Origin of the sequence: Phnomibacter sp. (assembly GCF_036803085.1) — a bacterium.
Classification (GTDB): Bacteria; Bacteroidota; Bacteroidia; order Chitinophagales; family Chitinophagaceae; genus Phnomibacter.
Genome location: NZ_DAIRUZ010000002.1, coordinates 634,386 through 692,056 on the forward strand (window position 1 = coordinate 634,386; position 57,671 = coordinate 692,056).

Consider the following 57,671-nt stretch of genomic DNA (forward strand, 5'->3'; position numbering starts at 1 on the left):
CGACTCACTGAATTTTATACTTGACACGGGTAGCGGCGGCATATCACTGGATAGCATTACCTGCCAGCGGTTGGGTATACGCACCGAGCCCAGCAACCGTACCATCCGTGGAATAGCGGGTGTAAAACAGGTGGATTTTGCTTACAATCATACCCTGCACCTGCCGGGGCTGAATGTATCCGGAATGAACTTTCACATCAATGATTATGAACTGCTGACCAGCGTGTACGGGGTGAAAATTGACGGCATCATTGGTTACAGTTTGTTTTCGAGATACATCGTTTTGCTCAACTACGATAGCCACGAAATAGCCCTGTACACCCAGGGCAAAATACCGTACCCCGAAAGAGGCTTTTTTTTGACACCCACTATTGCCGGCCTGCCTATACAAGATGCCAGCGTAGCCGACCAGAGCAAAAGAACGGGACGTTTTTACCTGGACACAGGCGCTGGATTAAACCTGCTTTTTTCATCGGCCTATGTGCGGGATAGTGGACTTTTTGCCCAACATAAACAACGTTATGCTACCGTAGCCGAAGGCCTTGGCGGTAAAACATCGATGGAAATGACCGTGCTGAAAAAGTTTAAACTGGGGCCGTATGGGTTTAGAAATGTACCGGTGTACATGTTCGACGATGAATTTAATGTGACCGCTTACCCACAGCTGGGCGGCCTTATTGGCAATGATATTTTACGCCGGTTCAACGCCATTATTGATTATAGCACCAGTCGTTTTCACCTTACCCCCAACACCCATTTTTACGATGCCTTCGACTATTCTTATACAGGCTTGGGTATGTATCAGCAAGACGATCTGATAGTAATAAGCGATGTAATACCGGGCTCACCAGCCGATAAAGCAGGCATGCAGGTAGATGATGTGGTGGTGGCCATAGAAAATAATTTGAGCAACAACATTCAAACCTATAAGCAGCTCCTCATGCAGTCGGGCAAAAAAGTACGATTGGTGTTATCCAGAGACAATGAACTATTTGAGTGCACTTTATATATTGAATCCATCAGAAAAAAACTGACCGCAAAAGCCAGCCCCAAAAGCAAATAACCGGGGCAAAACAAATGCTATCGTTTATCAATTGACCGTTGTTTGCTGCTCGTTTACCTAAACTTAAGGCTGCTGCATTGGCGTTACTTGTACTTTTGCGCCAAATTTTTTGGATACATGAAAAGACTTTTACCCTTATTGCTCCTCTTGGTATCAGCCAGTGCATGGGCACAGGTAAGCATTACCAGCCTTGGTACCGCTTACACGCAAGATTTCAACACACTGGACAACAACGCTACTACCGCTTCGGCACTGGCACTGCCTACGGGCTGGTTGCTGCAAGAAACACAAGGCACCAGTGCCAGTGCACTCATGGACGGCAAGTATGGTGTAGACAATGGCGCTGCCAACAATGGTAACGTATGGAGCTATGGTACCACCGGCGCTACAGACCGTGCCCTTGGCAGCCTCCGCAGCAATAGCCTTCTGCCTTCGTTTGGTGTGTGGTTTACCAACAATACCGGCGGCGTTATTACCGCACTGGACATTACTTACCGTGGCGAAATGTGGCGGGTAGGTCTTTCGGCCCGTACTGCTGCCGACCGGCTCGATTTTCAATACAGTACAGATGCTACAAGCCTTACTACCGGTACATGGATTGATGTGAACAGTCTCGACTTTCAGTCACCCGTACTCAATGCAACACAAGGAGCCATTGATGGCAACGCTGCTGGTAATTTTACTACTGTAACTGCAACCATAACTGGCCTCAACATACCCAATGGCACATCTGTTTATTTACGTTGGACCGATGCCGATATTGCATCCAGCGATGATGCACTGGCCATTGACGATGTAAGTTTAACGCCTACTGGTACCGCCGGAGTATTTTGCAGCAACCCATCAGCTGCCCCAACCAACCTGGTGCTTACACCTGCCAATACCGCCATTGCCGGTTCATTTACAGGTAGTGCCAGTGCCGATGGTTATGTGGTATTTCGCAGCACCAGCAGCAGCCTTGGCTTTACACCTTTTGATGGCATACCATACACAGCAGGCCAAACCGTTGGTACAGGCGTGGTAGTGTACACCGGCACCAACACTTCATTTTCTGCTACCGGCCTTACTGCTGGTACGCAGTATTACTTCTTCGTATTTAGCCTCAATGGATTTGCCTGCAGCAATGGCCCCTTGTATTTTGGTACTTCGCTCAATGGTAGCGCCACCACCACCACCGGCAGCACCAACGACTGGCCGGAGGGCTACTACGATGGTGCCATCGGCCTGAGCTGTGCACCTTTAAAAACGGCGCTGAAAACCGCCATTACCACGGGTAATACACCAAAAACCTACGGCGATTTGTGGACGCAATACCTCATCAGCGATATTAAACCACGGGAAGTGGGAACAGGCTCAGCCAATGTAATTTGGGATATCTACAGCGATAACCCCACCGGAACTGACCCCTACAACTTTACACCCGGAACCGTAGCCAGCGGTGGTCAGCAAGACAATGGATCTGGCGGTGCCGCAGAAGGTGAACGCTACAACCGTGAACACACAGTTCCGGTCGACTGGTTTGATGGCAATACAAACAACTCTGGCCCTGCTACCGACTACCTGCACATTATGCCTACCGATAAATTGGTCAACAACCAGCGCAGCAGTTACATCTATGGTGAAGTAACCAACCCCACCTGGACCAGCCAGAACGGTAGCAAACTGGGGCCCAATTCATTTGCCGGCCTTACCGGTACGGCGTTTGAACCCATCAATGAATACAAGGGTGATGTAGCACGTGCCTTCCTGTATTTTGTAACCCGATATCAGGATAATATGACCAGCTACAGCGGTGGTGGTTTTGGCACGCAGGCATTTGACAACAGCGCTTTCCCAAGTGTTGATATCGACTACCTGCGCCTGATGATTAAATGGCACAATCAAGACCCCGTAAGCCAAAAAGAACGTGACCGCAACAATGCAGCATACACTTTTCAGCGCAACCGAAATCCGTACATCGACCGGCCGGAATATGTATCTCAGGTATGGAACAGTACTTGTGCCGGTTTGGGCGCATTGCCTGTAACCCTGGAATGGTTTAAAGGAGCTCTCAAAGGCACCAATGTACAATTGGAATGGCAGAACAGCAACGAAGCCAACTTTAGCCGCTACGAAATACAGCGTAGTGTAAATGGCACCGATTATCAAACCATTGCTACTGTAAATGGCCGCAACATTCGCAACTACAGCTACAGCGATGATGTAAGCAAGCTCGGTGGCCGCCGCCTGTACTACCGCCTCAATATGATTGATAAAGATGGCAGCAGCAAACTGAGCAGTGTGTTTAGCATTCACCTGCAGGCCAATGTTCGCTTCCAGGTGTACCCCAACCCTGCCAGCAGCAACATTACGGTAGAACTGGGCAGCAGCCTCTTCAGTGGTAGCCTCATTGTAACCGACATGACCGGCCGTAGCGTTTACAGCCGTCAGCTGAGCAACCAGCGTGGTCAGGTAGCAGTACCGGTACAGCAACTGCCTGCAGGCCGCTACCTGGTGCAGCTCAAAGCCGACAACGGCACCGTAAGCAGCCAGTCGTTCAACGTGGCCCGCTAATACAGCATTGCAAATAGATTTTTAAAAAGCCGGAGCAAATTGCTTCGGCTTTTTTATTGTGCCGCCATCACCGACATTTGCCCACTTATGATTCACTACGAAAAATTCATGTTGCCCAATGGGCTCACTGTTATAGTTCATCCGGATTTTAGCACCCCCATGGCTGTGGTTAATGTGATGTACGATGTAGGTGCCCGTGACGAAAACCCCAACCGTACCGGCTTTGCCCATTTGTTTGAGCACCTCATGTTTGGCGGCAGCATCAACATACCCGAATACGACGAGCCATTGCAAATGGCCGGCGGCGAAAACAATGCGTACACCACCAACGACCTTACCAACTATTATATACAACTACCGGTAGAAAATCTGGAAACCGCTTTCTGGCTCGAAAGCGACCGCATGCTCAGCCTGGCCTTCAGCCCCGATAGCTTAGAGGTGCAACGCAAAGTGGTTTGTGAAGAGTTTAAAGAGCACTACATTAATAAACCGTATGGCGATGTGTGGCACAAACTGCGGGAGTTATGCTATACACAACACCCCTATCGATGGATGACGATTGGCAAAGAATTGCGCCATGTAGAAGAAGCGCAACTCGACGACGTAAAAAACTTTTTCTTTAAACATTACACCCCTTCCAATGCCATACTGGTGGTAGCGGGGCCTGTACAAACAGCCAATGTAAAAGCGCTGGCAGAAAAATGGTTTGGCGATATTCCATCGGGTACAAAGTATGTACGCCAGCTACCCAAAGAACCAGCACAAACCGCTGCCCGCCGCATGGATGTAACGGCCAGTGTGCCGCTGGATGCTTTTTACAAAACCTGGCATGTATGCGGCCGGCAAGATGCTGCCTACCATGCCACCGACCTCATAACCGAAGTGTTGGGCAGTGGTGCCAGCAGCAGGCTGTACCAACATTTGGTAAAAGAGCAACGCCTTTTCAACAATATTGAATGCTACCATTTTGGCAGCATCGACCCGGGCATGCTGGTGATAGAAGGCAAGCTGGTAAAAGGCATTACCCCCGAAGCGGCAGAAGCTGCCGTGCAGGCCGAAATTGCGCAACTCTTACAACAAGGTGTAACCGAACAGGAATTACAAAAAGCAAAAAATAAAACCGAAAGCATCATCTCTTTTGAAGACATGAGCCTGATGAACAGGGCCAACAACCTGGCGTTTTATGAACTGCTGGGCGATGCTGCCGAAATGAATACGGAGCTGAATAAATACCAAAGCGTTACAGCCGCTCAATTCATGGAAACGGCAGCAACTATTTTTACTGAAGACAACAGCAACACCCTGTATTATCGCAGCAATATGAATTAACAACAGATGCTAAATAAAATTTAGTACTGCATTTTAAACGCTATCGTTATGTTTTGATGCCACAGAATATTCCTCGAATATGCTAAACACAACAGTCCGCACGTTTATGCGTTGATGTATGCGCCTTTTCAGCAACAATTAATTCAGAAATAGTTTGCTACCATTAAATTATCACACATGAAAAACATCCTCTTTCTCCCTTTGCTGTTGTTGATGCAATCTTTAAGTTTTGCCCAAGGCTCTGCGTTGAGTCCGCAACACCAAATCACCATATTGCAATATGCCGGCCCAAAAACCAATACACTGGTACCCGTGGCCATGCTCAATCAGGTAAATGATAACGCTACGGTAGCAGCCCGATGGCTGGCCGACCTGCGTGTTGAAAGCTTGATGCGCCTGAGTTTTAACCCGAAAGACAGCAGTTATATTGGTGATACCGTAACCGACCTGGAAAAAGCCTTCGCCAATGCCGCCGATCAAAAAGCCCTGCTGTTTATTGACGACTGCGACGCATTGTGGAGCAAAGCCGGACTCACCAATGAAGAAAAATCCATAATAGAACGCTTTTACCAACTGGCCAAAAAACACAAGCATGCCGTGCTCATACGCTGTGTGTACGAGCCCACCTATTTTGCCATGGCCAAAGCAGGGTTTGGTATTGTGGCGTTGGATTTGTGAAGCAATGAATGCTGGCTGACAGTTACTGACCGCATGCCTGCAGCAAATAGGATGTGCTCACTGATTATTGCTGATAATGGATTGAAAACAAAAAAGCGGATACCTATTACGACATCCGCTTGCTTATAAATTGTTGCTTGTTTATTTATCTGCCAGCATCCTGCCTCTGTAGTAAACTACCCTTACCACGGTACCAATGATAAATGCCAGCAAAATGGTAAGGCGCTGCCACAGGCTAAACTTTTCGGTAAGAGGTGCAAAGTAAAAGGCGCACAAAACTGATACTAAAATATAGAGTGTAGCAAAAATGCACCAACCCTGCTTAGGGCTAAGCTTATAAATGACCTTCTGCAGCAAGAAGAACAGAATGCCACCGGCGATGATGTAAGGAATGAGCATGCGTTGAAGATAACGAATTCATGAGTTATCGTGAAGATGAGGCTGTTTGTTCAATTGATTCATGATGAAGAAAGTCCTCAATTACACCACTCACTATTCAATAGAAATTTGTTTTGTTTCTGAAGAATAAATAGAAGAAGCCTTTCATTGCTCCCATCCATACACCCGCACATAATCTATCAGCAGGCTGGCTGGAAATGCTTGCGGATTGACGCCGTTTTTGCCACCCCAGTTGCCACCCACGGCCACATTCAGCAGCCAGTGAAAGCGCTGGTCAAAAGGCCATTCATCGGGGCTTTTGTGCTCATTGCGAAAACTGAATAACAACTGATTGTCGATGTAGCCCTCAATCAATTCGGGTGTCCAGTCTACCCGATACACATGGTAGCCATCCATGGCGCCGGGCACTTGCCGGAAAGCTGTTTTTTGGGTGCCGGCAATGTGGTTATACGCTTGGGTATGTACGCTGATGTGCACTTTCTCGGGGTCGTAGCCCACATGTTCCATAATATCTATTTCGCCACTGCGTGGCCAGTTGCCATAGCGCCAGTCTGTGGGCAACATCCATATGGCGGGCCATGTACCCAAGCCGGCAGGCAGTTTGGCCCGGGCCTCAAAGCGACCGTACAAAAAATCGCCCCTGCCCTTGCTCACCAATCGGGCACTGGTATAGCTCATGCCTTTGTAGTTGAATTCATCGGCCCAAACGGGCTTGGCCGTGAAGCGGGCCTTTGTTTGCGCAACAGCAGCAGTGGCTACCAACAGCAGCAGGGCAAGTGTACATTTTTTCATACTTCAGCAATTGACATGAATGGAAGATAAGGGTAAGCGAAATAACCATAGCGGCCGCTACGAACGCCTACATTTGCAGTCGTTTTACAAAAGAAGACACCTATGCCGGATCGCCATACTGCCCCCCTCATTAAAAATGCCGTTGATTTTTCGTTTCAACTGAAACCTGTAAACATTTGGACCCTCAACAACGGGGTGCAGGTATATGCCCTGCATGCCGGCGAAGAAGCCGTGGTACAACTGGAGTGGGTGTTCATGGCAGGCAACAGCCACGAGCCTGCTAACATGGTGGCCAGTGCTACCAACTTTTTGCTGAAAAATGGCACCAGCCGCCGCAGTGCTTTCGACATTAACGAGCACTTCGATTTTTATGGCAGCTACCTCAACCGCAACTGCTACAACGAAACCAGCAACATTACCCTCCACAGTCTCAGCAAACACCTGAGCCACCTGCTGCCCGTAGTGCGGGAAATTTTGACCGATGCCATTTTTCCGCAGGAGGAGCTCGATATTTTCGTCACCAACAGCAAGCAGCGCCTGCAGGTAAACCTGCAGAAATGCGATTTTGTAGCCAACCGCGAAATTGATGTGCATTTGTACGGTGCCAATCATCCTTACGGCAAATACAGTTCTGCCGAAGCATTGGATGCACTGCAACGCAACGACTTGCTATCCTTTTACCAACAGCACTACCAGCAGGGGCATTGTGTGTTATTTGTGGCTGGCCAGCTGCCCGAAGATTTATTCGATCAACTCAATGCGCAGTTTGGCGACCTGCCACTGAAGCCTGCAGTGTTTACCAAAGCCTCTCCGCTGGCAGTGCCGCAACAGGTGAATGGAGAGCGGCACATCCGCATCAGCAACGATGCCAACGGCGTACAGGGTGCCATTCGCATGGCCCGCAATTTTCCCAACCGTCACCACCCCGATTTTCAAGGAGTGAGTGTGCTCAATATCTTGTTTGGCGGTTTTTTTGGCAGTCGCCTCATGAGCAATATCCGCGAAGAAAAAGGCTACACGTATGGCATACACAGCTACCTGCAAAACCATGTGGAGCAAAGTGCCTGGATGATTAGCACCGAAGCCGGCCGCGACGTATGCGAAGCCACCATAGCCGAAGTGTACAAGGAAATGGAGCTGCTGCGCAACGAGCCGGTAGATGAGGAAGAACTCCTGCTGGTACGCAACTACATGCTCGGTTCTATACTCGGCGATCTGGATGGCCCCTTTCACATCATTGGCCGCTGGAAAAGCTATGTGCTGCACGGGGTAGACGATCAATATTTCTACAACGCCATTCACAATATCAAAACCATATCGGCCGGCCAATTGCAGGAGCTGGCCAACCGCTACCTGCAACCTGAACTATTTTACGAAATGGTAGTGGTGTAATGTAAAATCCTGAAAAACAGGGATGGCAGCATGCGGCAAGGATTGCTTACTTGCCGGGGTGAAGTTGTTGTGTAGTGTTGAAATAAACAGTACACTTGAGGGAAACTACCCCTTCACCTGATCTACTTTTTCATGCGCCAAACCACGTACCATTTTTTACGGGCAGCCTTGCTGCTACTTGTGCTGCACTTGCTGCTGCCCCTGCCTGCGGCCGTGGCACAAACTGCTGCACTCGACAGCATTTACAAACTGGCACAACAAGCACCCAACGATTCTGCACGGCTCATGTATTTGCGCCGCTATGGGCTGGCACTTGCCCGCAACAATTTTGACAAGGGTATGAAGGTGCTGGAAGATGGCGCCAACGAATCTTTTGCCAAGGGCTACAATCTGTTGGCAGTGGATTATTACCTCAACAAAGGCATTGCTCTTTACGGAAAAGGCGACTATATACAAAGCATAGCCAGCGACGAAAGGACTGAAAAAATGTACCTGCAGCTGCCCGATAATGACCGCCGCACCTGGGGTTTGGCGGCTGTGCTCAATAATTTAGGTACAGCCTACAGTCTGATCAACGAACTGGAAACAGCACAGCAATATTACCTGCGCAGCATTGAGCAATTCGAAAAACTGAAAGACTCTACTTCGCTGTTAATAGCACATTTTAATGTGGCCTTCATCTACATTGATATGCAACAATGGGAGCAGGCCAATTTTTATTTGCAGCGCAGCATCGACCATTTATCCAGTAAACTTTTTTACGACGAAGCAGTGCACAGCATTGCCCGTAAAGCCGCCATTTGCTTCCGCCTCAATAAAATGCAGGAAGGCCTGCAACTGCTGCGCAAAGCCGATAGTTTGTTGCCCAAAGCGAGTTATGAACTGTCAGCTATTTATGTACACAATGCACGGGGCGATTACTATGCGGCCAAGGGCGATTGGCAGCAAGCACTGCAACAGCACCGCATGGCTTACCCGCTGAGTTTGCAGTACAACGATCCGTATTACATAGCCGATGAAGCATGGGAAATGGGCCGTGCATTTTTGCAACTGCAGCAGCACGACTCAGCCGAAGCATACCTCAACAAAGCCCTGCAGGTAGCCCGCCAATACAACTACCTGCCTAAGGTGAAATTTATTTTGAAAGACATGGCGGCTTACTATGCTGGTATTGGCGATTATAAAATGGCCTGGCAGCAAGCCAGTGCCCTCAACAATTTTACCGACAGTCTGGTAGCACGGCAAAACCACAACCGCATTTTGCTGAATGATGCCCGTTATCAAAGCCGGCAAAAAGAAACCCGCATTTCTACGCTTGAAAAAGAAAATGTAGCTAAGAGTATCACGCTTCAAAAACGCAGTCTTATCATGTATGTATTGTTGGCAGCATTGGTTGTGGTGTTGCTCATTGTTGCTTTGTATTACCGCACCTACCGGCAAAAGCAACAGCTGCAGCAGCAACGTATTGATCAGCTGGAAACAGAAAAACAACTGATGGCTGCAGAAGCCATTTTAAAAGGAGAAGAGCAAGAACGCAGCCGCCTGGCCAAAGACCTGCACGATGGACTGGGCGGTATGCTGAGTGGTGTAAAATTTTCATTTCAACATATGCGAGAAAATCTGGTGATGACGCCCGACAATCAGGCGGCTTTCGAACGGGGCATTGATATGCTCGACAGCTCCATTAAAGAGTTGCGCCGCGTAGCACACAACATGATGCCCGAAAGCCTTGTAAAGTTTGGGCTCGATGCTGCACTCAAAGATTTTTGCCACAGCGTAAGCGAAAGTGGTGCCATACAACTGAGCTACCAATCGTTTCAGTTAAACAACTTATCGTTAGATCAACAGATGGCCATTGGCATTTACCGGGTGGTGCAAGAGCTCATCAACAATGTGCTGAAACATGCTGCTGCTAAAAATGCGTTGGTACAAATCAACTATCAGGATGGGCACATGACCATTACCGTAGAAGATGATGGCAAAGGCTTTGACACGGCCACTTTGTACAACAGCGGCGGTATGGGCTGGAGCAATATTCAAAGCCGTATCAACTATCTTCAGGGTAAGATAGATGTACAATCAACGCCCGATAAAGGCACTTCTGTATTCATTGAATTTGATGTGTAATGGCCACCACCGTTTTTATAGTCGACGATCACTACATGGTTGTAGAAGGTATCCGTTCTTTACTGCAAGCCGAGCAGGGCATTGAGTGGATGGGGCATGCTTCCAACGCCAACTCTTGTCTCGCTTTTTTACAAAGCCGTCAGCCCGATGTCATCCTCATGGATATTAACCTGCCTGATATATCGGGCATAGAGTTGTGCAAAGAAGTGAAGCAAAAGTATCCGCATGTATTCATCCTTGGGCTCAGCACTTTCAATCAGCTGAGTTTTATAGAAAAAATGATGGACAACGGTGCCAGTGGCTACCTGCTGAAAAATGCCGGCAGCGATGAAATAGTGGCCGCCATCAACGAAGTAATGCATGGCCGTAAATACCTGAGTGCCGAAGCTGCAGGTGTAGTAAAACATGCCGCAAAAACGGGCAACACCCTGCTTACCCGCCGCGAAAAAGAAGTGCTCCAGCTCATTGCCGAAGGCCTCACCAATCAGGAAATAGCCGACCGTTTGTTTGTAAGCGTATCTACAGTAGATACCCACCGCAAAAACCTGCTGCAAAAACTGGCTGCTAAAAACACCGCTGCATTGGTAAAAATTGCCATGGATCAGCAGCTGTTGTAGTTCAAGGTTACTCCCATTGCTTACCCCTGCACCGGCCACTCAATATGCACCGACGTACCAGCTTCGGGTGTTGATTGCACATCTATCTGGCCTTTTAAAAAATGAACCCGGCTGCGGATATTGTTCCAGCCCATGCCTGCGGCATCTTCGTTTTGTTGCTGCTGCATACCACGACCGTTATCTTCTACTGTAATGGATAGCACATTATCGTGGCGGGTTACTTGTATCAATGCTTCTGTGGCATGTGCATGCTTCAAAATATTGTTCACCAATTCCTGTACGATACGGTACACACTTATGGCTTCACCCTTGGGTAGTTTCTCTACTTCCAGCAAGTGGCAGGAGATGCTGAGCTGGCTGCTTTGCTGCATATCATGACAAAAATCGGTGAGGGCTTTGCTGAGGCCGAATTTCAGCAAACTCTCTGGCATCATGTTATGGGCCACACGGCGCATTTCATTGATAGATTGGTCAAGCATCACAATGCTTTTTTCGAAAGCAGCCTGGCCTTCATCATTCAGCAACACATTGCCCTTGGTATGCTGCAATGAAAACTTGATGCCGCTGAGCATGCCGCCCAATCCATCGTGCAAATCTTTCGCCAGCCGGCTGCGTTCCTGTTCTTCGCCCTGCATAATGGCCTCAGCTGCTACCAGCTGTTTTTCTTGCTGCAACCGGTCTATTTCCTGCGCCTGTAGTTTTTGCTTTTGCTGCCAGGTACGCCATATCAGCAGCAAGCTGGCCAACAGTAATATCGCCAATGCACCCAATGCATAATTCAGATTGCTTTTTTGCCGCAGGCTGGCTTGCTGCTGAGCCAACCGGTCTTCTTTTTGCTGCACCAGATAAATGGTTTCCAGTTCTGCTACATCACGTTGCAACCGTTGGTTGCTGATGCTGTCTGCCAGCATGGATGCCTGCTTGGTGAGAGATGCCGCCGTGGCTACATTGTGTAAGGCAAAATGAATATTGGCCAGTGTGTTCAGACATTTCTGTTTTTCTGATAACACATGCAATGAATCAGCAATTTGCAAGGCCCGTTGTGCATACCTGAGTGCAGTGGCATAATCGTTTTCGTACAAATGCGCAATGGCCATACCCCGCAAGGCAATGCCTGTGTTTTCAATATTCTCCATGGCAGTGCTAATGGCCAGGGCTCTTGCATACATGGGTTTGAGTTGCTGAAATTTTTGTTGATTGAAATACAAATCACCCATATTCAGCATCAGTATGTTTTCTGAATAATCGTTTTTCAGCAAACGGCAAATGGCCAATGATTCGTTGTATACTTTTTCTGCGCTATCCAGTTGGTTGAGCTCGGCATAACTCATACCCAAATTGGCCAGTGCACTCATCAGCAACAGGCTGTCGTTTTGTGCCCTCGACAATGACACGGCTATGCGGCCATGTTCTTTGGCCTTGTCAAACTGGTCGAGGTTTTCATATAAGGATTGTAAAATATCGTGCCCCCTTGCTTCTATTGAAGCATTGCCGTGGCGTTCAAATATGCGTTGCCCCTCTAAATAATACTGTACCGCAAGGCGCAGCTTCTCACACAATCGGGCCGAAGTACCTGCATTGAAAAAAGCCTTGCCCATCATCAAAGAATCGTTGATGGTATCCGACAGGCGGATGGCTTGCTGATTGAGCAGCAACGACGAATCGTACTTGCTCACTAAATTTAAAATGTAGGTGTAGTTATTGATGTATTTGATGACACCACGAGTGTATCCAAGTTGGTGGCTGAGCTCACCGGCCAGGCGGTAATAGTGTGCTGCAGTTTCCAATTGAGTGCCTTCATACTGCTGCCCTATGTTGATGTACAAATCCACCTTGCTGCTGTCGGCTTTTGTAGCAGGCAACAACCGCAACAAACTATCGAGGTTCATGAGGGTTTGGCCATGAACAGCTGACACAAGCAAGCTCATGCAGCCCGCAATCATCCATCGGAAAAAATACTTTGATTTCATGAGCGTCAAATAAAATGATGCCGGCGGGCAACGCACAAATCTACCCGTTCACAGCCCCCGTAATTTCCTGTTTTTAGGGGAAATGACACAGTGATTGCACCGCTATTTTCACCCCAGCGTACGCCATGCACAACCCTTGGCGCTACCAAAGCGTATGCAACATCTTTTTTTACTCCTTTTGGCTGCTGTATGCTACTGCTGCCCTACACAAAGTTTTGCGCAAAAAAACCTGCAACCGGCCAGCAGCAGTACTGTTGCCGGCATTTCATTGCCTGCTAATACTAAGTCGGATAAACGGCTCCTCATTCGGGTAGCCGCCAAAACCACCATGGATTTGGAAGCAGCTGATAGCAACTGGATACTGTCCGATAACTACGAAGTATTTCAGTTGCCGGTGGGTAGCAACAACGATATCTCCGACAGTATCATCACAGCATTGGAACATAACGGATGGCAATTGCTGATAAACGAACGCAACAACAAATGGGGCCTGGCCAGCAAAGGCAGCCGCCGCCTCATGATTTATTTTGAAACAGCTAAAAAAGAAAGCTGGCTCTACATTGCCGAAATAGCAAAGGGGCAAGCCGCTAAACCCGCTGCGCCGACTTCACCCACTAAGCCGCAGCCCGTGCAGCCTGCCCATCCGGTGCAACCCGTGCAGCTTGCTGCACCAGCCAATGCGGGCATGTACCAGTTTCATACCACCAACTTTGATGATGGCTGGACGGCCACCGTCCAAGCTGATTGGGTGGAAGTGAGCAAAGGCAACATCAAAGTGTTGCTGCATTTCAGCAATGCCGCCATCGACATGAGCAGCATGCAAACACCTACCATCAACGCCAACGCCTGGAACACTTTAGTGGCTCCCCGCTATAAAGACAAACAAAACTTTTATGCCTTCAACGGCAACATGAGCTACTTGCGTTCGTCCGGCATTAGTGCCACCTTAACTGATGTTAAAGGCATAAAGTACTTTGTAGTTTTGTTCAGAAGAGGTGGCGGACCATTCCTCGAATTCATCACCCCCGACCCGGCCACATTTGAAAAAGAATTTGGTGTCAGCTTTGTGGCCAGCAACGACCAAATGCTTATCAACAGCTACGATGATTTGTGGTTGAAAATGGACAACATGCAACGCTGCAACAAATTTGCCGTAGCCCCTGCCGACCTTATAGGAAACTGGAGCGAAAGCAGTGGCTCTTATGCGCAGATGTACAATGTAAATACCGGCAACTATGCAGGCATGAACGCTGTAAGCAACAGTGCAGAGTTTTGGATAGCAGCCGATGGCAGCTACCGCAGCCAGCACAGCGGCGCCAGTGGCATGGTGGGCAGCCAAACTTTCTTTACGCAGAAATACAACGGCCGCTACACTATGAATGGCAATTGGGAAGTGAGTTTTACCAACCGATACAATGGCAAAACAGACACGTATTGGTGCCAGTTTGAAATCATACGTGGTGGCCGCATTTTACATTTACAAGACAAGACAGCCAGCGGCCTGCAATACCACCTCACTAGAAAATAAAAGCAACTCATGGTACAATCCATTCCTTTTTGCCAGCATATCCCACGCTGTGTACTCATCACGTTTTTTGTATTGATGATACAATTAGCTCAAGCACAAAATGTAGGCATTGGTACCAGCAACCCTGCAGCCAGATTGCATGTAGCCGATAGCAATGTGCTCTTCACCGGACCAAACAACGTAGTCAACACTACATCTGCCAATCCACCGGTTCAAGGCCCCGGTGCAAGGCTAATGTGGTATCCGCAAAAAGCCGCTTTTCGGGCAGGCCTTGCCTTTGGTTTGCAATGGGATAAAGACAGCATGGGCATTATGTCTATCGGTTTGGGCAATAGCACCAAAGCCATGGGTGAATCCTCTTTTGCAAGCGGCGCAGGCACAACCGCCTACGGCGATCGGGCTACTGCCATGGGCGATTTTTCGACCGCATCGGGCTTCGCATCTTTTGCAGCAGGCTCTGGCAACAGGGCTGCCGGTAGAAATGCCATTGCCATGGGGTTTGGCAATATTGCTTCAACCGATTACAGTGTTGCCCTCGGCACTTCAAACACTGCCAGCGGTTTTGCTGCTGTTGCATTTGGTCAATCGGCCAAAGCCACATCCAATACCTCTATTGCCATGGGCATTAGTGCCAATGCTGCTGGTTTTTCTTGTGTGGCCTTGGGGCAAAATACCGAAGCGCTGGCCCAGGGTGCCATGGCCATGGGCACCGAGGCAAAAGCTACCGGTGTGTACAGCTATGCAATGGGCTACCGTGCACAGGCCTCTAACGACATGGCTGTGGCCATTGGTAACGAAACAAGGGCCCGCTCTTACGGCAGTATTGCATTTGGCAGCCTTAACGATACCAGCGATGTCATTATACCAGGAAATAGCCTACCCACCGACAGGTTGTTTCAGATTGGCAATGGCACAGTAGCCGGTCGCAGCAATGCCATGACGGTGTTGCGCAATGGCAATACGGGCTTGGGTATTCTGCAGCCCCTGGCCAGATTTCATGTCGACAATGGTGCCGTTTTATTTACCGGTCCTAACCCGACTCCCGGCTATCAAGACACGCCCATTCCGCCACCCACAAGCGGCGCAGGCAGTCGACTCATGTGGTATCCAGAAAAAGCAGCTTTCAGGGCAGGATTTGTAAATGGCTCATTATGGGATAAAGACAATATTGGTAAATACTCCATAGGGCTCGGCATCGACACAAAAGCCAGTGGGTATGGTGCAGTAGCCATGGGTAATAGCACTATCGCCAGTGGCGATTTTTCGAGTGTGTTGGGTGATGGCAATGTGGCATCTGCATACGCTTCACTTGCTACGGGCTTATCCAGTTATGCTACAGGAGTTGTTGCTACCAGTATGGGCTATGATGTTCAAGCCAGTGGAATAGCCGCTGCAGCATTAGGCGAAGGCACAAGAGCCAAAAGCTACGCCGGTTTTGTAGCTGGTACATACAACGATATTACAGATGCACCGGTTGGTACCAAGGCCGTGGCAACAGACCGGATTTTCCAGGTGGGCAATGGAGCTTCAGCTGCCGCCCGAAACAATGCCATCACCGTTTTGCGCAACGGCAATACGGGTATCGGCAGCAGCAATCCGCAACAACGGCTCGAAGTAGTGGCAGGCCCCAGTGCCAACCCCACCAAAATAGTGATTGGCAACCGCGGCGGCTTTGGCCCCGCAGCTCTCGAGTTTGTAAGTGATTACGGCCTGGCCAGCCAATGGCGCCCAGGCATCATTCAAAGCGGCGACAACGGCAGCTTTACCGGCAAGCTGGAGTTTTATACCAATGGCACCGGCTCAGGCAATTTGTATGGTGCGGTAAAAGGCATGGAAATACGCAATGGCGCCGTACTCACCGCCACCGGCAGCGTGGGCAGCTTTAGCGATGAACGCTTAAAAGAAAACATTGTGCCCTTTACCGATGGGCTCAATGTCATTAATCAAATCCATCCCGTACAGTTCGATTACAAAGCCAATGCACCCTTTGCCAGTACCCAAACTCAAATCGGCATCATTGCACAAGAGTTGGAAAAAATTGCCCCTTACATGGTACGCCAAACCACTGAAGGCACCGTGCAGGACATGCGTTGGGTAGATCATCAGGCCTACATTTTTCTGCTCATAAATGCCATTAAAGAACAACAACAGCAATTGCAGGAAGCCAATAAAAAAATTGCTGATATACAAATGATGCTTCAATCTCTGACCGCACCAAAACATTAACATGAAAACGCTCCTCTGCTCACTCCTTGCTGTGCTGTTGTGCGTTGGTATGCAGGCACAACCCAAGCCCAAAGCCAATCCAAAAGCCAGCATCAATGCCGAAATGGCGGCAGAAATAAAACAACTGGAAAAAGACATTGCCCAGCTGGAAGCCGACATGAAAACCATGACCGATGCCGATGAGTTGGCCAACGCCAAACAAGAACTCAGCATGCTGCGCCAGCAATTGGATATGCTGAAAAAAATGGGCGGCATGCTTAACAACGCACAAGGATTGATGCAAGCGGCAGGCATGGATATGAATGCGGAAGAACCGATAGTACCTAAAAAGAATCCGGCCAAAATTGCTGCCATACCAGCCACCCCTGCTACTGCAGCCATGCCAGCTTATTTGCAAAAATTACAAATGGCCATCGCTGCAAAAATTTCTGCTGCCGACAAAACCGAAGCCGACAAACTACTGCAAGCTGCTGGCAGCTCCGTACATGCAGCCAATGCAGCCGTGGGTTTGTGGATGGGCAAAATGCCCCTGCAGGCACTATACGTGATGAGTAAGACTGCCGTAGCAGATGCTGCCAACCCTAACACCCTCAACAACTACGCCAGCATGCTGAGCATGGCCGGTGCCGAACAACTGGCACTGCCCATTTTGCAACGGCTCAACCAAGAGTATCCCCGCAACAGCACCATCCTCAACAACATAGGGCAGGCATGGCTGGGTTTGGGCGATTTGCTGAAAGCCGAACAATACCTCGACAGCGCTATCCGTATTTACCCCGGCCACTCGCAGGCCAATTTGGCCAAGGCCAACATATCCGAGAGCAAAGGCAATACCAAAGCCGCTGCCGAAGCCATCCGCAAATCGCTGGATGAATCGTTCAGCAACGATAAGGTAAATCAACTGCGTAAATACGGTGAACGATACAATGGTAGCAACCTGCGCCTCCCCTCCACCATGCCTGCCGATGCACTGGGCCTGCACCGCTTTACCTGGCCAGCCTATCCTGCCACTGTAGAGCAATCGGTAATACTCGAAAAAGAATGGGATAAGTTCAAGGAGCAATGCCGGCTGGAAATGGCAGAACTGAAAATTAAATATGAACGAACCCAACAGCAAGCATTTGAAGAACAGCAGCAACTCAACCATGCATTGCTCAACTACAATCCCTTTAGCGGAGTGCCACCACCGCAGCCATTGCCCCCTTTTGCCGAAGCTGCCAGTATTAAGCTACGCTACTACATCGAAGACAAAGACGGTGGACAACAATTCCGCATTCAAAAGCTGGCCCAGGCTATGGCCGATGCCCACCAAAAAGTAGCACTGCTTGACCAACAACGGCAGGCAGACCTCAAGGCGGTGCAAGAAAAATATGACCCCCTCATTGGCGAAGGCCGCCCCAACCCGCTGGAGGCCTACTGCGCCGAATACAATGCTGTGAACTCAAAATTTTTAGCCGCCGCCAACCCCTTACTGGAGCGCAGCTACAAAAATTGGCTCGATGAAAACCTGCGCCGCCTCAACAACGAAATGTATTACTACCAGTACATTCAATGGCCCACCCAATTTGAAGCCACCAAATTGCAAGCCAAAATAAGTTGGCTCAGCGCCATTGCAGATCAGCCGGTGCAGTTTGCTGCCCTTGGGCCATTTTGCAAAAGCAAACCCCAAACTCCGCCCTCCGGTAAGGGCCTTGCCGAGTTCGACGACATTGCCTGCCAGTACAACAGCAGCATGGACCTCGGTTTGTTCCAGATTACCAGCAACTGTAGCCGCCTCAGCGGCCACCTCAAACTGGGGCCGGTGGAGTACAACCGCAAAATAGACATGGACAAAGACATCCTGCTGGCCGCTTCTTTGGAAGTCACAGCAGGCGTAAGCAAAGGCTGGGAAAAGGGCCCTGTGGCGGCCGAAGCCAAAGCAGAAGTACGGGGCAAGCTGGAATGGAACGACAAACAAATTACCAACTGGACCGTGACCGCCGAAGCAGGGGTAAGTGTAGGCAGCAATCTTGGTTATGGCGATAAAAGCATCGAAATTGCAGGTGCCACTGCCCAAATAGGCATGAACAGCGGCCCCAGCCTCAGCGGCCGCGGATTGCTGCAAGGTGTGCAGATAAAATAGCCTTTACCCATTATGAAAAAGTTCATCCCCAGTCTGCTGCTCATTGGTGCTTTGCACCAAGCGGCATTTGCCCAAAACGTAGGCATTGGTACCAATACGCCTACCGGTCCCCTCAGTTTTGCCAGCCAGCTGGGCAATAAAATTGTGCTCTGGGGCGATGGAAATGCTGCCCATTATGGATTGGGCATTCAGGGCTCTACCCTGCAGCTGTACGCCGATGCCTTCAACAGCAACATCAGTTTTGGCTATGGCCGTAGCGGAGCATTTACCGAAAGGGCCCGCATTTACAACAGTGGCATCGAAGGCATGTACCTCAATGGCCGCCTGCACCTACGCAACGGCGATCCCACTAACCTGGGTGGTGGTGGCGGCGTTTGGCTGTACAACCCCACCAATACCGCTCAAATTGGTTTTATGGGTACCCAAAACAGCCAAAACATCGGCTTTTATGGCGGCAGTGCCGGCTGGGGCTTCACCTACAACACCAGCAACAGCCGGGTGGGTATTGGCAACGAAAACCCCAATGCACCATTGGCTTTTGGCCCCACGCTGGGCAAAAAAATTACCCTTTACCCCGGTGCCACAGGCGATGTGGGTTTCGGTGTGGCCGGCAACCGCTTGCAGATTTACAGTGACAATCCCAATGCCGATGTAGCCATTGGCTACGATGCTTCCGGCCTTTTTAATGAACGTTTTGCGGTGAAACCAAACGGTGCACTGGCAGTGAGCGGCAACACCGGCAATGCAGGACAAACCTTACAATCCAACGGGTCAGGAGCCTCCGCCAGCTGGACTTCGCCCTCCAACTGGTTGTACAACAATGTGCAGGTGATGCGTCAACCCAGCAACGCTTACACCATTGCCGCCAACGCCAACGACATCGTTATTCCCGGTATAGAAACCGGTACATTCTCCATTAACCTGCCTTCCGCCAACAACAAAATCATCCTCAATTTCACCACTTTTCTAGGGTCTACATTTTGCACTTTTTGTGAGCATTCCTACGCCAGCTTCAATGTGCGGGTATTCAGAAATGGCCTGCTGCAAGGCAACTTTATCGACAATGCACAAATCGTCAACGGCACAAACATGACCTACTCTTCCGGCGTAGAACTCATTACAGGTGGTGCCGGCACCTACACTTTTTCGGTTTCGGTTACTAACAGCAACACCCACAACATCATCGTATTTGCCAGCCGTTTGTTTGTCGCTGCTATTCCGCAATAGCAGCTAGACCTTTGGGTAAATGTTTGGCACAATAAACCATTGTGGGCATTTACCCGCTGCCTGTATCTTTGCAGCCCCCCAACAGGGGCTTTTTTTATGATACCAACTGCAGTGCTCATGGCAGCTGCGTTGTGTCACTCACTTGTGGCTGCAGTGCATACTTCAGCTTTAAAAACAGAACATGCTTTATGGCTTTCAACATTCGTACAAAAATTAAGGACGCTCTGGTTAGTGACCCCACTAACCAGCACATTATTATCATGGGTTGGGTGCGCACCTTTCGCAGCAACCGTTTTATAGCCCTCAACGATGGCAGCACCATCAATAATATCCAGATTGTAGTAGACTTTGAAAATACCGACGAAGTCCTGCTCAAACGCATTACCACCGGCGCCTGCATCAAAGTAAGCGGCCAACTGGTACCCAGCGTAGGCAGTGGCCAAAAGGTAGAAATCAAGGCCGAGCAAATAGAAATATTGGGCGACAGCGATGCCGAAAAGTTTCCGCTGCAACCCAAAAAACACAGCCTCGAGTTCCTGCGGGAAATTGCCCACCTGAGGATGCGTACCAACACCTTTGGTGCCGTTTTCAGGGTGCGCAACACCCTCGCCAGCGCCACCCACGAATTCTTTCAGGGTCGCGGCTTTGTGTACTGGAACAGCCCCATCATTACCGCCAGCGATGCCGAAGGTGCCGGCGAAATGTTTCGCGTCACCACCCTGCCCATTGATGGCAGCGCCCCCCGTACCGACGATGGCAGCATCGATTTCAGCCAGGACTTTTTTGGCAAAAGCACCAACCTCACCGTAAGCGGTCAGCTCGAAGGCGAACTGGGTGCCATGGCCTTTAGCGAAATCTACACCTTCGGCCCCACCTTCCGTGCCGAAAACAGTAACACGGCCCGCCACCTCGCCGAGTTTTGGATGATTGAACCCGAAATGGCGTTTTACGACATCGAAGACAACATGAACCTGGCCGAGGCGTACATCAAGTTCCTCATCAAAGCTGCTTTGGAACGCAACGCCGACGACCTCGAATTCCTCGACAACCGCCTGAAAGACGAAGAGAAAAGCCTGCCGCAAGACAAGCGCAGCGAGTTGGGCCTCATTGAAAAACTGGAGTTTGTGCTCAACAACGAGTTTGAACGCATCACCTATACCGAAGCCATCGACATCCTTCGCAACAGTACCCCGTACAAAAAGAAGAAGTTTCAGTACGATGTGCAGTGGGGCATCGACCTGCAAAGCGAACACGAACGCTACCTAGTAGAAAAGCATTTCAAAAAGCCAGTAATCGTAACTGGTTATCCTGCCGCTATCAAGGCCTTTTACATGCGCATGAACGATGGCTGCGAGCCCGGCAAAGAAACCGTTGCTGCCATGGACATCCTCGCCCCCGGCATTGGCGAAATTGTGGGCGGTTCACAAAGAGAAGAACGCTACTACAGGCTGGTGGCCCGCATGGAAGCCATGGGCGTACCCACTCATGAAATGGAGTGGTTCCTCGATACCCGCCGCTTCGGTGGCTGTCCGCACAGCGGCTTTGGCCTTGGCTTCGAACGCATGGTGCAATTTGTAAGCGGCATGACCAATATCCGCGACGTGATACCTTTTGCCAGAACACCAAAGAACTGCGAGTTCTAATAGAGAATGTGTCAATGGTGATTGAGTGAAATTATTGCTTGATATACCAATCCCCGGTTGCTGGTCAGCCGGGGATTTTTTTGCGGCAGAAGAGCGGCAGTCAACGCTCAAATTCCCTGTTTTCGTTGATAAGCCGGTTGGGCTGTAATGCTGATTTTAGCAGCAAATACTCCCCATGAAAGAAAAAGCCCTTGTCAGATTACTGCTGTTGTTGATGATGCAGCAACTATCCCTAATAGCAACTGCACAAAACGTGGGCATTGGCACCAATGCACCTACCGGCCCGCTAAGTTTTGCCAATACATTGGGCAATAAACTGGTGCTGTGGGGCAATGGCAACAACGCCCATTATGGCATAGGTGTACAAAGCACCTATTTGCAACTCTATGCCGATGTTGCCAATTCCAATATTGCCTTTGGTTATGGCCGTAGTGGCAGCTTTACCGAACGGGCCCGCATTTTTAATTCCGGCCTGGAGGGCATGTATCTGAATGGCAGGTTGCACCTACGCAATGGTGATGCTACCAATGCCGGGGGCGGCGGTGGCATATGGCTGTATAAGCCCGATAATACTGCCGCTATTGGATTTATGGGCACTCAAAACGACAGAAACATTGGCTTTTACGGTGGGCCCACACAATGGGGCTTTACCTACGATATTACAAATGGACGTGTGGGCATTGGCAATAACCTGCCCAATGCACCGCTGGCATTTGCCGCTACCCTGGGCAAAAAAATTACCCTGTATCCCGGTACGTTGGGTGATGCGGGCTTTGGCATGGCAGGCAACCGTTTGCAGATATACAGCGACAACCCTAATGCAGATGTGGCCATTGGCTACGATGCAGCAGGTACATTTAATGAGCGTTTTTCTGTGAAACCAACCGGTGCACTGGCACTTACCGGCAATCAGGGTGCCAATGGTGAAGTAGTAACCAGTGGTGGAGCAGGGCCAGCTTATTATAGCCGGCCAGGATATTATTACCAGGCCAAACAGTCTGGTTTTTCTGTATCTGCGAATGAAAACGGGCCGTCGGTAGATGTGCCCGGGCTAACGGCGGCTATCAACCTGGCTACACCAGCCCGTGTTGTATTTCATCTTTCAGGCAATTATTCGGGCAATTATTGTCTTGCCTGCGAAAACCCCAGCGCTACCATGCTGTTGTACCGCAATATTGTAGGAGGAACAGAATTGGTTCGGTCTGCTTATTCCGGCGGTTTGGGTTATGCCTGGCGATCGGGGGTTTTGGCCAGTGGTCCGATAGTGGTGGATTACCCGGCAGGAAGCTATACTTTCAAGGTAATGTTCAACAACTCGGGATACACCGATGTGCTTTCACTATCGAACGCCTTTCTAACCTGGCAGATATTTCCCAATTAATCATTTGTTAGCAACCTTGCTCTGCATGCCTGTAATGGCACAATTGTGTGGCATCGGGTAAGAAGCAAAGGAGAATGCCAACACGCCACTAGCAGATTTCGTTTGCTGTTCAGTCGGAGTTTTTGGTAAAAAAACAGGGCGCCGGTAGCTGGAATACCGGGCCCCGTCACTGCTATTCGGATCCCTTTCTAGGTGGGTAATAGCCGGTTGGAGTAAGATAAGCGGCCAGGTATACAAAAAAAGGCGACCGCTTACAGACGGCATAAAATTAGGTGGCAGCCACCACGATGTGGCATGTTTGGGATTATTTTTTTGGGCGTTTAACCATTGATTAGCAACTATTTACACTAAGGGCAGTGGGGGTAATATTGATGATGGTGCTCGTTTGGCACAGCCACACCTGCGTATAGCTGCAGCCATTGTTCAGACTAACGGGCTCACCCTGATCGGCCATACCTGATTCGTTTTTAAATTTCTTTTTTGCCGATTGCATTGAGCACCTATATTTGCAGCCCCGAAAGGGGAAAGGATGGTGCGGTAGCTCATCCCGATAGCTATCGGGAGGTAGAGCGAAAAACTGAAAATCCTTGTGTCGATAACAGATACTGAATGGTGCGGTAGCTCAGTCGGTAGAGCAAAGGACTGAAAATCCTTGTGTCGCCGGTTCGATCCCGGCCCACACCACAACAACAAAAAGACTCGCTGATTAGCGGGTCTTTTTTGTTTGGGCAAATTATTTATTTCATGCCCTTACACAACAAAGCCCTCCCGAAGGAAGGCCTTGTATTGGCGTGATGAGAAAAAGGAGCGTGTTTCAGTCGTATGAAAACGGTTATTGTTTGGGCTTGCCGGATACTTCCAGCGTGGCACCCGGCTCAATGATGATGTGGCTGCCGGAGGCTTTCAACTTCCTGTGTACTTTATTGCCTTATGAGGTTTCCATTGACCCTAAACAACTTACCTGATACCACACGTAGGGTGGCGCCTGCGCTGATCGTCTGGGGCACATTTAGAATACATTCACCAGTTCCATTGATTAGAATAATATTACCAGCAGGGAGAGGATTCGGCGGCAAAATGGATGGCGACCAATTAGATGGGTTGTTGAAATTACCGCTACCTACAAATGTATAAACGCCTGCACAGTAAGGGGCAATTGTGGACAAAGTGCCATTTTGATTGTCAATTGTTCCAAATTGATTTTTTGCTTTAATAAGATAAGAATAAGTTGCACCAACAGTCAAACCAGTATTATTCAATTGGGTTGATACAATATCAGCTAAATAAAGCTGGCCATTTCTGTACACATCATATGAAGTTGCATTTGCTGATGGTGTCCAACTAACTTTTATTTGGCTTAATGTCACGTTGCATTCAGGAGCAACTGAAAGTGTGAACAAGCCAGGTAAAGTAGGTGCACAATTCAACGCAGTTACTGCCAGTATTCCGTTGCTGTTGTTGGTATTACCCGCTGTATTCTTTGCTTGTACATAATATGTGTACTGCGTACCTGCTGTTAATCCGGTATTAATGTACTGGGTAGTGGTAATATTGGGTGCCAGCAGCGTTCCGTTTCGATAAATATCATACGATGTCGCATTTGCTGATGCGGTCCAGCTAAGAGGCACCTGGCTGCTGGTGCCGCTACATTCTGGTGTGGCAGTTAGTGTAAAAGTACCCGGAACTGCAGGTGCACAATTCAACGCTGTTACAGCCAGTGTTCCATTACTATTGTTGGTATTAACCGCTGTATTCTTTGCTTGTACATAATAGGTGTACTGGGTGCCTGCCGTAAGTCCGGTATTAATGTACTGGGTAGTGGTAATATTGGATGCCAGCAGCGTTCCGTTTCGATAAATATCATACGATGTCGCATTTGCTGATGCGGTCCAGCTAAGCCGCACCTGGCTGCTGGTACCGCTACATTCTGGTGTGGCAGTAAGCGTAAACGAGCCGGGCAAGGCTGCATTTGATGCTGTAGTAAATGATCTTACTTGTGAGTAATTAGTATTAATGTTACAACCAAAAGCTTTAACTGTCCAGTAGTATGTTGTACCTGGCTGCGGTGGGTATGTAGCATTAGTTGGCCATAAATAACTTGATGTAGTTCCGGTAGCTTTATTTACCCGAACCGTTGATGATTCCATGACAGTCGATGCAAAACCATTTGCAGGAGTCCATCCGGCATTTGAAGTAGAAACCTGAATGCGATAAGCTAATCCCGTTACGGTACTTGGCAAATCATTCCAATCAAAATTAACAGGAATTGAAACCCCAGCTGCGCCAGCATTGGGTGCTATTAAAACCGGTATAGTTGGCACACAAGTAGTAGTAAAACTTCGAACAGGAGAATAATCAGAAGATTGGCCACATACAAAAGCTTTTACTGTGTAATAGTAAGTAGTTAATCCAGCTGGAGGAAACAGATCTGTTAATTCCCAAGAAAGATTAGAAATTGAACCAGTGTTACGGTTAACCCTTATTGTAGAATTTTCTGTAGTAGCAGAAGTAAATCCGTCCTTTGCAGTCCAACCACTGTTAGAGGTAGAAACCTGAATCCTATACTCAGGATTTGTACCGGTAACATCATTCCAATCAAAATATACAGGAATGCCTGTATTGGTTTGATTTACTGCAGGAGTAGAAAGCTGAGGAACAATTGCATTACATGATGACCGGACAGTAAAAGAACTTCTGTCAACAGATATCAGTTTTTGGTCAGCATTCAGATAATAAACAGCGAAATGTAAATGCTCAGAAATTGCGTCTGGTGAAACTTTATCAACTTTACCAATAATTTCATTTTTTGATACAAAGGCTCCTGGTGTGCTTTTTTTTGCCGTAATGTTTGACATGTGCAAATACCCAGAATACCAAGTTTTTCCATTAGTTACATGCCGTATCAACAACTGCCCATAAGAACCACCAGACCACCCGCTTAGATTTGCAATATATCCATCGTCAACTGGATAAACATCTTTACCGGCATCAAAGTTACTTGACAAATTACAATCCCATGCGTATGTATCGTTAGCTTGTGAAATGCCACCATTTGAAGTATGTCCTCCTGTTTGATGTTGACAAAAGCCCCATATGGTTGTTCCCATCCAAGGGCAGCTAGTTGGGGGATATTGGTATGTAACTGTTCCTATAATAGGTGACATCAAAGTAAGCGGCACATCCGATGGATTTTGAGCGTAAGAAAACTGAGTTGAAAGAAATACATAAACAAAGGCAATTCTCCGAAAGCCCTTTTTTAGAAAGTTTTTTTGGAACTTTTTTTTCAAAATTGCTTGTGATAGTGTCTTGCCAGCAAATGAAGTGATCAAAAACAGCGTACCAATTTCTTTCATTTTAAATCATGGTTTACCAAAAAAGAATTTAATATTGGTTGAGTATTTCTATCAAGTAGATTTATCGACGTTAAATGCATCTTTGCCCGCATCCTGCCGGAAACCCGCCGCTGTCGGATATTTTTTCCCAGTTTAATTGTTTAGTTTCAAAATCCATAACTAACCTCCCTTTTATCCAGTAGTAATTACCCGAAAGTGAACCGCGCCACGAGGCAGTCATTGTAATGATCAATTTGTTTGTCAGCTTACTGATTCTTGTTTGGCAAATTCCATTTTCGTCTTTCCCCCAATGTATTTCAGCTTTGTTCTCACGGCCACCGTAGCTCGAACAGCATCCCATAAGTTTCACAGATGCGGAATTTGCGATGTCTTGAATTTCTTGACGCAGGTCTGTATCATTCTTTAGCTCAGCACAATCGTCCTGTTGTTTATTGTGCAGCGAATCAATAATCAAAGCAGAATTTTTCTGTTCCGTTTTATGAACATCAAGCGAAATAGTCCCAGTGGTGGGTAAAAGCAAACTAAGAATGATGGCGGTAGTTGATAGCATATTTGTCATAAATTATATTTTAAAAAAGTTTGCTCACGTTGAGGCGCAAATGGCTCCGGCGAAAAAAGCCATATTTGAAGCCGACTATAAAATTGGTATTGTCGATTTTGGCAGCGTTTACACCAGCTTTAATGCCAAAATCGAGCCCTTGCGCAAATGAGGTTTGGAGCAAGCACAACAGTGCTGCAGCAGCAATTAGTTTCTTCATGAAAGTTTGGGGTTTTTGAATGGGGGTTTAGGGTTTCGATGGTTTGAAAATAGCATCGCTTGTAACAAAACATGCTTTGGCAATCACCAAACCGCCAAATAGAAGCATGAAACCGGCTGTTCCATCAATCTTCGGTGCATTTTGAGTAGTACTGCGCTTTACATTTATGCTACATGAAACCCTTGTTCGTTTGTGCTCTCTTTGTTTGCTGTTCCCTGGTTGTACATGCACAGCAGGGCCGCTATCCTGTAATGCTGGATATAGGCAAGCAATACAACCTGCAGGGCTCTAACTGGACGGGCCTGGTGGTGGGAGAAAACGGGGCTGTTTACGCACATTCACAAACCGGCGGAGTATACAGGATACATCAGCAACAAGTACAACCCTTGCTTGCCACTGTAAATACAATACCTGCTTCATTTCAAAACAGCATCCTGTTTTATCAGCACGGCTTTTATATGCATGATATGGCCAATGGTATGCTATTCAAGCTGCTGGCAGATAGTTTGCATCCTTTTAAGGCCATTCGGTCGGGCAGCACATTCATTCTGAGCAAAGGGGTCATTTTTTTTGAAGGAATGCCCCAGCCACGCACAGCTACTTATTTTGATGGCCATGCTTTTACCAGTGTTACCATTCCGGCACTGCTACCCGGTACCGATACTGTAGCCTGGCAGGCGGCGGCATTGCGGCATAGCGTTACAGGCGAACTGCTACTGGCCATGCCCCATCAGCAGGGCAGTAATCTGTACCGATTCGATGATAAACAAAAACGATTTATATACTGGCAATATTTCAATGCTCCACCCGGCTTTAGCTGGACCTATTATTTACCCAATGACCAAATACTGTATTACCCTATCAATACATCAACGGCAAATGTGACATGGCGCATATTAGATGCACAGGGTAATTCACAAAACGCAGGTTATACAGTTTCGTTCGTCAGCAATTTTCCGGCTGAATATGTTTTGCAAAAAAACGGTGAGCAATACCTGATAGATTTTAAAAACAGGGATACATCAGCAATGCCAGTTCCCCGCCTGCTTCAATCTGATAAAGTACAACAAACCTTTTTCCACAAACAAACTCAAGCGTATTACGTGGGCAGTACCAATCGGGTGGCCCGAGTTTTTCAGCATGTGTGGGAGTACCCTCAACTCTACAATCAAAATAACAGCAATGCCAATCATACCATTATCCAAACGGCTAATGGTGATGTGTATATAGGAAGCTACACGGGAGCCTTTACAAAAATTACAACCAAAGGCATTGTGCCCATGCCCAATGAACGGGCTATACTACCAGGTGGCCTCGGGGTGGGCAATACCATCAATTTCTTTTCAGAAAACTGGAGTGGGCTGGTACAAATTACCGGTACCAGACAACGCCGATCTCTCACCCGGTTGAAACCAAAACTCAGCAACACTGGCTTCTATCTTACTTATAACAGAGACAGCAGTCGCATACTGGCAGGCTTTGGCGGTGATAGCAGTTTTGGTATGATGCCCGTCAAAGAGTTTATGGCAGGCAGTGCTGACTGGACGAGTATTGGCCCTGGAAATGGTGTGCAAATAGCCAACATCCTTACCCTTGCCGAAGATCCCAAAGGAAGAATAATTTTTGGCAGAACAAGCCAAGGCTGGGGTGTGTATGATACTATCAGCAAAAAAGCAACCAGCTATCTCAAATCCAACAAGCAAACACACATTGGTGTCATGAGCAGCTACTGCGATAGCTATGGTACCATGTGGCTGGGCACCGATGACGGATTGTGGTACTACAATGGTAATAAACCAGGTATTATTACCCCTGCTAGTCTTTCACAAATACAACATCCTTTACTTAGCGAAAAAACCAATATCAGTGCCATCAAACAATGGGGCAATTACTTACTTATTGGCAAAGGACAACGGCTGCTATTGCTACCACTTGGCGCATCAGCCAGCTATGCAACTCAACCCATCCAACTTCGCTATCTACATCCTTTTGAATTGCCCATGACGAGTGGTGTAGAACAAAACGCCATGTTGGTTGATCATCGTGACAGCAGTGTGTGGGTGGCTACAACAGATAATGTGTTTCAAGTAATGCTGAAACCATGGCTACAGCAAACTTTTTATAAAGCTGAGCCATCTATTTCCATTATTACCGGTACCGATACATTATTGGCCAAACCTGGCCAATCCATTCAGCTGCCACCTACAAGCAACAGTTTAGCAGTAGATATATTGTATCAATGTGCAGATAACCTGCCCAGATTGCTGCAGGTAGCACTGGTAGCAGAAGGCGACAGCATCCGGTGGAGCAACGTTACATTAGACCATCATTGGGAAGCGTTTAATAAACAAACAGGAAAATATACATTTTACGTTCGGGTGTTTGAGCAAAGCGGTGGCACCTATGAATATGCATTTCCCATAACCATCCGTAAATTTTTGTGGCAGCACTGGTGGTTCTGGACCCTGCTATCCATCATCATTATTGCTGCCTTTGCATTTTACTTAAACCTGCGCAAACGCAAGCAAATTGCTGAAGCAGAAACCAAACGCATGCAAGCAGAAACCAATGCCCTGCGTAGCGAACAAAACAGGCAACTCACCAACATGCAAGTGAAAAGCCTGAGTAATCAATTTCGGCCACACTTTATTCTGAATGCACTCAACACTGTAGGAGCACAACTGTACGATAAACCCGAGGTAGATGAAGTGCTCGGGCAATTAGGAGACAGTATCGGCATTATTTTCAGAAATTCACAGCAAGGTAGTATCGCACATGCATTTGCGCAGGAGTGGAAACTGGTGCAAAGTGTAATTAATATCAAACAGATGGAATACCATCATGCAGTAACAGTGCACTATCCCGACGAAGCAACTGTAACAGCTCTTGCTGAATGGCAATTACCCATGGGTATCTTGCAAATACCTGTAGAAAATGCCCTCATTCATGGTTTGCGCAATAAAGAAACAGGCAGCAAACATTTATACCTCGGCTTGCAAGAAACGCCAGATCATTTACTGATAACTATTGAAGACAATGGTGTAGGAAGAAAGGCCGCCGCCAGTATGACCAATCATCGAAACAATGGCGTTGGAACCAAAAATTTGCTGGCCATTATTGACTTACTCAACCAGCACAATGCTGCACAATTACATTTTAATATAGCAGATGTACCCGCTCCAGACACCGGCACAAAAGTTAGTATCAGCATCCCTAAACAATACAACTATGCACTCTGAAAACCAGCTCAAATTTGTCATCATTGAAGACATTCCCGATGTAGCAACACGCCTGCAATATGAAATGAAAAGATTTGCAGGTTGGAATTATATCGGTAATGCCAAAAGTGTACGCGAAGCCAAATGGCTGATAGAGCAACAACAACCGCATTTGCTTTTTTGCGATTGGGATTTGATAGGTGGGTCTGGTTTTGAAGTGCTGAAATATGTGCAAACCATCAGTAACTATCAACCATTTGTTGTGTTCAATACAGGGTTTCAGTCCGATCATCCGGAGATAGCTGAAGAACTCATCAACACCTATCGGCCCGATGTATTTATCAATAAACCCTATTGGAAAAAATTGCAGGAACAGTTGCCCGACATTGTAGTAGCTGCACAGCAGAAAATTGTCCGCAAAGAATCAGTAATCAGCGATTGCTGGATATCGAGTGCCGAAGGAAAACAGCTGAAAGTGGCTGCGCAAAATATCATTTGCATTGTGCAGGCAGTTGACCATCCCCGACAAAAAATCATTCATACTACCCAGCATAAAAACGGAATTCCATGCTTACTTACCTGGCAAGAAGCAACCAGTTTATTGCAAGCCCATCAAATAGATTTTTTTGTGGTAAACAAACGTCAGGCTATTGTTTGCAAAACACATATCTCCGGCACCGACAGGCAATACGTTCACCTCACCGGGCTTCCGTTTAAAGTAGAAATAGTAAAAGAATTACAGAAAGAGTTTATGCAGTGGCTAAAGTAATCAGCAAAGGCACAAAATGGATATTATGCCTTTGCAATACTTCATGATAAATCATCATTCCTCACCCGGCCATACCGATACCAGCTGGCCCGATGGACGGCGAACAATGACCACCGATTGTGGCTGGCCGTGGTCTTTCACTTCTACATATACCTGCTTACCCGGCATAGTGGTTGGAATGGTCACCGGCGTAGCATGCATCGCTTCGGCCAATGTACCACCTACCTGCACGGTGTAGCCAGTACAGCGGTGCTGCGGCAAGCCGATGCTTCCAAATAATTGCACTGTGAGCATACCTTTTTTCCAGCGGTGTACCTGTTGTACTTCCAGTGGTGAAGACAGCTCCCGCAGCACTTTCATCGATGGCTTGGGTTGGCCATACATATCGTACACGCCATGTATGCGGCGGCGATATTTCGGCTCGTCTGTAGTACCGGGATAATGGGTGCGATAATCCGTCAAATCAAAATAAATAGCCGCTTCTATATAGGGCTTGCTTTCGTATACTGCCATGTGGTAAATGAGGTCAGTGATGCGACGAGGGTCGCCACCTTTGAAGTTGGGTTCGCACAAACCAAACTCCGAAATCATCATCACTTTATCGGGATAGCTGGCATGCACACTATCGAGATAATTACCCAGTGAACCTGTGGGAATGCTCCACCAACTTCCTGCATATTCATTCATTAAAATGGCATCGCCGAGTGCTGCGGCGTCTGGCACAAATGCAGGGTGGTTATAAAAAGAATGCGCCACCGTATTGCTCACATAATTAATCATGCGGCTACTGTCGAGGCTGCGGGCAGTAGCCACCAATCCGGCAATCATTTGTTGCATCGCCGGCAATCGTCCCTGCAGTTCATTGCCCATGCCCCAGCTTACAATGGAAGGATGATTGTAGTGCTGCGCTATCATGGTTTGCACCTGCGCTGTAGCAATACGGCGAATGGTATCGTTGGCGGGTGTTTCGCCACCCCACAGCGGTACTTCTTCCTGCACCAAAATGCCATTGCGGTTGCAGAAGTCATAAAACACATCATCTTGCTGAAAATGCACTCTTGTAAATATGGCATTCACATCTTTCATGAGCTGTGCATGGCGAATGATTTCTGCTGCAGGCTCTGCAAAACCATACTGCGGATTGGAACCTGCCGTCCATTCTACACCCATCAGCTTCACGGCTTCTCCGTTCAGCCAAATTTTACCATTGTGCAATCGAAAGTTGCGAAAGCCGATATCCGCATGTTGCTTGTCAACAGCCTTCTTGCCATCCAGTACGGTTACCTCTAGGCGGTACAAATTCGGGAAGTCGAAATGCCAGGGTTGCACTTTGGGTAATGTAATTTGCAAATGTGCAATGGCCTGCTGCCATAGAGGCATTTGCGTTTGCTCGTATACGATAGTTCCCTTTTCATTGACTTCGCGTAAACGGATAACCAATTGATATGGCTTCTTCATAGCACCGGGCTGTGATACCTGCACCCGAAGTGTACCGGCACTATCGGCTTCGTGCAGTACTGGCGTAGCTTTGAGCGTAGTGAGGGCCGGCGTTTCGCTAATCAGCAATGCTACCGGACGAATCAGTCCACCATCATTGGGCCAGTCGAACGAATTGCTGAATGGTACTTTGTTGGCACTATACGCATTGTTACAGGCTACCGTAATCCGGTTCTCTTTGCCTGCTTGTACATAATAGGAAATCGGCACAAAAAACTTATTGAATCCATCCCCTGAATGCCGGGCTACTTCTTGTCCGTTTACATACACAATGGCTGTATGATTGACGGCACCAAACTGGAGTGTTAGTTGCTTGTTTTTCCACGCAGCAGGTACCATCAAGGTGTGCTGATACCATGCCCAGCCATAATGATGCTGCCATTGTTCATCTACATTCCAGGTATGTGGCAAACTCACATTTTTTCCTGCAGGTAATGTCTTTGTAAACCATTGCTGCTGCTGGCCTACTGTCGCTGTATCTGGTTGAAAAGACCACGCATTGTTCAACCAAATGGTATCTCGTTGTGCTTGAACGTTCACCAACAAGCATAGCATGCCACACAATAAAATCAGGTGTTTTTTTTTCATTGCAATGTCTTATTTAACTCAAACTCTAAAGAGCCATTCAAAGTATTTCCCGATTGATAATTAGTTAATCGATGCTCATGCAGCCTTGTTACTTTCTTTTTCTTGAAAAAAAGAAAGTAACCAAAGAATCCCGATGGCTATCGGGATCAAGGCAAACCCGACGCCTCCGGCCTCCCGATAGCTATCGGGATTGCCTTGCCAGCGCCCCCCTCTGTGCAGCTGAATAATTAAGCCTAATAGCTTTTTCAACTTTTGATTGCCTTACTTATAATTGAATAATTACTCCACAATAATTTCATCAGCAAACAACCAGCCGGGTTTACCCTCGCCGGAATGCCCCTTAGGACAAGCATCAATCACTTTGGCCGTCACCCGTATATAACGTGCTTGTACTGCTGCAGCCTTCACTGTAAAGTCTTTAATGATCGATGCTTTCTCATTACTACTCACTGTATTGTTGACTGTACCAAGGCTGCTAAATTTTTGACCATCTGCAGAATATTCAATCGTTACTGATTGCGGTAAGAAAATCCAATCGTTATACCGCTGCAGGCAACCCAATGTAACCTGCTGAATGGTTTTACTGGTGCCCAAATCAACGGTCGCCACCAAATCTTTGCCACTGAAACCATGCCAAAACTTACCCACAGCATGCATACCACGAATGCCATCGGTGAGTGAGTTTTGTCCATCGGCCTGATAGTAGCGGCTTACAGGATGTACATACTGCACCGCACTACCTACAGCTTTGTGCAACACAAAGTTTTGCGATGCTGCTTTCACGCCCATCACTTCTCCTTGTATTACTGTTACAGCTTTCACTACTGCAGATTGCTGCAGTGTAAAAGGCGCCGTGTAGCGCTGGCTGGTTACATCGGGTTCGCTGCCATCAATGCTGTAATAAATGGTACCATTCATGGCTTCGGTAGACAATTGTACCTGTACCTGGCCATTGGCCGATACGGGCTTAATGTTTACAGTAAAATTGCCCTTGCTATAATGCAAACCCTTTTGCTCAAAAGCACGAAAATGCGGCTGCAGGCGTTGGTTGAAGCCTTGCCAATCGCGGGTTTCTTTGGGGCTCCACACTACTTCGGCCAATGCCAGCATGCGGGGTAAAATCATATACTCCACATGCTCGGCAGTGGTCACATATTCTGTCCACAGGTTGGCCTGTGCACCCAATACATAACGGGCTTTATCAGCAGGCAACTCTGCCGGAATGGGCTCGTAGCTGTACACTTTTTGCAACGTGTTCATGCCTCCAATGGCACGGGGTTCACCTTCGGGCCCTGCCTGGTAATGATCGAAATAGCAAGGCGAGCCAGGCGTCATTACCACATCGTGGTTCATCTTCGCCGCTTCAATGCCACCGGCTTCACCTCTCCAGCTCATTACAGTAGCTTCGGGGGCTAGTCCGCCTTCAAGTATTTCATCCCAGCCAATCATTTTGCGGCCCTTGCTCACTACAAATTTTTCGATGCGCTGAATGAAATAGCTCTGCAGTTCTTCTTCGGTTTTCAATCCTTGCTGCTGCATGCGTTGTTGGCAACGGGCACATTTTTTCCATGGGCCTTTGTCTACTTCATCGCCACCAATGTGGATATAGGTAGATGGAAAAATAGCCATGGTTTCAGTAAGTACATCTTGCAAAAACGTAAATACAGCATCGTTACCTGCACAGTAGTTGGAAGACATGTTGCTGTAATCGCCACCAGTAAGTGGCAGTTGTGGTTGCTGTGTACAACTCAGCTCGGGGTAAGCAGCAATGGCCGACGCTACGTGGCCGGGCATTTCTATTTCGGGCACAATAGTCACGTTGCGCTGACGGGCATAGGCTACTATTTCTTTAAGCTGTGCCTGCGTGTAATAGCCGCCGTAGCTGGGCGTTTCTCCGGGCTTGGCTTGTGGTCTGCTGCCCCACACTTTATCGTTTTGATCTACCCGCCACGCACCTACACTGGTGAGCTTAGGATACTTTTTTATTTCGATTCGCCAGCCCTGATCGTCTACCAGATGCCAGTGAAACGTATTCATTTTATACGCAGCCATCAAATCAATGTATTGCTTTATTACTTCGGGGCCGAAGAAATGACGACTCACATCGAGGTGCATGCCCCGCCAGCCAAAGCGTGGCGCATCCTGCACCCGCATACAGGGTACTTGCAGCAAAGCATTGGTGCGAATGGCAGGCAATGTTTGCAGCACCGATTGCATACCATAAAAAATACCGCCATAGCTTTTTGCCTTGATAGTAATGAGATTGGCTGATACATCCAGTGTATAGCTTTCATCTTTAGGTTGCACAGGTGTAGCCAGCTGCAACACAATACGGCGGGCTGCATTAGGCTGTGCCGACAAACGGATGCCTGAAATATCGGCAATAGCTGCCCTGAACCAATCGGCTGCAGGTTTCAGCAATGCAGGCTCGTTGTATTGCAACGATACCGTTTCATTGATCAGAAAATATCCCGACAATACTTCCAGCTTGGCTGGTTGTGGAATAATAGATACCTGCTGCGCCTGCAGCTTGCCCAGCAGCAGCATGGCTGCCAGCAATACGCCAATCATTCTTTTCATTGCTTCACGTGTATTTTAATCGTTGATATGTTGGGGTTGTTTGTCGTCGTAATAAATGCCCATTTCTGCCAGCACAGGATTGGCTCTGGTACCGGTAATGCGCAACCGCATGGCAGAGGTACTAACAGCAGGAAAACGCAACAGCCGCTTATAGCCAATAGTAGTGCCTGTTGCAGCCGTCTTCCATCCGTCATGATCCAGGTATTCCAACACAAAGTTTTCTACTCTTTGGCCTTTGCGAATATCCTCCTGCAACAACAGCACATTCATGTCTTGTAGGCCCCGCCATCTCCATTCCATTTGCATGGGTTGCTGTTGGTCGAAAGTATAAGCAGTGCTATCATTCTTGTCTAAAAGTAAATTCGAATAGAGTAACGTACTTTGGGCTGATGATAGCAAATTTCGTCGGAAAATATCGTTGCGACGTTGGTGCCATTGCTGCAATGCTTTTACATCCTGTTCGTGAATAAGCCCACGTTTATCGGGCGGAATATTGAGCAGCAGTACGCCGTTTCTACCCACCGAATGGAAATAAATATCCAGCAATTGCTCCGGCGTTTTTACCAGGCTGTCTTCGCTGGCATGATAAAACCAACCCGGCCGGATAGATACATCGGTTTCGGCCGGATACCACACTAATGCTTTTGCCTTGCTGATTTTTTCGCGGCTGCCCAAATTGTCGCCCATCATATCGCCAGCTGGTTTAAAGGCCAGGTCTTGCTGCGAATTGGCTGCCACTGCTGCGGGGTCCAGATGATTGGCCGGCACCACACTCCATTCTGTAGTGCGTCCGTGGCCTGTTTCGGTACCTACCCAGCGTACATCAGGCCCCATAATGGCGATGGTGGCCTGCGGTTGCAACTTCCGAATCACTTTGTACCAGCGGTCGAAATCATACACTTGCTTTTTGCCATTGGGCCCTTCGCCATTGGCGCCATCAAACCATACTTCATCTATCTGTCCGTACTGAGTAAGCAGCTCTGTGAGTTGCTGTACAAAAAATGTATTGTACGCCTCCGTACCATAGCTCGGCTCGTGCATGTCCCAGGGCGAGAGATACACACCAAAACCGATACCGGCTTCGCGGCAGGCTTCAGCTACTTCTTTCACCACATCACCCTTGCCGTTTTTCCATGGGCTGGAGGCTACGGAATGTTTTGTGGATGTAGTTGGCCACAAGCAAAAACCATCGTGGTGCTTGGCGGTAATAATCACTTGTTTGATACCAGCTGCTTTCACGGTATTCACCCATTGCCGGGCATCGAGTTGAGAAGGATTGAACAACTGCGGATTTTCTTTTCCATCGCCCCACTCCCGGTTAGTAAATGTGTTGATACCAAAATGAAAAAATGCGGTGAGCTCTAATTGCTGCCAGCGTAGTTGCCGTGGCGTTGGAGTAACCTGCACAGCTTTGTGCAGTATTTGTGGCAGGCTGTCGGTGGGTGCAATCCATACCATGTTTTGCTGCTGTGCAGCAGCCTGCAAACAGGTGCTGGCAAGAAGTAAAGAGAGCAATCGTTTCATGTGGATGGTTGTGTAGGTGTTTTTATAACATAGAGGTAAAACCGGCAATAGCAGCGGCGGTAGATTGGTGCAGGTCCATCACCACAATCTTGTTTTGTCCTTTCTTCAACCAGGTAGCGGGGCAATACAAGCGGTATTGCGGACCAAGGTTCCAATAACGGCCCAGCAAGCGGCCGTTCACAAATACCACGCCTTTGCTGTAGCCGCTCAAATCGAGGTAAGTATCGCCGGTTTCGGTCAATGAAAATTCACCCGTGAAAAAACGGAAATCCCCATTTTGCTTGCTGGCACTTACTGCTTTCGGGAAAGGTTGTTGCATGAATGCCTCATCCACGGGCAGCAATTGTGTTTGCCAGTTCATCAGCGTCATGCCGTTGAGCGTTACACGGTCAGTGATGCCCTTGCGGTCAATCATGAACTGCGCAAAATTGATATGGCCCATGCCTTCTACAACAATGGTGAGTTCAGGTGTAGTGCTGTTGGTTTTGGGCAGTTGCACTTCCCAATTACCACCATCACGATACACGGTATCTATAAATTCTCCGTCGAGGTACACCAATGCATAATCGTGTGGCTCCCAAATTTTGAGGCGGCCACTTTTATGTCCAATCAGTTTGGTGCGGTACACAATGAAGCCCTGATTTTGGCCGTAATATTCCATGGGCTGTGGCTGTGCCGACGCATGCACTTTGGGTGCATAATCAAACAGGCTGTGGGCAGGCTGCATGCTGAAAGTCGGAATGCTGATATGCTTCACGGGAGCAGGTATGGGCGGAGCGGGCTTTCCGGTGTACTGTTCAATCAGCCGACGTAGCATGTGGTACTTCGGCGTGGCATTGCCCGACTCATCAATGGGTGCATCATAATCATAACTGGTGAGGTCGGGTTGGTACTGCGTAGGACTGAAAGCATTGGCACCAGCAGTATAGCCAAAGTTGGTGCCGCCATGTATCACATAAAAATTGAACGACTTTTTATTCGCCAGCAAAAAACTCACTTCGTTTTTCAAAGCAATGGTATCGGGTCGTGCCCATTTTTCACCCCAGTGGGTGAGCCAGCCAGGATAGGTTTCGCTGCTGAAAGAAGGTACATTGGGATTTTGGCGGGTAGCTTGTGCAAAAGCTGCTGAATCGCTACCGCTGTCCAATCCAATGGCAGCATCAATCAAACTACCTGCTTCGAGCATGTAAGGGGTTGGACCATCGGCTGTATAAAAAGGTACATCAATACCTGACTTGCGCCACATGCTGGCAAGGGTTTGCATATAGGTACGATCGTTGCCGTAAGAACCATATTCGTTTTCTACCTGCCACATCAAAATAGGGCCGCCTTTGCTGATTTGCAAATGCCGCACATGAGCAGCCAGAGCCGTTACATAGCGCTGCACCGCTGCCATGTAGCGGGTATCCATACATCGGATTTTGATATCAGGAATTTGCAACAGGTAAGTGGGCAATCCACCAAAATCCCATTCGGCACATACATAAGGCCCCGGGCGAAACAGCACCCACATACCTTCTGCAGCACACAGCTGCACAAATTCAGCCATGTTACGGTTTTCGGTATTGAAATCAAACTTGCCCTTGCTTACTTCATGATAGTTCCAAAAGATATAAGCGGCCACAGTATTGCAGCCCATGGCTTTAATCATTTGAATGCGATGACGCCAGTAGGCCTTAGGCACCCGTGCAGGATGCATTTCACCACTAATGATCTGGAATGGCTTTCCATCCAGCATAAATTCCTGTCCTTTAAAAGCAAAGCTGTGTTTGGCAGCAGGTTGTTGTGCCCAACCATTCAGCTGACAAAAAACTAATGCAATAGCTAGCAACCATTTATTCATAACTATCATTTCGTTGGATAAACAAATTTCCTCTATTCAAAAGACAATTCTTCACGATTCAGCGCAATACACGTAATAAATAAATTTATCAATAGCAGAAAGCCTATTACATGTATTTGAAAAAACTTCGTTTCATTTTGTGGCTGCTAAAAAGGTGAACATCCATTTCACCGGCTGTTGCCAGTCGGCCCGAAAGCTACCAACTGGCGCTTTGATTAGCACGGTATTCCATCCTTTCTGGAAAAATATTTTTGTCGGCGGCCGGTACGCATAGCCTTCGTCGGTGTACGGAATTTCGAGATGACCTTGCTGTCCTGCCCGCTGCCATTGTGGTGGCGCTATACGTTGCCCATTTACCCATACTTCACTACCCTTATCATCCCACGCACCTGCAGGCAATGAATGCGTGGCGGTAGAACGTGACAAATCATTGAAGCCAATCCATGCATCTGCCATGCCTGCTTCGTTGCTCCAAATTTTTCGCACAGCATACCAGGTAGTACTATCCGTAGGCTTGGCCAAATGTGAAGGAATCATGGGATGCCAAAAATGACGCAGCCAAATGGTACCTCCTGTAACGGTTGGGTATTGCTGTAGTTTCACTGTATCCCAAAAAGCGGGTTGTTCGGGTGCAAAAGACTGTTGCAGTTTACCACCATTTTTATACGGACCAATCAAGGTCCATTCAATATTGGCCTGTGGCCAGTAAGGAAAAGATTGCTGCTGAAAATACTGCTGTTGATGGGCCAGCAAGCGTTGCTCAAAAGCAGCAAAGGCCGCATGCTTCGCAGTACCCTTTGCTGCCATGGCTGTGGTATAATTTTTCCATCCCTTGCCTTGCCAGGTGCGTTCTGCAAACGTGAGCATTACCGGGTACACAGCATTCATGCGAATGAGGTCGGCTTCTACACTTACCCGCCGGTCGGGCCAGTTGCAGAGTATGGCACCACGGGCATCGGTAGTGGCAGAATCTACATCACAAATCTGATGATGGTAAGTAGTGACCACGCCATCCAGCGGATCAAAATGATTGAGGTACAAATGCCGGGAGTCAACAGCAGGATAACCCGCTTTTACTTTGGTATTGCCATTCCACATTTGCAGATAAGTTCCCTTAGGCACATTGCCGCCGGGGTCCCAGGCCCACACCTGTTTGCCGAGTGATTTGAGCAATGCCACCATCTCGGGCAGAAAACGTTGGTTGGTAATTGTTACTTCATCGCCACCAATATGTATAGCCGGTACATCGTAGGTTTCGCAAAACTCCCGCAGTATGTTTTTGCAAATGGCCATACCCGAATCGCTTTGCATGTTCACCCCCATAGCTCTTTCAAAAGCCGCACTGTGGCCGGGCATGTCTATCTCGGGTATCAGGGTAATGTGGCGTTCTTTGCAATACGCAATCAAGTCCTGCATATCGGCTACGGAGTAATACTCACCCGCATTGCGCTGCATGTGTTGCGTTGCGGTGAGCTGCGGATAACGGCGGCTTTGCAGGCGCCACGCAATATCTTCTGTAAGGTGAAAATGAAACACGTTGAGTTTGTACGCCGCCATCACATCTATCTGTGCTTTCAACTGCTGCATCGATTGAAAATTGCGGCCCACATCTACCATAAAACCCCGTACCGGAAAGGCCGGCCAGTCTTGAATGCTGACAGCCGGTATCATCACAGCATCCCGCATCAATTGATGCAAGGTTTGTAAGCCATTGAACAAGCCATGCCGGGTAGCAGCTTTCAATATGATCTTGTGTGTTGTTACCGTCAACGCATATTTTTCTGGCGAAACAGCAGCGTTGATGCTTGCATCCATCTGCAGTTCGATAGTAGGTTCATTTTGTTTTTGCTTACCCATTTGTAATTGCTGATGGGGCAGCCATTGCTGCAACAGCTTTGCTTCGGGCAGCAAGCTATCATTTGATACCACAACGTTCCGGCATTTGTACAACGGAAAACGACCCGCCTGCCATTGCAGTTGCTGCGGCATGGGAATGAGTGCCGGCTGCAACAGCAAATCGTACACATACGGATAAATGAGGTGTTTCCACAACAGATATCCTTCACCCATCAGGTGCAGGCCATCGTTGGTATAGTTTTCCTGCATATCGCCGTTGGCATTGAGAAAACCAGTATACAAATCGGCAAACACATACTGATGCTTGGCCGCCTGTGTGGCCAGCTGAGCATTCACGGTTTTGATAACGGCTGCTTTACTGGTGTGGCCACCAAATTTGCCAAAGGCAGCATTCACCGGCAGGATGCTCTGCACTATCAACTTTGTAGACGGGGATTGCTCATGCACATAATCGGCTATCAGGAAAATATTGCGCAGCAAACTATCAGCCGATACGCCTCGGGCCAAATCATTCACACCAATCATCAATACAATTTTGGCGGGTTTGTATTGTACCATTTGTGGCAGCCGATGCAGCACTCCTGCACTTACATCGCCGCTGATGCCGCGGTTCTTAATGCGCAAATCATTGAACAACTCCGGCCACTCATTGCCATCTGTAATGCTGTTGCCCACAAATACAATATCGTTACGTTGCAGCGGCAGGGCTGCAAACAAACTGTTGCGCTGATGATAGTAGGTGTTGAACAAAGAGTCGGGGTACTGCGGCAACACAGTTTGTGCCTGTGCCAAACCCATCATCCATACACAACAACAAGTAAAAATCCATTGTTTCATTGAACCGCTATTTTAAATGTGGAAGCCGGCAGCTGTGCAGCATTCAGCAAATTGCCATTGCTGTATGGCTGCCAACCATAATACACCGCTTCGGGTTTGGTAGGGCTAGAAATGATGATTTTGTTGTTGCGAATCTGTGCAGGTACTGGTGATGCGCCATTCAGTGAAAAACCTTGCAATGAAGCTGCATTCGCAGTCTGCAAACCTTTGCCATGTGCAAAGCGAATCACCACTTTTCCTTGCTTATAACGTGCACTCAAAGGCAAGGGACCAGAAGCTGTTATTTGCTGGCCATACACATCCCGCAGGGCCCACAAAGCCAGCCGTTGGCCCACTGTTTTTTTATCCGTCGGGTGTACATCATTCCTTGCACCTACATCGCTGGTTACCGCCATGCCGCTGAAGGGAATCTTGTCCAACATCAACCGTTGTTCATTTCTGAATGCAGGCCACAATGCACTCTTGTAATTCGTTGCTTCAATAGAAGAGAGTTGTACAAAATAAAAAGGCAGTGCAGGCAGTTGCCATGCCCGACGATAGTCATTTATCATCAGCTCATTCAAGGCCGCATATTCTGCTACCCGTTCTGGTTCCTGCGCATTGCTTTCACCCTGATAGCAAAGCACACCAGCAATATGCATCGGCACAAAAGCAGCCACACCAGCTGCGTATGCAAAGCCAGGCTTATACGCATGATTTGGTCCCAAATCATCTGCCGGAACTGAAGCTTTTTTGGCAGTGTTTTGAAAGCCACGTTCCCGCACCCATATGGGCAGCGCATCGTTGTTCAGCCAGTTGCCTTGTTGCTTGGCTGCCAGCTGCGGATGTGCCGCCAACGCTTTTCTCCGAATAAAAGTTTCAAGCGGTGCACCGCCTATCGAGAGTTGAATAAAACCTTGTGGTACGCCGGTATTGTTGAGCAAATGTTGGCCAAAGAAATAGGCCACGGCACTCATATCGGGCAGGCTGCTGCTATCGCAGCGTTGCCAGGTGCCTTGGTAAAATTGTTGCGTATTCAACCGGCGGATAACGGAATCAGTAAAAGCAATGTTGTAAAGATTTTTACCCGCATAGCTGGGGTTGTAAAAACGAAGTAAGGGTTGCGGTGCGGCAGCCATAGCTTCGGCTGCATGAAGCGATCTTTTCACCGGCCATTCCATATTGCTCTGGCCAATGCACAACCATACATCGCCAATGAGCAGATCTGTCAATACAACAGAATCAGTACCCGAAACAACGTACATAGACAGGGGCTGAGTACTGGCTGATTGTGCAGGCAGGTACAGCGACCAAGTGGAATCTGCGGCTACTTGTGTAACGGCGTTATGTTTACCAAGAGAAACTTGCACTGACTGTTGCGGTGTACCCTTTCCCCACACATGAATGGGCTGGTTGCGCTGCAGCAGCATCTGCGAAGCAAAAGGTGCCGCCAACTGCAAACGGGCCTGTGCTGTTACACACATCAATAATCCGCAAACAATACTCCACCACCTCATGCCATAATTTCTTTACACAGCGCATGCTTCACAACTCCATGCACCGTTTGATGAATCATTATTCTTTCTTCAGCCTGAGCACAACGGTAGCATGGCTTTCAATGCTTCCCTTCCATTGCTGGCTGCGTTTTGTTGTGGTGCCCGTCCACACATCCTGCACCGTATAGCGGCCTTCCAAACCAATGCTGGCAAAAGGCACGGCATAAGGTTGTGTAGTAGCCGATTTGTTGAGGATGGCTATTGCAACATCCCCATTCGCCAATGGCTTCAACAATACGTCAAAAGCATCATTGGAGATTATTCTTTTTGCTTGTTTCCCCAACGAATCCTGATTGATGGCAATAATGCCGGCATGCATCAAAATGCGTTTTACTTCCTGTGTCATTTGGCGTACATCGTTGGTGGCAATGAGTGGTGCCGCCATCATGCTCCACAGGCTCATGTTGGTTTGGTATTCTGTCATGGTGCAGCCTGTGCCACCCAAATCGCCGGAAGGACCTTTGTTGCCACCGAGACCTACAATCAACATGTCCGGATCGTTCCAACGACCGCTGCCGGCATACGCATGCAGCTGCACATTGGTTTCATATATACCCATCATGCTGCTCCACGAATCACGGATATCGAACGTAGTACGCCATAGCTGACCACCAGCTGCAGCAGCCCAATGCCAGGGTTGGCGTTCGCCCCATTCGCATACAGCAAAGACCATATCACGACCACTGTTGCGCAGCGCATCGGCCATGGTTTTGTAGCGTTGCTTTGCCGTAAATGAATCTTTCGGCGCATTGCAATAATCATACTTCAGGTAATCTATACCCCATGAAGCAAATGTTTTCGCATCCTGTTCTTCAAAATGTAAACTCGCCGTATAGCCGGCACAGGTAAGCGGCGCCGCATCGGAGTATATGCCCAGCTTCAAGCCCTTGCTGTGCACATAATCGGCCAGTGCTTTGATGCCCGAGGGAAATTTCTTTGGATCGGGAATGATGTTGTTTCTGTTGTCGCGGCCACCTTGCCAGCCATCGTCTATCACCAGGTATTGGTACCCAGCTTGCAGCATGCCACTGCTGTGCATGGCATCGGCTATTTCCCGTATCAGTTGTTCGTTAATGTTTTCACCAAAGTAATTCCAGGTCATCCAGGCCATGGGTGGGGTAGGTGCGAGGTTGGTTTGTGCATTGCCTTGAAAAAGACAAATACTCAGCAGACTATACAGCCAAATTTTCTTCATTGGTTTATGCAATATCTGGTCAATCAATGGTGCTGCGGTGTGGAAGCGAGGCGACTGCGTTGTTGGTTACTGCGCATAGCTTTTCAGCAGTTGCATGCAGTACCATTCCTGCCGGGGCAAATGAAACGGACCTTTGTACAAATTGCCCTTGGCAGTTTGTGCTACGCGGCCATCCCTGTGAAGGTAGCCAAACCATTCGCCATGTGCAGCATCCCGAAAATGACTGTAGGCATACTCATGAATTTGTTGGTGCCACTGTGCATATTTTTCATTGCCCGTCATCAGATAGGCCAGCAGTGTAGCAATGATGGTTTCATTTTGCGGCCACCAAAACTTCATGTCTTGCCAATACTCCTGCACGGGTTTGTTGTACACATCGCGGAAGTAAAGAATGCCGCCATAAACCTTGTCCCAGCCACGCTCCCACATATAGTCGAGCATTTTGCAACCAAGTTCTATCAAATGTGGATTGTTGTTACGATGCTTCGCTTCGTGCAGAATAAACCAGGCCCCTTCAATGGCATGACCGGGGTTGAGGGTACGGCCGTCGATGTGATCAATGATGCTGCCATCTGGCGCTACTTGCTCCATCACACAGCGGATATCATCTTTTACAAAATACTGTTCAATGTCGGCTATCCATTGCGTGATGCAATCATCACATCGAGGATCGCCAATGGTTTCCCGTAGCTGTTGTGCGGTATTCATCATAATCATGGGTACACCAATACCACGTGATGGACGAGTGCCCGTATACTTGGGCGCTAGTTTTCGTTCACCCGATGCATATTCCAGGCAACGGCCAAATACCCGGCGGGCATTGTCGGCAGCTGTTTCATCACCGCTGGCTTTGGCATACGCCGCTGCCGCAATCACATAAAAGGTTTCTGAAAAAAAGTAACGGCGTTTGCGCAGGGGCTCACCAGTTCTTGTTACATGAAAAAACATTTGCCCATCGGTATCAAAGCAATGTTTATTCAAAAAGTCGTAGCCGAGTTTGGCACCTTCCAACCACTCCTGGCGAGGCTCAACCGTGTTGTATAAAGTGCTGAGCATCCAGGTGGCACGGCCTTGTATCCACACGGCTTTGTCATCATCGATGAGTGTACCGTCTGCATCCCGCATCAATAAAAAACCACCATGTGCTGTATCGAAAGAACGGGGAAACCAAAAAGGGATTGTGCTCTCCAGCAGTTGCTGTTTATAATACTGGTGTAGCGCTGCTAAATCGTTTGTAGTGTAAGCCATCTTGCGTTCTTATAGCTGTTGCAGAATCAATTCCACTTAACCACAGTGAAAATGATTGATGCGTAATTGTCTTTTTCGTAGAGGATGCCAATTTGCTTTTTGGGCAGGGGTACAATATCTGAGTAGGCAGCATTGTCTCTTTTACCCGTTGCATCAATCAGCATATTTTTTGTCCAGGTAAAACCATCATCGTAACTGATGCGCAGCGTAAGATTGTCCCTGCTTTTGGTATCGGCAGCGTTGCAAAACGCAACAATGTGTTTGCCCTTCTTTTTACCCAGCGTTACAATGCTTCCCTGGCAAACAGGATCGGGCAGATTGTTGTCGAAATAAACACTGTCCCATTTTGCACCACCATCTTTACTGATAGCAATTAATCTTGCCCGCACATCACCTTTCTGGTTACGGATATTCATCATCAAACGGTCGCCGGAAATTTGCGTGGCCATGGCTTCGTTGCCACCCACCCGATCAACGGTTTCACTCAGCTGAAATGTTTTGCCATGATCATCGGTATAAAAACCATGTGCCTTGTAATCTTCGAAATGTTGCAATGGCTCGCCGGCAGAATGATTAGCGGCAACAAAAATGCGGCCTTTGTATACACCAGTACTAAACTGCATGGCATGGCCGGGCGTGTTGGCATAACTGCGCCAGTCTTCGGAAAAATTATAGGCTGCATTGGTAGCCGGTTGTTTGGGGCGATGCGTTTGTGTGGTGATGTTCACCGCTTCACTCCAGGTAATGCCACCATCGGTAGAGGTTTTGTACCACACTTCCCGCAGGCCTTTTCCTTTGCGTACTTCCCCTTCATGATTGTTGCCGGTGTTGTAAAACAAAAACACCCGGCCTTGCGGATACATCGGGTCTGTCAGGTCTACCACAGGTGCGGGGTTGCCCGCCTGTAGCTGATCGTAATCTACAATCGTTTGCAGGCTGGTCCATGTTTTTCCGCCATCGGTGCTGCGTTTCAATACGATGTTGATATCGCCAAAATCGCCGGCATTATTTACACGGCCTTCGGCAAAGGCAAGTAAAGTGCCGTTCTTCAACGCCACAATAGCCGGAATGCGATAGCTCTTATGCCCTTCCTTCCCCGATTCAAATACAGTAACGGGTGCAGTTTGTGCTATCACAATCGTTGTTGTGATGAATAAAACGATAACACTCAAACAAAATCTTTTCATGTGCAATGGTATAAAACGGATGAATGATTAAGCTGCTGCTTCAGTATTAGCTTTTGGTTTTAAAAACCACAACTGTATAAGTAAGGCAAATGCAACAATGCCACCGAGCATGGCGAAGTCTTTACCCAAATTGCCGGCATCGGTTGATTTGCCCAGCCAATCGGTGATGAAAGCTCCGGCAAACACGCCGGTCATATTCATTAAACCATACGCAGTGGCCCGGTATTTTGATGACACAAACTGACAAAGGATGGGCATGTTGTTGGCATCGAACATACCAAAGCCAAAACCAAAACAAAATGCTGCTCCAATAACGCTGAACAATGAACTGCCAAAGCCAATGAACAACAAGGCAGGAATGGTTAAGCCCAAACCGATAGCACTGGTGTAAATGCGGCCCCGAATATTTTTTTGCACCCAACGGTCGGATAAAATACCGCCAAAGATGACACCAATAAAAGAAGATGCGGCAATAGTAATGGTTGACAATGGACCAGCTTTCGACATATCAATATGCAGGCTGTCGGCAAACAAAGTGGGCAGCCAGTTTTTGACACCCCATCCCGGCAAGCTGGGCACAGCAAAATACAATAGGATAATCCAGAAAGAAATATTGCTGAAGAGGAGTGCCAATCCTTTCGTAACAGAAGGCTTCTCAGTGCTACTTCTTTCTACTGTAGTTGATTTTTTCTCCCTTAAAAAAAACATTAATACAAAGGCATACACTATACCAATCAATCCAAAAGTATGAAAGGCTGCCTTCCACGAAAAAGCAGCAGCCATGGTAGCACCAAAACCACCCAATGCCTGGCCCATGTACAAGCCCGTCATGTGAATGCCAATGGCAAGTGATCTTGTTTTGTCGCTGTGATAATCGGCAATGAGTGCCAGGCCCGCCGGTATGTACAAGGCCTCACTTACACCCATAATGGCACGAAGCCAGTAGAGCTGTGTAAAGTTTTGTGCATAGCCCATGGCGAGTGTAACGGCACTCCACACAAACAAACTGATAACGATCAGCCATTTACGATTTACCCTGTCCGCTATTATGCCCGCTACCGGGCTCATAAAACCATAGATCCACAAAAAGATGGCCATGAGCCTGCCAAAGTTGGTGGCGGTTTGCAACTCAGCAATATCCGCCATCATGGAGGGTTTCATGGTACTCAGCATTTGCCGGTCCATGTAGTTGAGCAGGGCCACTACCCACAGCAGCCCAACTACCACCCATGCATACGATTTGTGCTGTTGCAAACTCATAGCCAATGCAATTTAACGGATATGATATACGGGCTACGTACGCCGGCTTTTACTTCACCACTTGGTATAAACACCCACTGCTTCCATGGTACTGCTATAGTAGTAACCGGTGTTGCATAAGGCAATCTCCCTGCTTCTTTCCATCTTTTACTATCCACATGGTATTGATACACTTGCTGATGAAACCCCGGATGCTGACTTTGTAAAGCAATCTTTTGCTCATTCAATTTGGCTGCTTGTGCAGCATCTTTGGTTTGTGCAATGGATTGTATCAAAGCTTCCACCTGATAAAAAGTTTCACCGGTATCGCCACCAAAAAGCATCAATCCATCTTTTGTAACCACTGCTGTTCCGGCAGACAATGCAACTGGCATATCAGCCAAGGATGTCCATGCTTTCGATGTTACATCCATACTGTAGAGTTTTGATGAAAATGCACTTAAGCCATTGCTTTGTTTATACCGGCCAGCCGCTGCAAACAGTATGTGCTTACCCTGTTGCTTTCGGTGCAGCAATACAAAGTGCGATAGTGGTTGTGGCAAAGCAATCCAACTGGTCCATCCTTTGGCTGGTGCCTGCAAATCGAGGCGATACATGGCGGCGGTAGTACCTGCTGCTGTTTCGCCACCGCCTACATACACATAGCGGTCATCGGTACAAGCAGCAGCGTTGGTAGTAGCCACCGGCAAGTCGGGCAGGGCGGTTGTTTGCAATTGCCCCGTGGCCGATAAGCTGAGCAGCCAACAAGCTTTGCTCAACCCTTTTGCCGATTCGCCACCGGCCACCACAATTCCATCAGCAGTACTGCACACGGCAGCATATGCCAGCGGCTCCGGTAGCAAGCCCGTTCTTTCCAGCAGGAGCTCCGCATTTTTTTGAATGGCATAAATGTATACCCGTTGTTGATATACTTTTTTGCCACCCAGCCAGGGCATGCCATCCGGAAAATTAGCACCACCCGCTACCAGCAGGCAGTTGTCGTACACGCCGGTAATAGGCCCGGCCACGCCTTGTACAGCTGCTGCTCCGGCATGGGTAAGGTCGGCAGCCAGTTTCCAATGCTGCAATACAGGCACTGCCTGCTGTGCAGCCACAGGTTCTGCGGTTTGCATCATCATGAGGAGAAATATCAGCAACAGGCACCGCATGGCTTATGCAAGGGTAGCCTGTGGTAACTGTGAACAATAAGTTGCAAATTGCTGCGCCGCATTGTCTTGCGTAAATGCTTCAAACTGTGCGGTACTCATGTTTTGTACCGGCAGGCGAAACTGTCCGCAATCCAATCCAATCAACTTCATAAATGCCTTTCCGGTAGCAATGCCACCGTACTTGCCCAGCAACCGGATCATATCAATAGATTGCTGCTGCAAGGCACGGGCTTTTTCTAAATCACCGGCTTCAAAAGCAGCAATGAGTTGCAGGTACAGCGGTGTGGCATAGTTGAAAGTGCTACCCACAGCACCTTTGGCACCCAGTGCCAATGCGGCCAGCATGTTTTCATCGCGGCCCCACAGCATATCATATTGCCCGTTGGCAAAATGAAGACAGGAGAGGAAATCCATGAAATCTTCATGCGTGTATTTGATGCCCGCAAAATTCGGCAGGCGCCCATGAATCGCTTTCAACAAATCATACATCGTATGCTGCACACCCGTAAGTACCGGAATGTGGTAATAATAGAAAGGCAAATCGGGCACAGCAGCAGCCACTTCTATGCAACAATCAGCGAGGGCCTGCACACTGGCCGGTTTAAAATAAAAAGGGGCGGTAAACGATACAGCATCCATGCCAGCATCACGGGCAAACAGGGCCAGCTCCTTACAATCAGTAAGGCTGGTACCACCGAGTAACGGCATTACGGTAAAGTCCGCATCGTTAGCAGCTACTTTGCCCCAGGCAGTAATTACCGCCATCTTTTCTTTGGCCGTCAGCGATACGCCTTCACCTGTGCTTCCACAAATAAAAGCCCCTTTTACACCATTGTTTTTTAACAAAGCATAGTAAGCAGGAATCATTTCTGTATGAAGACTTCCATCGGCATGCATAGGGGTAAATGGCGCTGCAATCAACCCTTCGAGGTGTGGCAAAGACATAATTCAAATACTTGAGGATGAGAAAATACAAGGGGCACTTGACTACCCCTTGCTATCAAAACTACTGCTTATGAGAAACCAATATTAGTATCCTGCAGTTTGCACCAGCAATGGATCGTTGTTGAGCATGGTGAGTGACAACGGCAGGAGGAATTTGGCGGCGGTAGACGCAGAGAAATACGTGGGATTTACATTGGCATACACATAGGTATCGCCTGCACGGCGCAGGGCCCACCAGCGTTTGCCTTCCGCTATAAATTCCCGCAGGTATTCTTCCAGTATCGCATTCATATTGGCCGTAACACCCGCATTGGTATGCGGTGTATAACCAGCACCGTATGCACGAAGGCGAACAGCATTGATTTCTGCAGATGGGTCTTCACCCAATTTTGCTTTTGCTTCTGCCAGCAACAACAACACATCAGCATAACGATAAATGGGGAAATCGTTGTTGTAAATCTGAGAGGTACCAGCTGTAGTACCAATGTACTTCGTGAGCATCACACCTCTTACAGCATGTGGTGGCGCTGTAGAATACATGGTTTTGAAGCTGTAGTTGATGCGCTGATCCGGAGTACCACTGGTAAGGCGGGTGAGCATGGTTTGGTTGAAACCAACCCGGTTGGCACCATTCACATACGGATAAACAGATGATACAGTAGGCGTAGGTGCTTGTGCAAATGATAAAGTGTTTGCCTGAATAGAGTTCACCAAAAAACTACCAAACATACCCATCTGCGATTGTTGCAATTCATAGTTAATCGCAAAAATAATTTCCTTGTTATTGGTCTTTTTAGTGGGGTCAAATACATCGGCATAGTTGGCCTGCAAATCCAGCGTAGCACCTTGCAAATTGCGGATTTCCTGCAAGGCTGTTTTAGCAGTAGTGAAATCGGCAGTACCGCCACCCATGTGCGTACCCGACCATAAATACACATCACCCTTGAGTATTTGTGTAGCCACACGGCTCCAGTATACCCGCTTGCCAGTTGGAAGCGTATTGCTGCTGCCAAACAACTTCAGCGATTCTTCAATGTCAGCCTTCACCTGTGTCATTACCGTATCAACACCGGTACGACGCTTATAGGTTTCTGCAGCATTGTTGATGGCTTCTACCGGTTCTGTATTCAACGGTACATTGCCCCATGTACGTAGCATAGTGTAATACACATATGCCCGCAAGCCATACACTTCTGCCAGTATGCGGTTCTTTTCTGCCGCAGGCAAAGTGGTTTGCGGAATAATTTTGATAACGTTGTTGTAATTGTAGATGAGGTTATAAAAACCACCCCAGTTACTAAAAGGTACGTTGAGTGCACTAATGTTGTGGCGATACAAGTTTTGCAAACCACCATCCACCGATTCTGTAAACAAACCATCTACCCAAAGGTCGGAGCGCATTTCGCCCAATTGAAAAAATGTACCGGCATACGAACGGGTGAGGCCATATACGCCATGATACAACGTACGGGCTGCGTTAGGATCACTCAATGCCTGGTCTTTACTAATGGTATCCTGTGGCACCACAGCATCCAGATCTTTGGTGCAGGAAGCCATGCCTGCCATCAGCAGCAGGAGGCCCGATATGAAGAGGAGTTTATTCTTTTTCATTGCAAATAATTTAAAGTTGAAAACCAATTACAGCGTTACCCGTACACCAATGGTGAGGCGCTTTGGCAGCGGAAACTTGCCCTGATCTACACCACCCACTTCGGGGAAGTTGCCACTGTAGCCAGAGAGATACAACAGGTTGCTACCGGTTACATTCACACTCAATCCTTTGATGCGGTTGGCGAGGTACTTGCTCAGCACAGAGGCAGGCAAATCATACGCCATGGTGAGTTCACGCAGCATTACATAGTCGCCTTTCTCCCACAGGTTGGCAGCAGGGTTGTTGCCGCTGGCATCTGTAGCATAGTTGCGACCCTGGTTGGCCCAGTAGTAGCGTGGCATAGTAGCAGTGGGGTTGCTGGGCATCCATGTTTTCAACACATCGGTAGTAGAGTTTTGCGAACCCTGTACCTGATTGAGACCCCGCATAATCTGGTTGTTCAAAATCACAAATCCAAAAGCGTAATCGAAACCGGCATACAGGCGAATGCCTTTGTAAGCAGCTGCCACATTAAAGCCACCCATGTGCTGTGGGGTAGTGCGGCCTACATATACAAACTGACGTGAGTCGATAGTATCGTTTTGATACACCTGATGCCAATCGGCATCGCCCAATTGCTTGATGCGCTTATTGGTATAAGGCAGGAAAGCATTGTACACATTGGCATCGCTGGTAATTTTTCCGGCGTCTGTATACACGCCATCCCACTTGGGTGCCCATACTTCATCAAGGCCAATGCGTTTCCCTTCTACCATACCACCTACATACATCTGTTGGCCGGGGTTTTTAGGATCCCACACAAAGAAACCATTGGTACGGTTGCCGGGCAGTGCGTTGAATGGCAGTTTTTTGGCAAAGCTGCGCACATGGAAATAGTTGGCACCTACTTCGAGGCTGAATCCATCCGCCTTCTTCGGCTCTATCAGTCGGGCATTTACCGCTATTTCCACACCCTTGTTTTGCAACTGACCCAGGTTGGTGGTAAAGCTGCCAAAACCAGTTTGAGAAGAAATATTCAAACCCGCCAGTTTATCAAACACATTGCGGATGAAGTAATCGAAGTTCACGGTAATCCTGTTGTTCAGGAAACCGAGGTCGGCACCAAAGTTCAGGCTGTTGGTACGTTCCCAACGCAGGTCGGAGTTGATGTAAGACGCAGCATACGTACCACCAAAACCATTGTAGGTACCCGCATTGTTGTACACCTGTGCAGTGGCAAAAAAGCCAAGCGAATTCACGTTACCGTTTACACCATAGCTCACCCTTGGCTTTACGCTGCTCAGGATTTTGGCTATGCCACTGGCTGCATAAAAATCTTCGTTGTGCAGGTTCCAGCCCACAGATACACCGGGGAAAGTACCATAGTAGTTGCCTTTTTTCAAGCGGCTGCTACCATCTACCCGTACAATACCGGTTACCAGATAGCGGTTGCGGTACGTATAGTTTACCCGGCCAATGGCTGACGTAATTTTTTCCCACTGGTTAAAGTTGGAAGAAGCACCTGCAGGGTTTACAATGGTGGTACCCTGTACGTTGGGCGGTGTAGCAGCGGTGAGCCAGGGTATAAGATCGGTGGGTGCACCTTGTGCAAAACCAGAGCTTACATAGTTTCTGTACTCATAAAATTCCGTACCAGCCAGTGCTGTAATGGTATGTCCTTTAAAATTCTTGTTGAACTGCAGGAAGGCATTCGTCGTATACTGAATAGCCTTGTTGTTGTTGAAGCTGGCAGCACGGTTCGTATTCATGGCACCGCCATTACCCTGCTGGTAAGCCTTTGTAAAGAAATCGTTGGTCGTAAACTGGTAGTAACCAGAACCACTGGCCAATACTTTCAGGTAAGGCAAAATGGTATACTCCAGGTTGATGCCGCCCAGAAAACGCTGCTGGCTCGTTCTGTTCACTGTGAGGTTGCTCCAGTACATGGGGTTACCCAGTGTTACATCATTCGGTCCGGGCAATATAGCACCGGAAGTATCATTTGTATACCGAACAGTAGGCGCCACACCTACAAAGCGCTGCAGCAAACCACCCGCTGCACCACCTTCAGGATCTACACCACCAAACTGACCGTAAGGCAATGCCTGCTCTACATTGTAAGCACCAATGTTAGTGGTAATCTTCAGGTTTTTGCCCACATTGAGGCCACCGTTAAAGTTCATGTTCATGCGCTTCAACCAAGAGCCGATAATCATACCATTATCCCGAACGGTACCCAGCGACAATGCATAAGAGCCCTGATCGTTGGCACCCGAAAAATTGATATTGTGTTCGTTGGTATTTACCTGTTGTAAAATCATGGCTTCGCGGTCTCTGGCACTCAGGTCGGTGTACAGAATGCTATCCATTTGATTCACATTAAACGGATTGGGATCTACCAGCAGTTTCCAACCGGGCTTGCTCAGCAGGCCGCGGTTCTGATCGTTCAGCAACTGCGTGGTGTACAATCCTTCCGGCGAACGCCAGCCATTGTTTACGGCCCAACCCCAGGCACCTACCAGTTGGCCACGGTCGGTATTCATGGCATTTGTATTGTTGTCCAATGAGTCGCCACGAAACCGCGACTGCAAACCAAAACGGTTCATGCGGATATAATCGGCCGCACTCAGGTATTCTGATGGGTTGCGGCGGATATAGTTGGCGGTATGGCTGTAAGAATAGGTCACCTGTGCTTTTCCCTTACGACCTTTTTTGGTGGTTACCAATACCACACCGTTGGCAGCACGGGCTCCATAAATGGCTGTGGTTGCCGCATCTTTCAACAGGTCGATGCTGGCCACATCATTGATGTCCAAACCATACAGCGAAGGCACAATCACCCCATCCAAAATAAACAGGGGCGTACCACCACCGCCAAACTCGGTACCACCGCGAAACGAAATCGACGGCGTAGTACCCGGCTGGCCGGTACGCTGCTGCACCCGCAGGCCGGGAGCATTGCCCTGAAGCACAGTAGCCACGTTGGTGCTGGGGCTGTGTTCAAATGTTTTGGGATTTACCGAAGCCACAGCGCCGGTTACCTCTTTGCGCTTTTGCGTACCATAACCGGTTACCACCACTTCATCCAGCTGGCTGATACTTGCTTTCAACGTAACATTTACGACGGCTGCTGTACCTACCCGCACTTCAGTTGTGTTGAAGCCCGTCATTGAAAAAACCAGCACTTCACCCTGCGTTGCCTCAATGCTAAAATCGCCGGAGGCATTCGACTGAGTGCCGGTTGTTTTTCCCTTAATGGTTACGGAAACGCCTGCAAGAGGCTTTGCATCATCATCCAAAATTCTTCCCGAAATCTTCCCGGTCTGTGCAAAGGAGGCCATTGCCAGCAGGGTGAAGACTGCAAGAAAACATTGTTTTAAAAACGTCAATTTCATGACAAGCAGTTTTTGTTTTTGTATTATGTATGACATAATAAAGGTAACAAAATTTTATTCTGATTTTCAAAATAAATCTTTTTAGGAACCTAACTCACTATAAATCAATGAATAATTACTCTGTATAGCAAAAAAGCATTTTCCCTACCTTTGAATGAAGTAATACATAATATGGCCATTGAACCTATAGACACTGCTTTTACCTCCATCGAAAACAGCTCGCTGGTGGATAGGGTAGAAGCCAGCCTGGTAGCGCTGCTGCAGCAGCAAAAGCTGAAAGTAGGCGACAGCATTCCCAAGGAAATGGAGCTGGCCGAAAAACTAGGTGTAAGTCGTACTGTTGTGAGGGAAGCCCTGCTACGACTGCGGCTAATGGGTTTGATAGAATCGAAAAAGAAGAAGGGTGCCGTTATTACCAGCCCCGACCTGTTTGGCAACCTCAGCAAAAGCATGAACCCGCACATCCTGAGTCCGGAAACCCTGCGGGAAATTTTCGAAATCCGCCTGGTGCTCGAAATCGGGATGGCCGACTTCCTGTTTCACCGCATTACCAAAGAAGACATTGCCGAACTGCGCCACATAGTAGCCAGCGAACCACCGGTTACGCAATACCACTTGTTCAATGTGCAGCACGAAATTGCCTTTCACGGTAAACTGTACGACATTACAGGCAACGAAACCCTGCACAAGTTTCAAAACATGCTGCTACCGGTGTTCGATTACGTACACCACAGCGGCCTGCTCAAAAAGCAGCCCCTGCTCAAAGTGTTTGTATCGCACAAAGAGCTGGTCGACATCCTCGAAAACGGTACCCCGGAAGAATTTCGCAACGGCATGCGCAACCATTTGGAAAACCATTTTGCCCGCTTGTTTGAAGCATAAAAAATCCTTTCGCCAACAAGCTTTACACAGCCGCCATAAAGATGACGCCACAGCGGCGGTCAACTGCACCGAACCCCCTACTTTTACGGCACTGATGAGAACAGTAAAACCCCTGATCTGAGAATGTGCTGCGAACGACCTGAGGTAACATGGTTTGGGGGCTCTTGATTCCTAAAATTGTTATACGCATACAGGTTGTTTGTGGTGGATTTCTTACCGCAGGCAGCCTTATTTTTTGCGGTACTTTTCAGGCCTGTTCTAATACCACTTACTGCAGCCCATGGATGCTTTTTTTTAAAAGCCGAATGTGACTGAGATGGCGAAGCTTTGAACAAAATTGATGGATAGCATTGTCTGCTACACTACCCATATCACCCGAAGCCAGCTGGCTGGCCGTGTACACCAAGCCCCGCTGGGAAAAAAAAGTGCATGCCCGCCTGCAGGCCAAAGGCATTGTAAGCTATTGCCCCCTCAATGTGGTACACCGCCAATGGAGCGACCGCATCAAAAAAGTAGAAGAGCCTCTCTTTAAATCTTATGTATTTGTGCAGGTGCTGCCGCCGGCACAATCCGAGGTTCGCCTCACCGAAGGCGTCATCAATTTTGTGTACTGGAATGGAAAGCCCGCCGTTATTCCGCCGCATGAAATAGACACCATCCGTCGTTTTTTAAACGAATACGACAATGTAGAAGCCCTGCCAGTATTGGCACCCGGCCAGCGGGTACAAATTCAATCGGGCCTCATGATGGGTGCCACTGCCGTAGTAGAAAAAATTGACAACCGCTGGGTAGGAGTGAGCATCGAGAGTATTGGCTACCGCCTGCGGGCCAAAATAGACAGCCGCAGGCTGCAACGCATTCCTTAACTTTCTGCTGTGGCAATGCCACTGCACAATCTGCATTTTATGAGCAACCGGTTGATAACAACGATATGCCGCCAACGCAGCACCGTATTCCTCTTGTTTTTGACGCTGGCCATGGCTGCCTGCAGGCCCTCTAAAGAAGCCGTGGTGGACTACCGCTTCTTCGAAAAAAACATCGACTCGCTGAACAAGGTCGTGCTCAACCTCAAAGAGCCGGTCATTCAAAAAAACGACCAGCTCGTCATCAATGTGAGCAGTGCTTCTCTCGATCAAACACAAACGCAGGTATTCAACCTGCTGGGTGGTAGTACTGGTGGCGGCGGAGCCTCTCAGGCCGGTGCCATTGGGTACCTCGTAGATTATGATGGCAACATCACCCTGCCAGTGATTGGAAAAGTACAGGCGGCCGGCCTCACCAAATCGCAACTCATCCAACAGCTGGAGCAAAAGCTCTCGCCGTATGTAAAAGATCCTGTGCTCAACATCCGTTTCATCAACTTTCGGGTAATGATGATGGGTGAAGTGGGCGGACAGGGCTGGCTCAGTTTCCC

The 57,671-nt window shown here is 48.2% G+C and carries 39 protein-coding genes and 1 tRNA gene (2 of these 40 cut by a window edge); 19 read left to right on the forward strand and 21 right to left on the reverse strand.

Annotation, left to right across the window (positions count from 1 at the left end; translation table 11 throughout):
• The 4 genes from V7Q13_RS06475 to V7Q13_RS06490 all read left to right on the forward strand — a co-directional run.
• Positions 1 to 1,063, forward strand: the 3' portion of a protein-coding gene (locus tag V7Q13_RS06475; protein ID WP_333799865.1) for an aspartyl protease family protein. It extends 188 nt beyond the left edge of the window; only the last 1,063 of its 1,251 coding nucleotides appear in the window; its start codon lies beyond the left edge, outside the window; the stop codon is at positions 1,061 to 1,063.
• Between the two features lie 117 nt (positions 1,064 to 1,180).
• The gene (locus V7Q13_RS06480; RefSeq protein ID WP_333799866.1) at positions 1,181 to 3,616 is read left to right on the forward strand and encodes an endonuclease; all 2,436 of its coding nucleotides are present in this window, start codon (positions 1,181 to 1,183) and stop codon (positions 3,614 to 3,616) included.
• Positions 3,617 to 3,703: 87 nt separating this feature from the next.
• Positions 3,704 to 4,945, forward strand: a complete 1,242-nt coding sequence (locus V7Q13_RS06485) for a M16 family metallopeptidase (RefSeq protein WP_333799867.1) — start codon at positions 3,704 to 3,706, stop codon at positions 4,943 to 4,945.
• 177 nt (positions 4,946 to 5,122) lie between these two features.
• Entirely contained in the window at positions 5,123 to 5,623 is a 501-nt protein-coding gene (locus V7Q13_RS06490; RefSeq protein ID WP_333799868.1) for an AAA family ATPase, read from the forward strand.
• A 141-nt stretch (positions 5,624 to 5,764) separates the two neighbouring features.
• Here V7Q13_RS06490 and V7Q13_RS06495 read toward each other — a convergent pair whose 3' ends face one another.
• Both V7Q13_RS06495 and V7Q13_RS06500 read right to left on the reverse strand, forming a co-directional pair.
• Positions 5,765 to 6,022, reverse strand: coding sequence for a hypothetical protein (locus V7Q13_RS06495; RefSeq protein WP_333799869.1), 258 nt, complete (start codon positions 6,020 to 6,022; stop codon positions 5,765 to 5,767).
• 144 nt (positions 6,023 to 6,166) lie between these two features.
• On the reverse strand, positions 6,167 to 6,814 hold the full coding sequence (locus tag V7Q13_RS06500) for a glycoside hydrolase family 16 protein (RefSeq protein WP_333799870.1): 648 nt from the start codon (positions 6,812 to 6,814) through the stop codon (positions 6,167 to 6,169).
• A 102-nt stretch (positions 6,815 to 6,916) separates the two neighbouring features.
• Between V7Q13_RS06500 and V7Q13_RS06505 the strand changes: the two genes are divergently transcribed.
• From V7Q13_RS06505 to V7Q13_RS06515, 3 genes are all read left to right on the forward strand, one after another.
• Entirely contained in the window at positions 6,917 to 8,206 is a 1,290-nt protein-coding gene (locus V7Q13_RS06505) for a M16 family metallopeptidase (RefSeq protein ID WP_333799871.1), read from the forward strand.
• Positions 8,207 to 8,338: 132 nt separating this feature from the next.
• A complete protein-coding gene (locus V7Q13_RS06510) occupies positions 8,339 to 10,333 on the forward strand; it encodes a tetratricopeptide repeat-containing sensor histidine kinase (protein ID WP_333799872.1) in 1,995 nt (664 codons plus the stop codon).
• Positions 10,333 to 10,950: a response regulator transcription factor gene (locus V7Q13_RS06515; RefSeq protein ID WP_333799873.1), complete on the forward strand. Its 618-nt coding sequence runs from the start codon at positions 10,333 to 10,335 to the stop codon at positions 10,948 to 10,950. The genes V7Q13_RS06510 and V7Q13_RS06515 overlap by 1 nt, the downstream gene beginning before the upstream one ends.
• 20 nt (positions 10,951 to 10,970) lie before the next feature.
• Here the strand turns inward: V7Q13_RS06515 and V7Q13_RS06520 are convergent, their stop codons facing one another.
• The gene (locus V7Q13_RS06520) at positions 10,971 to 12,866 is read right to left on the reverse strand and encodes a tetratricopeptide repeat-containing sensor histidine kinase (protein WP_333799874.1); all 1,896 of its coding nucleotides are present in this window, start codon (positions 12,864 to 12,866) and stop codon (positions 10,971 to 10,973) included.
• Positions 12,867 to 13,074: 208 nt separating this feature from the next.
• Here V7Q13_RS06520 and V7Q13_RS06525 point away from each other — a divergent pair, with 208 nt between their 5' ends.
• From V7Q13_RS06525 to V7Q13_RS06550, 6 genes are all read left to right on the forward strand, one after another.
• Positions 13,075 to 14,448: a hypothetical protein gene (locus tag V7Q13_RS06525; RefSeq protein ID WP_333799875.1), complete on the forward strand. Its 1,374-nt coding sequence runs from the start codon at positions 13,075 to 13,077 to the stop codon at positions 14,446 to 14,448.
• A 9-nt stretch (positions 14,449 to 14,457) separates the two neighbouring features.
• Entirely contained in the window at positions 14,458 to 16,674 is a 2,217-nt protein-coding gene (locus tag V7Q13_RS06530; RefSeq protein ID WP_333799876.1) for a tail fiber domain-containing protein, read from the forward strand.
• A gap of 1 nt (position 16,675) precedes the next feature.
• Positions 16,676 to 18,796, forward strand: a complete 2,121-nt coding sequence (locus tag V7Q13_RS06535) for a tetratricopeptide repeat protein (protein ID WP_333799877.1) — start codon at positions 16,676 to 16,678, stop codon at positions 18,794 to 18,796.
• Positions 18,797 to 18,808: 12 nt separating this feature from the next.
• Entirely contained in the window at positions 18,809 to 20,023 is a 1,215-nt protein-coding gene (locus tag V7Q13_RS06540) for a hypothetical protein (protein ID WP_333799878.1), read from the forward strand.
• 188 nt (positions 20,024 to 20,211) lie between these two features.
• Positions 20,212 to 21,666 carry an asparagine--tRNA ligase gene (gene asnS, locus V7Q13_RS06545; RefSeq protein ID WP_333799879.1) on the forward strand — a complete coding sequence of 485 codons (1,455 nt, stop codon included), beginning with the start codon at positions 20,212 to 20,214 and terminating at the stop codon, positions 21,664 to 21,666.
• A 175-nt stretch (positions 21,667 to 21,841) separates the two neighbouring features.
• Positions 21,842 to 23,047, forward strand: a complete 1,206-nt coding sequence (locus V7Q13_RS06550) for a hypothetical protein (protein ID WP_333799880.1) — start codon at positions 21,842 to 21,844, stop codon at positions 23,045 to 23,047.
• Positions 23,048 to 23,378: 331 nt separating this feature from the next.
• On the opposite strand, the gene V7Q13_RS06555 is transcribed toward V7Q13_RS06550, so the two are convergent.
• Complete coding sequence (locus V7Q13_RS06555) at positions 23,379 to 23,540, reverse strand: hypothetical protein (protein ID WP_333799881.1); 162 nt, start codon at positions 23,538 to 23,540, stop codon at positions 23,379 to 23,381.
• Positions 23,541 to 23,658: 118 nt separating this feature from the next.
• On the opposite strand from V7Q13_RS06555, the gene V7Q13_RS06560 reads away from it, so the two are divergent.
• Positions 23,659 to 23,731: transfer RNA gene (locus V7Q13_RS06560), tRNA-Phe, on the forward strand.
• 236 nt (positions 23,732 to 23,967) lie between these two features.
• On the opposite strand, the gene V7Q13_RS06565 is transcribed toward V7Q13_RS06560, so the two are convergent.
• The 3 genes from V7Q13_RS06565 to V7Q13_RS06575 form a co-directional block, all read right to left on the reverse strand.
• Entirely contained in the window at positions 23,968 to 26,400 is a 2,433-nt protein-coding gene (locus V7Q13_RS06565) for a fibronectin type III domain-containing protein (protein ID WP_333799882.1), read from the reverse strand.
• A gap of 70 nt (positions 26,401 to 26,470) precedes the next feature.
• Positions 26,471 to 26,959 (reverse strand): hypothetical protein, encoded by a 489-nt coding sequence (locus tag V7Q13_RS06570; protein ID WP_333799883.1) that lies wholly within the window; start codon positions 26,957 to 26,959, stop codon positions 26,471 to 26,473.
• Between the two features lie 10 nt (positions 26,960 to 26,969).
• Entirely contained in the window at positions 26,970 to 27,158 is a 189-nt protein-coding gene (locus tag V7Q13_RS06575) for a hypothetical protein (RefSeq protein WP_333799884.1), read from the reverse strand.
• Between the two features lie 173 nt (positions 27,159 to 27,331).
• Between V7Q13_RS06575 and V7Q13_RS06580 the strand changes: the two genes are divergently transcribed.
• Together V7Q13_RS06580 and V7Q13_RS06585 are read left to right on the forward strand one after the other, a co-directional pair.
• Positions 27,332 to 30,397, forward strand: a complete 3,066-nt coding sequence (locus V7Q13_RS06580; protein WP_333799885.1) for a sensor histidine kinase — start codon at positions 27,332 to 27,334, stop codon at positions 30,395 to 30,397.
• Positions 30,387 to 31,145 (forward strand): LytR/AlgR family response regulator transcription factor, encoded by a 759-nt coding sequence (locus V7Q13_RS06585; RefSeq protein WP_333799886.1) that lies wholly within the window; start codon positions 30,387 to 30,389, stop codon positions 31,143 to 31,145. Before V7Q13_RS06580 ends, V7Q13_RS06585 begins: the two co-directional genes overlap by 11 nt.
• Positions 31,146 to 31,199: 54 nt before the next feature.
• On the opposite strand, the gene V7Q13_RS06590 is transcribed toward V7Q13_RS06585, so the two are convergent.
• From V7Q13_RS06590 to V7Q13_RS06655, 14 genes are all read right to left on the reverse strand, one after another.
• A complete protein-coding gene (locus V7Q13_RS06590; protein ID WP_333799887.1) occupies positions 31,200 to 33,230 on the reverse strand; it encodes a glycoside hydrolase family 2 protein in 2,031 nt (676 codons plus the stop codon).
• A gap of 279 nt (positions 33,231 to 33,509) precedes the next feature.
• On the reverse strand, positions 33,510 to 35,810 hold the full coding sequence (locus V7Q13_RS06595; RefSeq protein ID WP_333799888.1) for a glycoside hydrolase family 20 protein: 2,301 nt from the start codon (positions 35,808 to 35,810) through the stop codon (positions 33,510 to 33,512).
• Positions 35,811 to 35,825: 15 nt separating this feature from the next.
• Positions 35,826 to 37,334 (reverse strand): alpha-L-fucosidase, encoded by a 1,509-nt coding sequence (locus V7Q13_RS06600; protein WP_333799889.1) that lies wholly within the window; start codon positions 37,332 to 37,334, stop codon positions 35,826 to 35,828.
• A gap of 22 nt (positions 37,335 to 37,356) precedes the next feature.
• The gene (locus V7Q13_RS06605; RefSeq protein ID WP_333799890.1) at positions 37,357 to 39,177 is read right to left on the reverse strand and encodes a glycoside hydrolase family 35 protein; all 1,821 of its coding nucleotides are present in this window, start codon (positions 39,175 to 39,177) and stop codon (positions 37,357 to 37,359) included.
• 132 nt (positions 39,178 to 39,309) lie between these two features.
• On the reverse strand, positions 39,310 to 41,871 hold the full coding sequence (locus V7Q13_RS06610; RefSeq protein ID WP_333799891.1) for a family 20 glycosylhydrolase: 2,562 nt from the start codon (positions 41,869 to 41,871) through the stop codon (positions 39,310 to 39,312).
• Positions 41,868 to 43,367, reverse strand: a complete 1,500-nt coding sequence (locus V7Q13_RS06615) for a sialate O-acetylesterase (protein WP_333799892.1) — start codon at positions 43,365 to 43,367, stop codon at positions 41,868 to 41,870. Before V7Q13_RS06615 ends, V7Q13_RS06610 begins: the two co-directional genes overlap by 4 nt.
• 58 nt (positions 43,368 to 43,425) lie before the next feature.
• Positions 43,426 to 44,601, reverse strand: a complete 1,176-nt coding sequence (locus V7Q13_RS06620; protein ID WP_333799893.1) for a glycoside hydrolase family 27 protein — start codon at positions 44,599 to 44,601, stop codon at positions 43,426 to 43,428.
• A gap of 66 nt (positions 44,602 to 44,667) precedes the next feature.
• The gene (locus V7Q13_RS06625; protein ID WP_333799894.1) at positions 44,668 to 45,849 is read right to left on the reverse strand and encodes an AGE family epimerase/isomerase; all 1,182 of its coding nucleotides are present in this window, start codon (positions 45,847 to 45,849) and stop codon (positions 44,668 to 44,670) included.
• A 26-nt stretch (positions 45,850 to 45,875) separates the two neighbouring features.
• Positions 45,876 to 47,036 carry a sialidase family protein gene (locus V7Q13_RS06630; RefSeq protein WP_333799895.1) on the reverse strand — a complete coding sequence of 387 codons (1,161 nt, stop codon included), beginning with the start codon at positions 47,034 to 47,036 and terminating at the stop codon, positions 45,876 to 45,878.
• Positions 47,037 to 47,063: 27 nt separating this feature from the next.
• On the reverse strand, positions 47,064 to 48,296 hold the full coding sequence (locus V7Q13_RS06635; RefSeq protein WP_333799896.1) for an MFS transporter: 1,233 nt from the start codon (positions 48,294 to 48,296) through the stop codon (positions 47,064 to 47,066).
• Positions 48,293 to 49,414 (reverse strand): Kelch repeat-containing protein, encoded by a 1,122-nt coding sequence (locus tag V7Q13_RS06640; protein ID WP_333799897.1) that lies wholly within the window; start codon positions 49,412 to 49,414, stop codon positions 48,293 to 48,295. Before V7Q13_RS06640 ends, V7Q13_RS06635 begins: the two co-directional genes overlap by 4 nt.
• A 33-nt stretch (positions 49,415 to 49,447) precedes the next feature.
• The gene (locus V7Q13_RS06645) at positions 49,448 to 50,389 is read right to left on the reverse strand and encodes a dihydrodipicolinate synthase family protein (protein ID WP_333799898.1); all 942 of its coding nucleotides are present in this window, start codon (positions 50,387 to 50,389) and stop codon (positions 49,448 to 49,450) included.
• An 84-nt stretch (positions 50,390 to 50,473) separates the two neighbouring features.
• Positions 50,474 to 52,000 carry a RagB/SusD family nutrient uptake outer membrane protein gene (locus tag V7Q13_RS06650; protein WP_333799899.1) on the reverse strand — a complete coding sequence of 509 codons (1,527 nt, stop codon included), beginning with the start codon at positions 51,998 to 52,000 and terminating at the stop codon, positions 50,474 to 50,476.
• Positions 52,001 to 52,027: 27 nt separating this feature from the next.
• Complete coding sequence (locus tag V7Q13_RS06655) at positions 52,028 to 55,375, reverse strand: SusC/RagA family TonB-linked outer membrane protein (RefSeq protein ID WP_333799900.1); 3,348 nt, start codon at positions 55,373 to 55,375, stop codon at positions 52,028 to 52,030.
• A gap of 171 nt (positions 55,376 to 55,546) precedes the next feature.
• Between V7Q13_RS06655 and V7Q13_RS06660 the strand changes: the two genes are divergently transcribed.
• From V7Q13_RS06660 to V7Q13_RS06670, 3 genes are all read left to right on the forward strand, one after another.
• A complete protein-coding gene (locus tag V7Q13_RS06660; RefSeq protein ID WP_333799901.1) occupies positions 55,547 to 56,257 on the forward strand; it encodes a FadR/GntR family transcriptional regulator in 711 nt (236 codons plus the stop codon).
• Positions 56,258 to 56,607: 350 nt separating this feature from the next.
• Complete coding sequence (locus V7Q13_RS06665; RefSeq protein ID WP_333799902.1) at positions 56,608 to 57,123, forward strand: UpxY family transcription antiterminator; 516 nt, start codon at positions 56,608 to 56,610, stop codon at positions 57,121 to 57,123.
• Positions 57,124 to 57,162: 39 nt separating this feature from the next.
• Positions 57,163 to 57,671, forward strand: the 5' portion of a protein-coding gene (locus tag V7Q13_RS06670; protein WP_333799903.1) for a polysaccharide biosynthesis/export family protein. Its footprint extends 322 nt past the window's final position; only the first 509 of its 831 coding nucleotides appear in the window; its start codon is at positions 57,163 to 57,165; the stop codon falls past the right edge of the window.

Bases quoted from the DNA above. Each gene is read 5' to 3' on its own strand.
- V7Q13_RS06480 (WP_333799866.1), top strand. From the start codon at position 1,181: ATGAAAAGACTTTTACCCTTATTGCTCCTCTTGGTATCAGCCAGTGCA.
- V7Q13_RS06485 (WP_333799867.1), top strand. From the start codon at position 3,704: ATGATTCACTACGAAAAATTCATGTTGCCCAATGGGCTCACTGTTATA.
- V7Q13_RS06490 (WP_333799868.1), top strand. From the start codon at position 5,123: ATGAAAAACATCCTCTTTCTCCCTTTGCTGTTGTTGATGCAATCTTTA.
- V7Q13_RS06495 (WP_333799869.1), bottom strand. From the start codon at position 6,022: ATGCTCATTCCTTACATCATCGCCGGTGGCATTCTGTTCTTCTTGCTG.
- V7Q13_RS06500 (WP_333799870.1), bottom strand. From the start codon at position 6,814: ATGAAAAAATGTACACTTGCCCTGCTGCTGTTGGTAGCCACTGCTGCT.
- V7Q13_RS06505 (WP_333799871.1), top strand. From the start codon at position 6,917: ATGCCGGATCGCCATACTGCCCCCCTCATTAAAAATGCCGTTGATTTT.
- V7Q13_RS06510 (WP_333799872.1), top strand. From the start codon at position 8,339: ATGCGCCAAACCACGTACCATTTTTTACGGGCAGCCTTGCTGCTACTT.
- V7Q13_RS06515 (WP_333799873.1), top strand. From the start codon at position 10,333: ATGGCCACCACCGTTTTTATAGTCGACGATCACTACATGGTTGTAGAA.
- V7Q13_RS06525 (WP_333799875.1), top strand. From the start codon at position 13,075: ATGCAACATCTTTTTTTACTCCTTTTGGCTGCTGTATGCTACTGCTGC.
- V7Q13_RS06530 (WP_333799876.1), top strand. From the start codon at position 14,458: ATGGTACAATCCATTCCTTTTTGCCAGCATATCCCACGCTGTGTACTC.
- V7Q13_RS06535 (WP_333799877.1), top strand. From the start codon at position 16,676: ATGAAAACGCTCCTCTGCTCACTCCTTGCTGTGCTGTTGTGCGTTGGT.
- V7Q13_RS06540 (WP_333799878.1), top strand. From the start codon at position 18,809: ATGAAAAAGTTCATCCCCAGTCTGCTGCTCATTGGTGCTTTGCACCAA.
- asnS (WP_333799879.1), top strand. From the start codon at position 20,212: ATGGCTTTCAACATTCGTACAAAAATTAAGGACGCTCTGGTTAGTGAC.
- V7Q13_RS06550 (WP_333799880.1), top strand. From the start codon at position 21,842: ATGAAAGAAAAAGCCCTTGTCAGATTACTGCTGTTGTTGATGATGCAG.
- V7Q13_RS06555 (WP_333799881.1), bottom strand. From the start codon at position 23,540: ATGCAATCGGCAAAAAAGAAATTTAAAAACGAATCAGGTATGGCCGAT.
- V7Q13_RS06565 (WP_333799882.1), bottom strand. From the start codon at position 26,400: ATGAAAGAAATTGGTACGCTGTTTTTGATCACTTCATTTGCTGGCAAG.
- V7Q13_RS06570 (WP_333799883.1), bottom strand. From the start codon at position 26,959: ATGACAAATATGCTATCAACTACCGCCATCATTCTTAGTTTGCTTTTA.
- V7Q13_RS06575 (WP_333799884.1), bottom strand. From the start codon at position 27,158: ATGAAGAAACTAATTGCTGCTGCAGCACTGTTGTGCTTGCTCCAAACC.
- V7Q13_RS06580 (WP_333799885.1), top strand. From the start codon at position 27,332: ATGAAACCCTTGTTCGTTTGTGCTCTCTTTGTTTGCTGTTCCCTGGTT.
- V7Q13_RS06585 (WP_333799886.1), top strand. From the start codon at position 30,387: ATGCACTCTGAAAACCAGCTCAAATTTGTCATCATTGAAGACATTCCC.
- V7Q13_RS06590 (WP_333799887.1), bottom strand. From the start codon at position 33,230: ATGAAAAAAAAACACCTGATTTTATTGTGTGGCATGCTATGCTTGTTG.
- V7Q13_RS06595 (WP_333799888.1), bottom strand. From the start codon at position 35,810: ATGAAAAGAATGATTGGCGTATTGCTGGCAGCCATGCTGCTGCTGGGC.
- V7Q13_RS06600 (WP_333799889.1), bottom strand. From the start codon at position 37,334: ATGAAACGATTGCTCTCTTTACTTCTTGCCAGCACCTGTTTGCAGGCT.
- V7Q13_RS06605 (WP_333799890.1), bottom strand. From the start codon at position 39,177: ATGAATAAATGGTTGCTAGCTATTGCATTAGTTTTTTGTCAGCTGAAT.
- V7Q13_RS06610 (WP_333799891.1), bottom strand. From the start codon at position 41,871: ATGAAACAATGGATTTTTACTTGTTGTTGTGTATGGATGATGGGTTTG.
- V7Q13_RS06615 (WP_333799892.1), bottom strand. From the start codon at position 43,367: ATGAGGTGGTGGAGTATTGTTTGCGGATTATTGATGTGTGTAACAGCA.
- V7Q13_RS06620 (WP_333799893.1), bottom strand. From the start codon at position 44,601: ATGAAGAAAATTTGGCTGTATAGTCTGCTGAGTATTTGTCTTTTTCAA.
- V7Q13_RS06625 (WP_333799894.1), bottom strand. From the start codon at position 45,849: ATGGCTTACACTACAAACGATTTAGCAGCGCTACACCAGTATTATAAA.
- V7Q13_RS06630 (WP_333799895.1), bottom strand. From the start codon at position 47,036: ATGAAAAGATTTTGTTTGAGTGTTATCGTTTTATTCATCACAACAACG.
- V7Q13_RS06635 (WP_333799896.1), bottom strand. From the start codon at position 48,296: ATGAGTTTGCAACAGCACAAATCGTATGCATGGGTGGTAGTTGGGCTG.
- V7Q13_RS06640 (WP_333799897.1), bottom strand. From the start codon at position 49,414: ATGATGATGCAAACCGCAGAACCTGTGGCTGCACAGCAGGCAGTGCCT.
- V7Q13_RS06645 (WP_333799898.1), bottom strand. From the start codon at position 50,389: ATGTCTTTGCCACACCTCGAAGGGTTGATTGCAGCGCCATTTACCCCT.
- V7Q13_RS06650 (WP_333799899.1), bottom strand. From the start codon at position 52,000: ATGAAAAAGAATAAACTCCTCTTCATATCGGGCCTCCTGCTGCTGATG.
- V7Q13_RS06655 (WP_333799900.1), bottom strand. From the start codon at position 55,375: ATGAAATTGACGTTTTTAAAACAATGTTTTCTTGCAGTCTTCACCCTG.
- V7Q13_RS06660 (WP_333799901.1), top strand. From the start codon at position 55,547: ATGGCCATTGAACCTATAGACACTGCTTTTACCTCCATCGAAAACAGC.